The organism is Lachnospiraceae bacterium (genome assembly GCA_022794035.1).
Classification (GTDB): Bacteria; Bacillota; Clostridia; order Lachnospirales; family Bianqueaceae; genus CALWPV01.
In genome coordinates this window covers 57672-115342 of sequence record JAAWDX010000007.1, presented here as the reverse complement: position 1 = coordinate 115342, position 57671 = coordinate 57672, and the positions used below count along the sequence as shown (strand labels likewise).

Genomic DNA, 57671 nt, shown 5'->3' with positions numbered 1-57671 from the left:
CGATGGATATGGAAGTAGTAGATTATATGCAGCAAAAAGAAAATGCTTATATTTTAGCGATTCCGGCTTATGAAGAGGACGAGGAAGACGAGAAAGAACAGGATGATGCTGCTTATATTTTTAAGCTCTGTGAGAAAGAGCAGGCAGAGTTTATTGTCACGGTAGAGCATTCAGAAATTGTTTTTGGTGTAACAACGGAGATGACGGAAGCTGAATTTAAAACGATAGCAGAAATATTTAGCAGTTCAGAAAATTATGATTTGGAAGTAGAAGAAAATGATGATGACAACGAATAGAAGAAAAAATAATACAGCAGCACCAAGGAGACCCAGAAAGTCTGTTAAGATTATCCCCTTGGGAGGATTAGATCAGATCGGGCAAAATATGACATTGATTGAATGTGAAAATGAAATTGTCATTATTGACTGCGGACTGGCATTTCCAGGAGATGAAATGCCGGGAATCGATTTGATTATTCCTAATTTTGAATACCTGCGCCAGAATCAGGATAAGATCAAAGGGGTTGTACTGACGCATGGTCACGAGGATCACATTGGCGCACTGCCGTATTTTTTGCGTGAATTTAGAGTGCCGGTATATGGCACTAGATTAACACTTGGCTTAGTGCGCAACAAAATGGAAGAGTTTAATCTGAAGAGCTATACGCTGACGATGGTAAAACCGGGCGATGTGGTTGAGCTTGGACATATGAAGGTGGAATTTATCCGAACCAACCATAGCATAGGGGATGCGGTAGCGCTTGCGATTAGCACAGCCGCCGGTGTTTTAGTGCATACCGGAGATTTTAAGCTGGATTATACACCGATTCATGGAGATATGATTGATTTGCAGCGTTTTGCAGAGCTGGGTCATAAGAAAGTATTAGCGCTCATGAGCGATAGTACGAATGCAGAGCGCAAGGGCTATACGATGAGCGAGCGTACAGTGGGAAGTACGTTTACGGAAATGTTTCCACAGGCACAGGGGCGTATTTTGGTAGCAACCTTTGCTTCTAATGTGGACCGAGTGCAGCAAATTATCAATGCGGCCATTCAGTATGGACGTAAAGTGGTCTGCGTAGGACGTAGCATGGTGAATGTGATCAATACAGCGCTGGAGCTTAATTATTTGGAAGTACCCGATGGTGTTTTGATTGATATCTCGGATATGAAAAATTACGATGATGATGAACTGGTGATCATTACAACCGGAAGTCAGGGAGAGCCTATGGCCGCTTTATCCCGAATGGCCAGCGGAGAGCATAAGGCCATTGAAATCAAAGAGGGTGACACAGTCATTTTCTCCAGCAAACCGGTACCGGGAAATGAAAAAATGGTCAGCCGAGTAATCAATGATTTAATGGTAGAGGGTGCTAAGGTCACCTATGAGGATGCGCATGTATCCGGTCATGCAAGCCAAGAAGAGCTGAAAATGATTTATAGCTTGGTTAAGCCGAAATATTTTTTGCCCGTGCATGGAGAATACCGTCATCTGAGAACGCATGCCGATTTAATTAAAGGGCTGGGGCATGATGAGAGAAACGCTATCATTATGTGCAATGGCAATGTGCTGGAGCTGGACAGCTACTCGGCAAAGGTAAGCGGATATATTGACGTGGAGCCAGTCTTGGTCGACGGTCTTGGCGTAGGAGATGTTGGCAATATTGTCTTGAGAGACCGAAAAATTTTATCTCAGGATGGCCTCATGATTGTAGTGATTGGTCTGCACCGCGGCAGCGGAGAAGTTGTAGCAGGTCCCGATATTGTAAGCCGAGGCTTTGTGTATGTGAAGGAGTCAGAGGTGCTGATGGAAAGCTGCCGGGCGGTTGTTTCTCATGTGCTGGCTGGAAATGCACCGTTGAATGTGATGGACTGGAATAATATCAAGGCGCTCATTCGGGATAGTCTTCGGGATCACCTGTGGAGAGAAATCAAGCGCAGTCCTATGATTCTTCCAATTATTATGGAAGTAAAGGGCTGATTAGTAGCTGCGCTTTGAAATGGAGGTTAAAATGGCAGATATCATTAACCTGATTTTGGGATTTATTGCAAGGAATTTTAAAAAGGGCGTTATTGTCATCACCTGTGTTTTGGGTATAGCCGGAGTCGCTTATCTGGCATATACCTATACTTATAATTTTATCAAGGACGATCAATATGAGACATATGACGCAAACGGAGAGGAAATTAGTTTGGATATTCCGGAAGGGGCGAATACAAAAGAAATCGCGCAGCTTTTGGAAAAAGAGGGACTGATTGAGAATGTTACGCTTTTTCAGATTAAGGCAAAGCTGACAGGCGCGGAAAATGAATTTCAGTATGGGCTTTATAAATTTATTAAAGGAATGCCGGAAAGCAAAATCATGGAAATATTAAAGACAGGAGGCAAAGAAGACTCCGTCACCATAACTATTCCAGAGGGGTGGAGCGTGCGGCAGATTGGCGCATATTTGGAAGAAAAAAACATCTGTCTTGCGTCTGAATTTGAAGAGGCATGCAATAAAACTGACTATAATTTTGATTACTACGGTGTGCTTGGGCAGCAGGAGGATCGGCAGTATGTGCTGGAGGGATATCTGTTTCCAGATACGTATGATATTATCCCGAAAAATGGCGCAGAGGGCGTCGTAAAACGAATGCTGAGAGAATTTGAAAGAAAATGGGAACAGCATCCTGGCTGGAAGTCGCAGATGGAAGCGATGAATTTGACGATGGATCAGGTGATTACGATGGCGGCGGCAATTGAAAAGGAAGCTATGCTGAGTGCAGAGCGGCCTAAGGTAGCCAGAGTTTTGTATAATCGTATGAACGAGGGGCTTAACTGGGGATTAAACTGTACGGTGCTGTATGCTTTAAAGAAAGAGGGCAGCGGAGATGACTTTGTGAGCTATGATGACTTAGAGGTCGATTCCGGATATAATACCTATAAGCACACAGGATATCCGGTCGGTCCGATTTGTAATCCCGGAGCGGAAGCAATTCAGGCTGCTTTGAATCCAGAAGAAGGCGATTGGCTGTATTTCATTGGATATGAGGACGGAAGCAATGAGCATCTGTTTACCAGTGATTACGATGAATTCTTAGCTGTTGAGAACGGCACATATCAAAGATAAAATAGAACTGGCAGACAAGGAAAGGCATGAGGCAATGATGGAGTTATTGGCGCCGGCCGGCAGCTTGGAAGCCCTCAAGACCGCGGTGCTCTATGGAGCAGACGCGGTCTATGTCGGTGGAGAGATGTATGGGCTTAGGGCAAAGGCAAAAAATTTTGATAGGCAGCAGATGAAGGAAGGCGTGATGTATGCACATGCGCATGGTGTGAGGGTACATGTTACTGTCAATATCATTGCGCATAACCAGCATCTGGAGGGATTAGAGGAATATCTTTTATTCTTAGAAAAAATAGGAGTAGATGCCTTAATTATGGCAGATGCCGGGATGATCTCTGTAGCAAGGAAGGTAATCCCGCAAATGGAGATTCATTTAAGTACGCAGGCGAGTGCGACTAATTATGCTACATTTGGATTTTGGTATGAGCAAGGAATTAAAAGAGTGGTGGCAGCCAGAGAGGTATCTCTAAAGGAGCTGGCTGAAATCCGGCAGCATACGCCAAAGGAATTGGAGATAGAAGCATTTGCACATGGCGCTATGTGTATTTCTATTTCAGGCAGGTGCCTGTTAAGCAATTATCTGGCAGGACGGGATAGTAATCTGGGAGCCTGTACACATCCCTGCAGATGGCGGTATCACTTAGTAGAGGAAAGCCGGCCGGGAGAATATTTCCCTGTTGAAGAGGGACAAGAGGGCACTTATATATTTAATTCCAAGGATCTTTGTATGATAGAGTATCTGCCAGAGCTTGCACAGGCTGGCGTCTCCAGCATTAAGATAGAGGGAAGGATGAAAACGCCGCTATATGTAGCCATGGTGACTAAAATATATAGAGAAGCACTGGATGATCTAAAAAAAGATCCAGCCTTGTATGCATCTAAGAAGCAATACTATAAGGAAATGCTGGGGAAAGTGAGTCATCGCGGCTACACAACAGGATTTTATATAGAAGCACCCGGAGCAGAGCAGCAGGTATATGATACCGCTGATTATATTAAAAAAATTGATTTTGTGGGAAAGGTTTTAGCGCTGCCGCAGGAGCCAGAGGGTCTGTTTTTGGTGGAGCAGCGCGGTAAGTTTTCAGAGGGAGAAGAGCTGCTGCTATTACCGCCTAAAGGACCAGAAATTTGCTTTCGCATCGATCAGATCTTGGATGAAGCAGGCGTAAGGCAGGCCAGTGCTCCGCATGCGCAGCAGAAGCTATGGGTTAAGCTTCCTCAGGAAGCTGCCGTAGGGAGTATTTTGGCGAAAAAAAAGCAGATGTAACACTTTTGTAACAGAATGGGTGCAGGCGTTGACGTGCATATGTAAAAATGGTATAATTTGCTAAGTAAATCAGACATTTCATAGCAATAGGAATATACAAAAGAAAATGCTATGAAAGATAGACAACGGGAGATACTATGAAGAATTATGAACCGGTTAAGCGGGTCATCAGCTTTGCTTTTATGCTGCTGGCAATTGCTGTTTTAGTCGTTATGTTTGCGCTTGTCTGGTATCGATATTATGCGCTGACGATCATCTATCCATTTTTCCGAAAAGGAAACTGGATGGTGATTGCCGTGTATGCGTTTATTTTATATCTAGGATTATATATTAACGAAGGAAATAAAATTGGGTTTTATACCTATGGACAAACTTTATTTTCTCAAATTCTGGGGATATTGGTTGTCAATGTTTTAATGTATGTACAGATCAGTCTGATTGGCAGGCAGTTTCTATGGGTTTGGCCGATGGTCAGCATCACTCTGATTCAGATGGCTTTTATGACAATCTGGACTTGGCTTGGGGACAAGGTGTATCATAAAATCTATCCGCCCCGCAGGATGGTATTGGTATCAGGAAGAGGCCGTCATGTCAATGCGCTCATGGCTAAAATCACGGCACGGGAAGATAAGTATCAGGTAAAAGAGTGGATTGATGAGGAAGAGGGCATCGAAAAGATTCTTCCGCGACTCAAGCATTATGATGCGGTCATTATTTGTGACTTAAATATTAAGATCCGAAATGAAATTACAAAATATTGTTTTGAGAATGATATTCGAATCTATGTTTCGCCTCGGATTTCTGATGTGATTATGAGGGGGGCGGATGAAATTCATCTATTTGATTCTCCCCTTTTGCTATGCAGAAATTATGGCCTTACATTTGAACAGCGGCTCGTAAAACGGATTATGGATATTGTGATTGCAGGAATAGGCCTTTTAATTGCCTCTCCGTTTTATCTTGTAATCGCAATAGCGATTAAAGCATATGATAAGGGTCCTGTTCTCTATAAGCAAAAGCGGCTTACGCGCGGAGGGCGCGTGTTTGAAATTTATAAATTCAGAAGTATGATTGTGGATGCAGAGAAAGATGGAGCTAGGCTGGCGGGAAAGGAAGATGACCGTATTACGCCGGTTGGAAAGATTCTGCGCCGTTTTCGCCTGGATGAGCTTCCGCAGCTTCTCAATATTTTAAAAGGAGATATGGCAGTAGTAGGCCCGAGACCGGAGAGACCGGAGCTAGCGGAGATGATCAGTCAGGACATTCCAGAGTTTTCCTATCGCTTAAAGGTCAAAGCAGGACTCACCGGTTTTGCTCAGGTAGTAGGAAAATACAATACAAGCCCATATGATAAATTAGAGATGGATTTAATGTACATTTCTAAGTATTCTATTCGACTGGATTTAAAAATTATGATGATGACGCCAAAGATGCTTTTTATTAAAGATCGGACGGAGGGTGTAGATGAATAACGCAGAGAAAAAGATTCCAGTATCCGCATGCATCGTTTGTTATAATAATCAGGCGATCATTGCACAGGCCGTCCATTCTGTATTAGATCATACGAAGGGCGTAGATTTAGAATTATATATCTATGATAATGCATCAACAGATCGGACTGTAGAGGTTATCAAAGAAGAATTTCAGCAGGTCTGGCTCATGCAGAGCAAGAAAAATAGAGGCTTTGGCAGCGGGCATAATAAAGTAATTCCTAAACTGACTTCGAAATATCATGTGATTATCAACCCTGATATTCTGCTGCAGGAGGATGCGATTACAGAGATTGTTTCTTATATGGAGCAACATCCGGATGTACATCTGGCAGTGCCCCGGTTTTTAAATGCAGATGGCAGTGAGCAATTTACCCCTAAGCTTACGCCAAAATTCAGGTACATGTTGGGCGGCAGGCTGGAAAAATATGGGGGTCCTTTTAAACGCTGGCGTGATGAATATACGTTAAGAGGGCAGAACATTGAAGAACCGATTGACGTAGGGTTTTGCAGTGGGTGCTTTATGGTCATCCGTACGGAAACCTTTAGAGAGATTGGAGGGTTTGATCCACGTTATTTTCTTTATAATGAGGATGCTGATCTCACGCGCAGCGTGCAAGAAATTGGCCGCACTGTTTATATACCGTCTGTTTCCGTGGTGCATCTATGGGAAAGAGCCTATATGAAAAAAAAGAAATATCTTTGCATTCAAATTCAGTCCATGCTTAAATATTTTTGGAAATGGCGGGGAAGGCTCCATGAAGAATGAGCCGGAGGTTTCAGTTGTCCTTGCGCTTTATAACGGAATCCGATATCTCAAACCTCAGCTAGACAGTATTCTTGTACAGCTATCAGCAGACGATGAGCTGCTGGTTATGGACGATGGCTCTATCGATGGTAGCCGTGAGCTCATTTCCGCCTATGCGGAAAAATGGCCGCAGATACAGCTTTTTACAGAAAAGCATTGTGGCGTGGTACAAAATTTTGCAAGAGGAATCGAAAGAGCAAGAGGAAATTATATATTTTTGGCTGATCAGGATGATGTATGGGAGGCAGGCAAGGTTAAGGCGGTCTGTCAGAGATTGAGAGCAGAGAATGGGCCGGCGCTGGTGCTGCATGATGCGGTTTTCATGGACGCAGAGGGAAGGCTGCTTTCTAATACGCTGTTCCAATGGCGTCAGGTACGTACGGGATTTTTGAAAAATTGGTTGAAAAATTCTTATATGGGATGCTGTATGGCTTTCAATCGAGAATTGCGGCCGTATCTATTGCCGGTTCCATCTGATTTGCCCATGCATGATCAATGGATTGGCCTAATGGCAGAGCGGTATGGCAAGGTCTTTTTGCTGCAGGAGCCGATGCTGCGGTATCGCAGGCATGAGCAGTCCGTCACACAGGATCATCACAGCAATTTGTATAAAATGATAAAATGGCGTATGATTGTGTTATTTCAATATATAAAAAGAAGTATAAGGAGGTAAGCGATGAAGGGAATTATTTTGGCCGGAGGATCGGGGACACGGCTGTATCCGCTGACGATGGTGACATCGAAGCAGCTTTTACCGGTATATGATAAGCCAATGGTGTACTATCCGCTGTCAACATTGATGCTGGCGGGGATTAAGGATATCCTGATTATCTCGACGCCGCAGGATCTGCCTAATTTCGAAAAGCTATTAGGGGATGGATCCCATTTTGGAATTCATTTAAGCTATCAGGTGCAGCCTTCTCCGGATGGACTGGCGCAGGCGTTCATTTTGGGCGAGGAGTTTATTGGAGAGGATTCCTGCGCTATGGTTTTAGGAGATAACATTTTTTATGGGAATGGGTTTTCAAAAATACTGAAGGAAGCAGTAGAGAATGCGGAGAAGAACCATAGAGCCAGCGTATTTGGGTATTATGTAGAGGATCCTGAAAGGTTTGGCGTGGTGGAATTTGATGAAAAGGGAAAAGTCATTTCTGTAGAAGAAAAGCCGCAGAATCCAAGATCGAATTATGCAATTACAGGGCTGTATTTCTATGATAACAGAGTGGTAGAATATGCGAAACAAATGAAGCCGTCGGCAAGGGGCGAGCTGGAAATTACCGATTTGAATAGGGTATTCCTTGAACAGGGAGATTTGGATGTTAAGCTTTTAGGGCGCGGCTATGCATGGCTGGATACTGGCACGATGGATAGCTTAGTGGATGCTGCTGATTTTGTCCGTATGGTAGAAAAACGGCAGGGGATCAAGATATCAGCGATTGAAGAGATTGCTTATAAGAACGGTTGGATTGATCAGCAGATGCTGTTAGAATCAGCTAAGCTTTATGGGAAATCCACATATGGTCAGCATTTAAAAAAAGTAGCGGAAGGAAAGATTCGATATTAATGGAAAAAATTCTCATTACTGGGGCAAAAGGACAGCTGGGGGCAGAGCTTGTTCGTTGTTTGAAAAGAAAGCATACAGAGCTGGGGATGGTTCCGTTATTTGAAAAAGCGTATGAATTTTGTGCCGTGGATGTAGATGAGCTGGATATTACAGATCGAAGAGCGGTGGAGACATTTGTATCAAACGGCGGCTATACAGTGATTATCAATTGCGCAGCCTTTACCAATGTAAATTTGTGTGAGGAAAAAGAGGAACTGGCTGATCAGGTGAACCGGGTGGGAGCAGAGAATCTGGCGCTGGCAGCTGATAAGCTGGGCAGTAAGCTGGTCCATGTTTCAACGGATTATGTATTTAGCGGAGAGGCAGACAGGCCCTATATGGAAATGGAGGCGACCAATCCGCAAAGCGCGTATGGCCGCACCAAGGATGCAGGAGAAAAAGCGGTTATCTTAAATTGTCAGAGGTATTTCATCGTACGCACCGCTTGGCTCTATGGCTATACAGGAAACAATTTTGTAAAGACTATGATGAGGCTGGGGAAGGAACGTGGAAATGTCAAAGTGGTTAATGATCAATATGGCAATCCGACGAATGCAGCAGATTTGGCGCATCATATTTTGCAGCTGGTTACCACAGAGGAATATGGTATTTATCATGGAACTGGAGAGGGAATCTGCAGCTGGTATGAGTTTGCCAAAAAGATTATGGAGTATGCGCAGATTCCGGCTGAGGTTTCGCCGTGTACGACAGAAGAGTATCCGACGCCAGCTAAGAGACCGGCTTATTCAGCGCTGGCGCATGATCATTTTATAAAAACAGTCGGATATTCTTTTAGGCCTTGGCAGGAAGCACTCGCTTATTTTATATCGCATTTAGAAACCAATGAAAAGGAGACCGTTTAAAACGGAGAGGTGAACCAGGATGAAAATGATTGTAACCGGTGGAGCCGGATTTATTGGCAGCAACTTTATTTTATATATGATGCAGGAGCATCCGGAAGATCAGATTGTTTGTTTGGATTCTCTTACGTATGCCGGCAATTTGGAAAATTTGAAGGATGTGATGAAAAATCCGAACTTTCGGTTTGTAAAGGAAAGCATCACAGATCGAGAGGCCGTGTATCGGCTTTTTGAAGAAGAAAAACCGGATGTCCTTGTCAATTTTGCAGCAGAAAGTCATGTAGATCGAGCCATTGCTAATCCGGGTATTTTTGTGGAAACCAATGTATTAGGTACTCAGGTGCTGCTGGATGCCTGCCGCAAGTATGGGATCGAGCGGTATCATCAGGTATCTACGGATGAGGTTTATGGCGATCTTCCGCTGGATCGTCCGGATCTATTTTTCACAGAGGATACGCCTTTACACACATCAAGTCCTTATTCAGCTTCAAAGGCTGGCGCTGATCTTTTGGTCGGAGCATATCATCGGACTTTTGGACTCCCGGTTACGATCAGTCGCTGCTCCAATAATTATGGTCCATACCAGTTCCCGGAAAAGCTGATTCCATTGATGATTGCTAACGCATTGAACGATAAACCGCTTCCTGTATATGGAGAAGGACTTAACGTTAGGGACTGGCTGTATGTGGAGGATCATTGCCGAGCCATTGATTTGATCTTAAGAAATGGAAAGGTAGGAGAAGTTTATAATATCGGCGGGCATAATGAGATGCGCAATATTGATATTGTTAAAATTATCATTGAAGCGCTGGGAAAGAGTGAGAGCCTGATTACGTATGTAAAGGACAGGGCGGGGCATGATTTGCGGTATGCCATTGATCCGGCAAAAATTCATGCAGAGCTGGGATGGCTGCCAGAGACTAAGTTTGCAGATGGAATACAAAAAACGATTCGTTGGTATCTCGATAATAAAACATGGTGGGAGAATATTATCAACGGAGAGTATCAGGAATATTATCAAAAAATGTACGGAGATCGCTAAAGAAAAACGAGGGGAGAGTTACCGCAGGGCAATTCTCCCCGTTTCCATCATAAAGGAATATGTGTTTTCGGTAGAGGAGTGAAATGTAAAATGGGAAAATGGAAACAGCTGCTGACTCTTAAAAACTGGAGAAAAATAAAACGACTAATCGCACAAGGGCAATGGAGCGTGCTCTTGCATGGAGTAAAGCGAAAATTGAAGGCAAAACCTCTTAAAGCACAACCTGCTTATTCTTATCATGAAATCCAGACTAAACGGCTGCGAAGAAATAATGCTATTGAGAGCAGTATGCAGGGAGTCACTGTAGATATTATTGTGCCGATATATAATGGAAAACCGTATCTGGTAAAGCTGTTTCAGGGGATTGAAAAAACGAATATGTCTTATCGACTTCTGCTAATTGATGATGCCAGTGAGGATGCAGCGACGATAGAGTTTATAAAAGAATATGCGGAGCAGCATGAGAATACAGAGCTGATAAGAAATGCCCGTAATATGGGCTTTGTCGGTAGTGTAAATAGAGGGCTGGCCATGGCTCGTAATCATGTGGTTTTGTTGAACACGGATATAGAATTACCTAATAAATGGCTCGAACGCCTGATTGCGCCCATTGTAAAGGATCCTACGGTGGCATCAGCAACCCCTTTTACCAATAGCGGTACGATTTGTAGTTTTCCGGAGTTTTTGAAAGATAATACAATTTTTAATAAGCTTGCGGTAGATCAGATTGACGCATTTTTTAAGGAAATTCGCTCTATGTATACTACCATTCCAACGGGAGTTGGGTTTTGTATGGCCATGAATCAAAAAGCGATCAGAGAAGTAGGATTATTGGATCAAAAGACCTTTGGAAAAGGATACGGAGAGGAAAATGACTGGTGTCAAAGAGCTATCCAAAAGGGCTTTCGAAATGTTATGGTAGAAAATTTATATGTATACCATAATCATGGCGGAACATTTACCAGTGAAGATAAGAAAGAGCTTATGAAGATCAATCAAGAGAAGCTGGCGCATAAACATCCGCATTATGCTAATTTGGTTGGTGAATATATTGACAAGGATCCTATGGGCGCCGTGAGAGCTTATGCTTTTTGCCGCCTTACAGCTTCTTTAGAGAATAATCGATATTTAATTTTTCATCATACGCTGGGGGGAGGAGCAAATCAATATATTCAGAGCTACGCAGAGAAACAGAGAAATGAAGGGGCTGTCACAGCCGTGGTGCAGTATCAAAAACAGACAGAGTGCTATCAAATTGAATATCAGTGGAAACAATATAAGATTCTCTTAACAGCACTAACGTTAGAGGAAGTATTTCATTTTGCTGTCAGAATCGATGTGAATCAGGTAATAGTAAATCAGCTGGTAGGATATCCGCATGTTGAAAAGCATTTGCAAAAAATCCGTGAATTTTCTGAAGAGCACTGCCTTCATCTTACGGCTATGCTGCATGATTATTATGCAATTTGTCCCAGCATTTATTTATTAAATCATCAATCTGAGTTTTGCCATATTCCGGGAAGCACAGAATGTGAAGCTTGTTTTCAAAAAAATGCAAACTGTGATAATTATGAGCTTGCAACCATACGAGAGTGGAGAGGCGTATGGAGAAGCTTTTTGCAGGCATGCCATGAGGTCCGTGTTTTTTCACAGGATTCAGCTAATTTGATTCAAAAAGCATATGGGGGATTAGACCAAGTGCGTATTTTACCGGAGCAGCATACAGTGATGATTCCCTTGGAGAAACAATATAAATCAACTTCAGTGCTTACGATCGGTCTGATAGGTACATTAACAGAGCTAAAAGGAGCACGGTTTGTTGAAAGGATGCTAGATATCGCAGAGGAGAGAAAGCTGTCGGTACGATTTGTTTTATGTGGGAGCTCGCCGAATCGGATCCGGCATAGTGGCTATTATGAAACAGGAGCATATCGTCCTGAGATGCTGCCCCGGCTGGTTTTGGAGAATGATATCGATTTGTTTTTTATTTCCTCGATATGTCCGGAGACCTTTTCTTATACAACGCAGGAAGTAATAGAGATGGGGATTCCGGTTGCTTGCCTGCCTCTGGGGGCGCCTGTAGAACGGATCCTTAGATATGAAAAAGGTCTGGTTTTGTCAGAGCCTTCGCCGGAACAGAACCTAAAGGAGCTGATTCAATTTGGACAGCGATGGAAGAAGGATAGCAGACAGCAGGCACAAAAGAAAGTTTTATTTTTAATCGAAGAGACGTCCTATGCCAGTCGATATAGAGTAGAGCATTTACAGGAGCAGCTTTTGAAATACGGCATCTCTTCAGATTGCGCTGAGGTTTCAGAATATAGAAAAAGGGAAGGGTATACCTGCATCGTTTTATATCGCTGTGAGATTTCTGGTAAAATAAAGAAGATTTTAGCCTGGGCAAAAGGCAGAGGGATTGCCGTATGGTATGGAATTGATGATTTAGTCTTCGATTTTCAGCAAATTAAAGAGCTGGATTTCTTGAAACAGAAGGAATATCAGAATTTTCCGGAGAGATGTGAAAAGGTTCACGACTGTATGAAAGCGTGTGATGGCATATTGGTTTCTACGAATACCCTTAAAAGAAAGGCAGAACAAGAATTCCCTGATAAGCCGGTTATTGTACAACGGAATGTGGCAAGCTATGAAATGGTAGTTTTATCGCAGCAGGCATTGCAGAAAAAGGAGAAAACGAAAGTCGAAAAGGAGCTTTGGCTGGGATATTTCAGCGGCTCTAATACGCATAATCAGGATTTTGCTGTCATTGAAGAGGTGATTATAGATATCTTAAAGCAAAACCCTCATGTTCACTTGAAGATTGTAGGAGCTCTGATGCTCTCAGAGGCATTTGAGCCAGTGAAAAATCAAATTAAACAATGTGCTTTTCAGCCTTGGCAGGAGCTACCGAAAATGCTTTCTGAAGTGGATATCAATTTGATGCCGCTGCAGAAAACGGCCTTTCATGCATGTAAGTCAGAAAACAAATGGCTGGAGGCTTCTTTAGTAAAGGTGCCGACGATTGCTTCTTATAATGAAGAGCTTGCCGGAGTGATAGAGGCAGGGGAAACAGGGATATTATGTGATTCAGAAGCAGAATGGAAGCAGGCTTTAATGCTGCTGATTCAGGAGGAGGCAGTGAGAAGGGACATGGGAGAAAAAGCCTATACAAAGGTGATGAAGTATCATACAACCAAGGAGCTGGCAGAGCCGGTTAAGTCGATTTTTGACTAATAATCTTGACTTTTATATATGATACGTTTATAATTTGAATATTATCTAATGGATGGAAGGAAAGGGTTATTATGGGGAATTTTACCTTTATCGATACAGGCATTAAGGATCTATATATTGTGGAAGCAAAGCGCTTTGGAGATGCCAGAGGGTATTTTATGGAGACATATAATGAAAAGGATTTCCATGAAGCAGGGCTTGATATGCGCTTTGTGCAAAGCAATGAGTCCCGTTCTTGCCGGGGAGTTTTGCGAGGACTTCATTTTCAAAAGAAGTATCCGCAGGGAAAACTTGTGAGGGTCACTAAAGGAGAAGTATTTGATGTTGCTGTAGATTTGAGAAGAAATAGCAGTACTTTTGGACAGTGGCGCGGAGTCTATCTATCAGAGGAAAATAAGAGACAGTTCTATGTGCCAGAGGGGTTTGCGCACGGGTTTTATGTGACGAGTGAGGTAGCAGAATTTGTATATCAGGTGACCAATCTATATCATCCGGAGGATGAGGGCGCTCTGTTTTGGAACGACCCGCAGGTTGGAGTAGAATGGCCCTTGATTGATGGAATCGATGTACTGCTGAGTGAAAAGGATCAGAAAAATCCATTGCTGAAGGATATAGATTGGGTATTTTGAAATGAAAAAAGAACAGTGGGTCAATATTAAAAGGTATCGTTTTTTATTGGCGGAATTGATTACACGTGATCTAAAAGTAAAATATCGGAGATCGGTATTAGGTGTTGTATGGAGTGTATTGAATCCATTACTCATGATGGTAGTGATTACAGCAGTTTTTAAAAATGTATTTAGGTTTGAAATTGAAAATTTTCCTATTTATTATTTGACGGGTTCTCTTATATTTAATTTTGTTTCAGAGGCAACGAATACTTCAATGGTTTCCATACTAGGTGCATCTTCGTTGATAAAAAAAGTATATATTCCTAAATATATTTTCCCATTAGAAAAATGTTTATTTTCATTTATTAATATGTTATTTTCTATGGTAGCAGTTTTAATTATTACTCTTTTTCTTAAGTTTCGTCTTTCATGGACTTTTTTTCTGTTTCCTATACCAATGATATATACATTGATTTTTTCCATTGGGCTAAGTTTGATTCTTTCAGCTTTATATATATTTTTTCGGGATTTGGGTCATTTATATTCAGTGTGGGTAACTGCTTGGATGTATCTGACGCCCATTATCTATCCTTTGTCGGTTTTAGAAAGATCTAAATTTATCACAATTATTGTCAAGCTGAATCCATTATATTATTATGTTTCATATTTCAGAAATGTAGTGATGGAAGGCATTGTTCCAGGAATGCGGATGAATTTAATTTGCATAGGAATTAGTCTAAGTACTTTTTTATTGGGTATATGGATATTTAAGAAATTACAGGATCGCTTTATTCTTCATATTTAAGTGAGGTATCCAAGATTGGATAAAGATATCATAATAAGTGTAGAAGATGTTTCTATGAAGTTCAATATGGCAAAAGAACGAGTGGATAGTCTAAAGGAATATTTTATTCGTTTATTAAAGCGGCAATTAAATTTTTCGGAGTTCTATGCATTGAAGCATGTTGATTTGAAAGTATGTTCAGGTGAAGTGGTTGGAATTGTAGGTTTGAATGGTTCAGGAAAAAGTACTTTATTGAAAGTAATTTCTGGGATATTAAAACCAACAATGGGTTCTGCTTCAATTAAGGGAACGATTTCACCATTAATTGAGTTGGGAGCAGGATTTGATTTTGAATTAACGGCTAGAGAGAACGTTTTTTTAAATGGAGCGGTGTTGGGCTATTCCCGCAAAGTTATGGAAGAAAAGTTTCAGGAAATTATCAGTTTTGCGGAACTTGATGATTTTGTAGATGTAGCAATCAAAAATTTTTCATCAGGTATGGTTGCTAGATTAGGATTTGCTATCGCAACTTTGACAAAACCGGAAATATTAATTGTAGATGAAATTTTATCAGTGGGTGATTTTAAATTTCAACAAAAATGTGAAGCGAGAATTAATGACATGATGGCAAACGGAACAACTGTTATTATTGTATCTCATTCACTTGAACAAGTGGAACGTCTTTGTAGCCGGGTAGTTTGGTTGGAAAAAGGGCATATTAAGATGGATGGACCAACAAAGGAAATTTGTGAACAATACATTAGTATGCAGTAAAGAAAGGATGCTTTGTGTTTATAGATATGGAAGATAACCGTTTAGAATCACTTGAAAAAGAAATTGTGCAGCTAAATCAAGAAAAAGAAGAGTTAAATAAACAACTTGAAGAAGAAAAGGCCAAAAGAATGAAGATAGAGTATTCTTTTTTGTGGCGTATTATAAAGCCATTGCGAAATTTATGGCATCACATAAAAAAAGAACAAGATCCAAGTGTGTATTGGAGAACGGATCAAATTCAATATAAAAATAGTGAACTACTTGTTATTGGGTGGATTTTTTCGCCTGTTGCAAAAATTGATTCATTAGGTTTATACGCACAAGTCGGGAAAAGACGTATTAATTTAAGCTTAAGAAAAAATATATTAAGAAAAGATTTATTGAAAGTATATGATTTTAAGAATGCATTAAATTGTGGATTTCAATCGCAACAAAAATTGGGAACTCGACGTAGAATTCATCTATTTTTAGAATATAAAGTTAATCAAAAGACAAATGTGGTGAAATTGGGCAGTATAAAGCGATCATTAAATGAAACAATTAAAATATATTCTAAATTAATTAGTAAAAATAATATAAAGAAGGCCCTGTTATTAATAAAAAAAGGAAAAATTAAGGATTTAATAAGGCTTTTTTTGTTACACACCTCGTTGCCAGAACAGGAGAAAGCACATTATATTTTTTATAAGGATCTAGAACAGAGATATTTCTGTATGGATCCGAATAATGAGCAAAAAAGCATTTATAAAGAGGTTGATATTATTATACCTGTTTATAATGGATTACAATTTTTTGATAAGTTATTTGCAGGAATTGAAAAAACACGGGTACCATATAATTTAATTATTATCGATGATCGTAGTCCAGATGAAAGAGTATTTCAATGGTTGCAGGAATATGCTCAAAATCATATAAATGTAACTTTATTGCGCAATGAGGAAAATTTAGGCTTTGTAAAGACGGTTAATAAGGGATTAGCTTATTCTAAAAATGATATTGTTTTATTAAATACGGATGTTCAGGTGCCTAATGAATGGTTAGAGCGACTTATGAGGCCAATCTGGATAAATGATAGAGTGGCATCGGCAACCCCCTACACAAATAGTGGAAATATATGCAGTTTTCCTTTGATTGGAAAGGATAATCATATATTTGACGACTTGGATGTTCATATAATTGATGAAAAATTTGCAAGAGTAAAACCTCAGTATACTGAATTACCAACTGGGGTTGGTTTTTGTATGGCTATGAATAAAAAAGCAATAGAAAAAGTGGGATTATTAGATGATGCTACTTTTGGTAAAGGATATGGGGAAGAAAATGACTGGTGTCAAAGAGCCATTTTATGCAATATGAAGAATGTTATGGTAGAGAATCTGTATGTATTTCATAATCATGGAGGAAGTTTTGCCAGCAAAGAAAAGCAGCATCTATTAGATGTTAATATGGATAAATTAAAATCCAAATACCCAAATTATTTGAAAGAAGTAAGTGAATATTTTCAAAGAGATTCCTTATATGATCTAAGAGAGTATCTCTATATGAGTCTTATCTGTTCTATTAGTGAAAAAGTTAAATTATACTTTAATCACCAATTAAAAGGAGGAGCCGATTCTTATTTGATAAAAAAGACAGAAGAAGCACTTTCTAATAGAGAATTTGTTTTTATTATTGAGTATGATTATAAAAAAGGGATTTATTTATTAAAATGTGACTACTTAGATAAGACTACGTTAATATATTTTGAGAATTGGGAAGAGCTGTTAAGATTTTTTGATAGATATCGAATTGATGAAATTATTATAAATGAACTGGTTACTTATCCTAGGTTGTATCAGTGTTTAGACAAAATAAAAAGATTGGCAAAACAAAAAAATGCAAAACTAATTATGTTGCTTCATGATTTTTTTGCAATTTGTCCTGCTACTAATTTGTTAAATGATCAGGGGGAATTTTGCCGAATTCCTGAACTTTCAATTTGTGATCAATGCATGAAAAATAATAAGTTTAATAACTATCTCGAATATGGGACAATAAAAGAATGGCGAGATAATTGGAAAGATTTTTTAAAGCATTGCGATGAGATCAGAACATTTTCAAATGATTCTAAATCGCAGTTAGAAAAAGCGTATGGAAATTTAGAGAATGTTACTGTGGTTCCTCATGTAGTGGATTATATAATTCCATTTCATAAACAGTATAAAATGACAGAAAGTATCAACATTGGGTTATTAGGAAATTTGTCATTGCATAAAGGTTTAAAAATAGTAAAAAAGTTATTGGATTATATTGAGAATAATCAGTTAAACATTAATATTATTTTATTAGGTGTTTTAGAAACACCTATACAAAATTCCCATTTAATTGTTTCAGGAAGATATACTCCAGAAATGTTACCTACTTTAATTTTAAAATATGATATTGATCTCTTTTTTATTTCTTCTATTTGGCCAGAGACATTTTCATATACCACGGAAGAAGTGATAAAATTAAATATGCCTATTGCAGTTTTTGATATGGGTGCACCAGCCGAAAGAGTTAAAAATTATGATAAAGGAATTATTTTAGATAATGCAGATGAAGAGTATCTTGTTTCTAAGATGCTATCTTTAGCATACCAAGAACAGAAGAAACAAATCAAGATTCAAAATAAGAAAAAAACTTTATGCGTTGTTTTGGAATATTCATATGCGGTTAGATACCGTATAGAGCATTTACAAGAACAGCTTTTGTATATAGGAGAAAAATCAGATATTATTACTCTTGAGCAATTGCGCGATCAAGCGCTGGTAGATATCAATCAATACGAGAGGGTCATTATTTATCGTTGCATGCCAGATTTGAGTATTATTAAATTAATTAATTCCTTTCACGAGAGAGGAAAACAAGTGTGGTATGAAATTGATGATTTAATTTTTGATTATAGTTTAATTAAAGAATTTGAATTTGTGAAAAATTCAGGAGATACAAATTATCAAGAATACTGTAGTGGAGTAAGGAAAGTGTTAGAAATGTGTGATGGGGTTTTGACTTCTACAACTGTATTAAAAGCTTTTATAGAGAGAAGATTTCCAGATAAGCCAGTAGTAATTCATCGCAATATTGCAAGTGATCAAATGATAGGCTTGTCTTTGAAAGCTATACGCAAACAAAGCTATAAAAAGCAGGAGAAGATTTTATTAGGATATTTTAGTGGATCATGGACGCACAATAAGGATTTTGAAAAAATAACCGATATATTAAGTGAGTTGTTTGATCGCTATTCTTTTTTGGAGCTAGTAATAGGGGGGGCATTAAGAGTTCCGGAGACTTTAGCTAAATATCAGTCAAGAATTCAAGTATTTGAATTTAAGAATTGGAGGGAACTTCCAGCGGAAATTGCAAAAGTAGATATTAATTTGATGCCATTAGAAGATACAATATTTCATGCATGTAAATCAGAAAATAAATGGTTAGAAGCTGCTTTAGTTAAGGTGCCAACAGTAGCTAGTTACAACGAAGAATTGGCACGAATTATTGAAAATGGTAAAACGGGATTTTTGTGTAAGACAAAAGAGGAGTGGCTAAAGGTATTGGACGAGCTTATCTTAAATAGAAAACTAGTAAAAGAAGTGGGGGAGAATGCAAATCAGAAAGCAATGGAAGAATATACTTCGCATTGTTTAGAGAGTGAGGTCAAAAATATATTAAGAAATGGGGAGAAATAAAAGTGAAAAGCCTTGCCTTTTTGAAAAAGCAGTTGAATAAACAAAGAATTATATTTATATTTGGAATACTCTTTTTGAGTGTTTTTTTAGAGATGTTTTATATCTATAGGGTTTCTCGGATAGAATTACCCTTAAACTATGATAATGAAGCCTTTGTTAATATCTTAGAAAATGATTATGCACTAGAGCTAGTTAATTTGCGTAAAGTTAATAAAAATGAAATGTGTACAGTAACAGCAGATCCCCAAATCATTATTCAGATGAAGGATGATAAAAGCGGAGGGGTTCGAATCAGGTTTTCTGAGGAGGTTTCACAAAATTTAAGAATTCAAGTTTTTTGGGCTTTTTCAGAAAATGCATTTTCAGAAGAAAATTCAACGACTGTCGTTTTGCAGAGAGGAAATAAAGAAGTAATTGCAGTAATTCCTTATGAACAGTATCAATCTCTTCGTATAGATATTGGAGATAAGGAAGAAATTAAATATAGTCTTGATTCCATTGAAGTATATGATGGAAAATTATCAAAGACTTTTAAAATGGGCCAATTTTCCATTATTCGGTGGATCTTCTGGATAGGGTTGGTGTTGTTATTCAGCTATCTTGTTATGAGTATAATGCATAATGAGTCATTAGAAAAGATTGCTTTTTTTACCATACTTCTTTTGGGGATGCTATATATGTTTATATTACCTCCGTATTCAGCTCCTGATGAAGAGCGTCATATTATGACAACATATAAATATTCAAGTCAATTAATGGGGAAAGAGGCAACAAATGATGAAGGAAAAGTTATTTTATATGAAGACACAGCGATAGAAAATGGATGCGATTATTATAGACCTAATATGCAAACATATAAATTATTATATGGGAGTTTAGAAATAGCAAAAAACGAGAATTATAAAGTAGGCGTACAAAATGTGGTAGATAGTCCATTTATTACTTATTTGCCGCAAATTTTGGGGGTTACAATTGCGAGGATATTAGGTTTTGAGTGGTTTACGATTTTATTTTTTGGACGCATGTTTAGTATTCTCTGTTTTGCTATTTGTATGTATTATGCAGTTAAATGGATGCCAAAAGGAAAAACTACAATACTTGCGGTAGCATTATTACCAATGACATTAGAACTAGTATCCTCTTTTTCGTATGATGCAGAACTTTTAATGATAGTATTTCTTTTTATATCATATATTTTTAAACTTTCAGTTCAAAAAAGTCAACTTATAAAGAGGGATTGGATAATTTTGGCTGGGCTTAGCATTTTATTTGCTTTCCAAAAGGTAGTATATATGCCTATGCTTCTGCTCCTATTTTTCGTTTTTAAAGGAAAGGAAAAAGAATACATTAAAAAAGCTAAATGGAAGCTTTTATTAATTTTTTTGATTGCAGCAGGATGCATTATGACGGTATACTTTGGTACAATATTCAAGATATTAGGAGAAACGAATAATGCTGTCAATGCAGGCGGGACAGGGCATACTTACACTTTAGGAGATTTATTATATAATCCTAGACGGTTGCTTTCTATATATTGGAATACATTTCTTCTTTATATAGATGCCTATCCTAAAACACTTTTGGGAGGAAGTTTAGGGTGGCTAGAATTAGATATACCATGGAGCATGTTGAATGTATTTATCATTCTAATTGTGATGGCCATTATAGAAGATTCAGGAGAGCCGATGATTCTATCTATGAAGCAAAAAATATTGATCCTATTAATTTCTTTTAGTATTGTTATTTTAGTGTACGCGAGTATGTTGTTTGGGTGGACTCCTAATTCAAGTAATGTTATTATAGGAGTGCAGGGAAGATATTTCCTACCAATTCTGCCTATCTGTTTGTTATGTGGCATCAACACATTTGTTGAAAAGCGTAAATCAATAAAAAGAGGATGGGTTACTTGCATGATTATACAAAATATGTTGGTAATTATGAAAGTTTTTCATATAATTATACACCGATGATAGATGAGGGAGAAGAAATAATGAAAGTACTGGTGATTATTCCAGCTTACAATGAGGCTGAGAATATTGAAAGTGTTGTTGAGATACTTAAAAACCAATATCCGCAATATGATTATGTAGTCGTTAATGATGGTTCTAAAGATCAAACGGCGCAGATTTGTAGGGAAAACGGATACAATCTTTTAGATTTACCAATAAATGTAGGACTATCTGGCGGATTTCAGGCAGGTATGAAGTATGCAAAGCTTAATGGCTACGATGCTGCTATACAATTTGATGGGGATGGACAGCATGATCCTCGTTATATTCAAAACCTATTAGAGGCTATGGAAAAGGAAGGAGCGGATATTGTAATCGGGTCCCGGTTTGTAGAGCAAAAAAAGCCATGGACCTCAAGAATGATTGGAAGCCGTATTATTCATTTTGCAATTTGGCTCACAACAGGTAAAAAGATTGCAGATCCTACTTCTGGAATGAGACTGTTTAGCAAAAAGGTATTATCTGAATTTGCATCTTCCATGAATTATGGACCAGAACCAGATACTATTTGCTATTTATTAAGAAATGGAGCTAAAATAACAGAAGTGCAGGTAGAGATGCATGAAAGAACAGCAGGAGAGAGTTATCTAAATATTCCCAAATCCTTTTGGTATATGTTGTGTATGACCATTTCGATTTTCTTTGTACAATGGTTTAGAAAAAGGAGAGTATAAAATGTCAATTACGCTTCGAATCATTTTGATCATCGTGTCAGTTTTTACGTTTTTATATGTGATGAGAAGAATCAATAAATCGCAGATGCAGATTGCTGATTCTATTTATTGGATTTTATTTTCAGTCGTTCTAGTTTTATTAAGTATTTTTCCCCAAACTGTTGATTTGATTAAAAATTTGTTGGGCATTGCAAGTCCGGTAAATTGCATTTTTTTAGTTATCATTTTTTTGTTGATTATGAAAATTTTTGGTATGAGTATTAAAGTATCCCAATTAGAAAATAAAATTTTAGGATTAACGCAGAGATATGCGATTGATCAAAATGACATGCAGAAATTGGAGGAGGAAAAAGAATGAGATACGCATTAGTTGGATGTGGAAGAGTGGCACCTAATCACGTTGTGGCTGCTAGGCAAAATAATTTGCAAATTGTGGCGATTTGTGATTTAGATCAAGAAAAAGCAGAAAAATTTAAAGTAGACAATGGTTTAGATGAATCGGTGAAAATATATACAAATTATATTGAGATGTTTACAAAAGAAAATTTGGATTTAGTAGCGATTGCTACATGGAGCGGAGAACATGCTAAAATAGCGTTAGAAGCAATTAGAAAGAGAAACCATGTGATTATAGAAAAACCAATTGCATTGTCGATACAAGACGCAGATGAAATCATCGAAGAGGCAGAAAAATATCAAGTAAAGGTTTGTACGAATCATCAAAATCGATTTAATCCAGCGATTAAAGCAATTCATGAAGCGATAAACGTGGGAAAGCTGGGTAAGCTATTGTATGGAACTGCTCATGTAAGATGGTATAGAGGAGAAGCGTATTATGCACAAGATGCATGGCGTGGAACATGGAAACAAGATGGTGGAGCTTTAATGAATCAATGTATTCATGATGCAGATTTATTGCGTTGGATGATGGGAGATGAAATTGAAGAAGTGATTGCTTACAGTGATAATTTAATTCATCCGTATATTGAAGCAGAAGATATAGGGCTTGCTATCATTAAATTTGCAAATGGAGCATATGGTATTTTTGAAGGCAGTACTAATGTATACCCTGATGGACTAGAAGAGACACTACATATTTTTGGAGAAAAGGGAACCGTTAAAGCAGGGGGAATGTCTGTAAACCATATTGAAGTATGGAATGTCAAAGGAGAAGAGGAAAAATTAGTAGAGCTTCAAAAGCAATGCGATGAAGATCCTGAGAATGTATATGGTTTTGGGCACACTCCATTATATAAAAATATGATAGAATCTATAGAAGAAAATAAAGAACCGTTAGTAGATGGATATGCTGGAAAAAGGGCATTGGAATTGATTCTAGCAATATATGAGTCAGCCCGAAAGCATTGTCCGGTTAAATTACCATTAGAAGAAGCAAGTACGATGCAAAATATGGATAGGTTTAGAAAATAATAAAAAGGTAATGCTATTGTGCCGGAAAGCACAATAGCATTACCTTTTTATTAACAATATTCATCTATTGTAGTCTTTATTTATTGCTTTTCTCACTGAGTGCATATATTTTAGTAAATAATTTAGCAACAGGGGAGGGCCAAAACTTTTTGAATAATGCATAATCTTCTTTAGAGCGAATATTACTTTTTATAACATTTGAGGTTTCAGAATCAGCATGAATACGGTGATAAATTAAGGAAGTAGACAAATAAATAAAATCACCAGATAGTGAGGAAAGAGTTTCCCAGGTTTGCCAATCGAGGTTGCTTTTAAATCCATATTTGAATAGGGGGAAGGGTAAAAATGGCTTAACATAAGTAACAGAGGGGCAACAAATAGAGCAACCAAAGGAAAGGATTCGGCGACGTAACCATTTGCTATGCTGAAAAAAAGAAATACTAAGCGGGGCTAACATGATACGTTTATAGCGTACTAAAAAATTGGGCGAGGAAACTTGCTCATTTCTTAGTTCATTATAGTTAGTAAAAAGAATAAGCGGGTGTGAACTTGAATTAACGGCCTTTAAAATTTCTTCAAAATATGTGGGTAGATATATGTCATCTTGGTGAGCGATAGTAATAAGAGAAGTTTTGGCTTGAGAATAGCCAAAATTCCAATCGTCAGCAATACTTTTTCTTCCGGTATTAATGAATAATGGGAGATTATACTGTGATGCAATATTTTTAATGTATGAATTAGGGGTAGAAGTCGATATGATAATATTACTTTTAATGCTTTGATTTAATAAAGAATCAATACAAAGAGGCAGAAAGGGGCTTTCTTTGTAAGCACAGATGACAAAAGTATGGTCAAAAGATGAATAAAGCATAAATAAAATTCCCTTCTGTTTAGAAAGATTCATGAGAACTCATCTATACTATTATAATTGAAAGGATTTGTCAATCTTAAAAGTTGTAGAATCGCATGCGCATATGATGCTAAAACTAAAAATGCATTGATTGAAGGATACTAAATATGGTATAATACAGACACAGAACGACTGCAAGAATCCCGCAGGGATTTTTTGCCAAGTTCGGTGAGGGACGAGCCGAACTTGTGGTATAATAAGCGTAATCAAATATATTTTGGTTAATCAAGTAATGCGGCGCGCTATGAGTTTGTCGAAGGCGAACTTACGATATCGTCTATATAAAAATCTAAGTCGTTTTTTGAGTTAGACTTTGAAAAACGGGGATAATAATAAAATCATTAATGGAGTGACTGGATTATGGAAGCGTATGATGAAAAAACTTTGAAGAAATTGCAAAGTGTTGAGCTAGAAATATATCAAGAATTTGTCAGAATATGTGAAAAGTATGATTTGAATTTTTTTGCATGCTACGGGACTGCCTTAGGTGCTGTGAGACATGAGGGCTTTATTCCCTGGGATGATGATATGGACGTTGCAATGCCAAGAGGGGATTATGAAAAATTTGTCGACTTAGCTTCTAAAGAGTTGAAAGATACTTTTAAGCTTTTAGAGATTAGAGAAACAAAGGGATATGTTATGACTTTTGCAAAGCTGACTCGAGCAAATACAACTTTTATAGAGGCTACAGACCAAGACAGAACATATAAATCAGGTATCTTTATTGACATTTTTCCTTTGGACATAGTATATCAAAAAGAACATAAAAGGAAAATGCAGATTTGGAAAAAATGGATATTGACTCGGCTTTGTGTTTTAAGCGCATATAAATCGCCTAAACTTCCAGGACAGATGAGCGAATGGAAGAGAAAAATAACGAAGATTTTATGCAGATTGAGTTATTATTTTCTCAAAATATTTAATGTTACAACAACAAGAGTGTACAAAGCGTATCTGAAAGAAATTAAGAAATGTGAAAAGATGGTTGAGTGTAATGGAGTACCCAAAGTATATTCAGAAAATAACTTTGAGGGTGTCAAAAAAATAACTCATGGCGAAGATGAATTATTTCCGGTTGTATGGAAAAAGTTTGAGAATACGAAAATTCCTCTTCCTAATAATTATCATTTATATTTGGAAAAAATATATAATGACTATATGCAATTACCGCCTGTTGAAAAAAGACATGTACATGCGCCAGCTGTTTTAAATTTTGATGAATAAAGGGAGAAGAAATGAATATTTTTTATACTTCAGATGATAATTTTGTTCCACAGATTGCTGCCGGGATATGTTCTGTTTGTGAAAATAATAAAGAATTAGATGTTCTTTGTTTTTATATTGGAGCTTATAATATATCTGAAGGAAATAAAATAAGATTACTTGATTTAGCTTCTAAATACAAAAGGCAGTTGTTTTTTGTTGATATAAGTAATTTGAAAGATAAAATCGGGTTTGATTTTGATACTTTAGGGTGGAAAAATGTTGTTTTAGCAAGATTACTTATTGATGATTTATTACCTTTAGAAGTAAACAAGGTTATTTATTTGGATGGAGATACTATTGTAAGGGGGGCACTGCAAGAACTTTGGGAAATAGATATGGAGGATGTCGTACTTGGAGCATCTATTGAACCAACTGTTAATAAAAAACGCAAAGAGAGCCTGGGCTTAAAAGGAAAATCATATTTTAATTCTGGGGTTTTATTAATTAATTTGGAAAGATGGAGAGCGGAAGGTACTGGAAAGAAGATTTTAAAATACTACAGTAATAAGCAGGGGAGACTTTTTGCACCGGATCAGGATGCTATTAATGGAGCTTTAGAAGGGAATATATATGTTCTTTCGCCTAAATATAATGCATATAATATTTTCTGGTACTATCCCTATAGATTTTTAAAAAAATTAAATGAGCCTGCTGGATATATTTCTAAAGAAGAATATCAAATAGCCAAAAAGGATCCTATTATTGTTCATTATTTAGGAGAAGAAAGACCTTGGCGAAAGGGAACCACGCATAAGTATAAGAAGGATTATTTTAAATATTTAAACAAGACGGAATGGAAAAATACTGAATTGGAAACAGGTTGGGAATTATATTTTGTTTTATATAAGATGTTTCTAGTAATTTTAAAGCCATTTCCATATATAAGATATAAAATAATAGATTTTTTAATTCCTTTATTTATGAAGATTAGGGCTAAAAAAGTAAAAGAAAGAAGCAAGGAAAATGGATAAGGTATTATCGATTAAAAAAAATACGATTTATAATTCAATTGGAGCTGCTGTATATTTAGGGTGCCAGTGGTTGATTACAGTTGTTATTGTAAAAATTGTATCATATGAAGAAGCGGGAAATTTGTCTTTAGCAATCTCGATCACAAATATGTTTTTTACGGTAGCTACATTTGGAATTCGTAATTTTCAAGTTTCAGATTATAAAGAGAAATATTCAGTGTCTATTTACGTTACAACGAGGATTATAACTAGTATCTTAGCTTTGAGTTTATGTACTATTTTTGTAGTGTCTAATAGAAGTTATACAAGTTATCAAATATTGTGTATAATTATATATATGTTATTTAGGCTTATGGAAGCATTTGTGGATGTTTTACAAGGAATACAGCAAAAACAAGAAAGGATGGATTATATCTGTTATTCCTTTATTAGTAGAGGAGTTTTATCTTTTTTTGTATTTTGCATATTTTTATATTTTACCAAAAAACTTATATTTGCAATTATTGGCATGACTTGTGTATCAGCTCTTATAGTTTTTATATATGATTATAATATTTGTAAAAAAATAAAAAATTTTTCTATTATTTTTAGCTATAAACAAAGCCTACGATTAATGCAGGAATGTCTGCCGTTAATGATGAATTCATTTTTAATAAGTAGTCTGGTATCTATTCCGAGAAATACATTAGAAGCGGTGTATGGTAATTACTATCTAGGGATATATGCGTCGATTGCTACACCTGCAGTAATAGTGCAAACAGCGGCTAGTTGGATATATAATCCTCTCATAACCTTTTTTACTAAATATTATGTAGAAAAAGAAAAAGAAAAATATATGAAACAATATCATAAAGTCTGGAAAATGATTTTTCTAGTTTTTGTTACGGTAATTATTATTAGCAAGATATTTGGCAAGTGGGGGTTGACAATTCTTTTTAATGAGGAGATAGTTCAGTATTCAAATTTACTAATACCTGTGTTATTGACTACATTATCATTGGCATGTATTTATTTTTTGAGTGCTCTCTTGACGATAGCAAGATGCTTAAAAACCATTGTTTTGGTTAATTTAACATCAGTATTGCTAGTGGCATTTTTTTCAAGAATTTTTATTGAGAGTTTTGGAATGAATGGGGTAAATTATGTGATTTTGTTGGCAACGGGAGTTAATATTATGCTACTATTGATTACATTAAAAAGTGTTTTGAAAAGAAATTTTAATTGAGCAGGAAAATCGATTACGTGATAAAAATCAATTGGCTAAAAAGTGTAAGATGCTAAAAAGGAGAAAGTTATTTAAATTATAATAGACGGCGGTTGAGAATATATGATATAATATTGAAACAGATGTTACATATAATTTGCATTTTAGAAAAATAATTGAACAATACTTGTGAAAATAGAGAGGATCAAAACATGCAAGCAATTATATTAGCAGCGGGAATGGGGAAAAGATTAAAGGAGCTGACGCAAAACAATACCAAATGTATGGTTCAAGTAAATGGAGTTACTTTAATTGATCGTATGCTGCACCAACTGGAAAAACAAAATCTGACAAGGATCATTATTGTTGTCGGTTATGAAGGGAAAAAGCTAATAGATTATATTGCTACACTGGATATTCAGACTCCGATTATGTATGTGAATAATCCAATTTATGATAAAACAAATAATATTTATTCACTTGCTTTGGCAAAGCAATATCTTTGTGAAGAAGATACGCTTTTATTTGAGTCGGATTTAATTTTTGAAGATTCAGTCATTGAAGCATTAGTCAATGATCCAAGAGAAACGTTAGCTTTGGTTGACAAATATGAAAGCTGGATGGATGGTACCTGTGTTAAATTAGGAGACGATGATACGATTGAAGCTTTTGTACCAGGGAAAAAGTTTAAATTTAATGAAATTAAGGCATATTATAAAACTGTCAATATTTATAAATTTAGCAAGCATTTTTCAGAGACGCATTACGTACCATTTTTAGAAGCTTATACAAAGGCGCTGGGAGATAATGAGTATTACGAACAGGTATTAAGAGTTATTACTATGTTAGATAATCCAGAAATTTTTGCTAAACGCTTAAACGGGCAGCTTTGGTATGAAATTGATGATATACAGGATTTGGACATTGCTACGTCTATGTTCAGTCCCGATGAAGAGGAGAAGGTGTCTTTATTACAGAAGCGATATGGAGGGTATTGGCGATATCCCAAGCTGCTGGACTTTTGTTATTTAGTAAATCCCTATTATCCGCCGCAAAAATTGATGGATGAGATCAAAGCGAATTTTGAAAAATTGCTGACTCAGTATCCCTCAGGGATGGGAGTTAATTCTTTGTTGGCAGCGAAAAATTTTGGTGTACATCAGGAAAATATTGTAATTGGCAATGGAGCAGCAGAGCTAATTAAAGCTTTATTGGAGCGTTTGGAAGGAAATATTGGAGTAGTACGGCCTACCTTTGAAGAATATCCTAATCGTTATTGCGAGGGAAAATTAATTACGTATGAGCCTCAAAATATGAATTATTCTTATACCGCGCAGGATCTAATAGATTTCTTTGATGATAAACCTATTGAGACTTTAATCTTGATTAATCCAGATAATCCTTCAGGGAATTATATCCCGAAAGCAGATTTGAAGCGGCTTGTTAGCTGGGCAGAAAATAGAAAAATTCGGTTGATTGTAGATGAATCTTTTGTTGATTTTGCAGATGAAGAAGATAGCACGTTGATATGTCAGAAATTTATTGAGGCTAATCCATATCTATATGTAATGAAAAGCATATCAAAATCATATGGTGTTCCGGGACTGCGTCTTGGCGTTTTAGTTTCAGGCGATGTAGATATGGTTCTGAAAATGAAAAAGGACGTTGCAATTTGGAATATTAATTCCTTTGCAGAATTTTACATGCAAATTGAGGAAAAATACAAAAAGGATTATGAAGAAGGCCTTAAAAAGATTCGTCAAGAGAGAGTTCGGTTTGAAAAAAAGCTGAGTGAAATAAATGCGCTACGTTTGATTCCCTCTCAAGCTAATTATATTATGATTGAATTAGTGAATGGGATGACAGCGAAAGCATTAACTAAAAAGCTGCTAATAGAGCATAATCTGTTTATTAAAGATTTGTCTGCAAAAATCAAACAAGGAAAGCAATTTATTCGTATTGCTATTCGGAACACAGAGGAAAATGATCAGTTATATAGAGCTTTGAAGCAGATATTGCATTAATTTATATGGGAGTATTCAAGATGAAGATTACAATTGTGGGGGGAGGGAATATTGGAACGCAATTAGCGGTTCATTGTGCGGCTAAACAGCATGATGTAACTATATTCACTTCGAAACCCGGTCAGTTTGAACAGTATTTATGTATTGTAGATGAAAGCGGAAATATTACCTGCGAGGGGAAAATTCAATTAGCAACTAATGATGAGAAAATTGCATTTTCTGAGGCAGATATGATTTTGATTACGCTTCCAGCATACTGTATGGAAGAAATTTCCAAGAAGATCGAAAGATATAGTAAGTCTGATGCAATGATTGGCTTAATTCCGGGAACAGGCGGAGGAGAGTGTTGTTTCATTGGATGTTTAAATAAGGGATGTATTGTATTTGGATTACAAAGAGTCCCTTCAGTTGCAAGATTGGTAACTTACGGGAAAAAAGTATGTGCGACGGGATATCGGCCTGAATTATTTCTTGCAGCAATTCCACAGGAAAAAACAAAGATATGTTGTCATATAATGACAAAGCTTTTGGATATGCCTACTAATCCGTTACCGAATTATTTAAATGTTACCTTGACCCCTTCCAATCCGATTTTGCATACAACAAGACTGTATACCTTGTTTAAGGAATATGAACAGGGAAAACAATATGATTATATCCCATTGTTTTATGAAGAATGGGATGATGCATCTTCAGAGCTACTTTTAAAATGCGATGAAGAGGTGCAGCAGCTTTGTAAGAATATGAAAGAGTTTGATCTTTCTTATGTTAAATCATTAAAGGTGCATTATGAGAGCACTACGGTACAAGCATTAACAAAAAAATTAAGAAGTATTGATAGTTTAAAGGGGTTGCCTACGCCAACAGTAGGAAAAGAACATCAGCTCATACCGGATTTTTCGTCGCGTTATTTTACAGCAGATTTTCCATATGGACTGGAAATTTTACATCAGATTGCATGTTTTGTAGATATATTTGTTCCTCATATGACAAAGGTTCTGCAATGGTATTATCAATTAACTCAAAATCCCCAAAAGTTTCAGTATTCTCAATATGGGATTTATGATTATCAAAGTTTTAAAAACTTTTACCTGCGGTAAAAAAATGGGAGTTTAAGGATGGATCTATTTTTACCAGCAACAATTTTGTTGCCTCAAGTGCACGATCTAGAGAGATGGTCAGTGATTGCTTGTGATCAGTTTTCAGCGCAGCCAGAATATTGGAGAAGAGTCAGAGAAAAAGTAGCGGATGCACCGTCAACGCTGCATATGATTTTGCCTGAAGCAGAGCTTGGTCAGGCCGGAGAAGAGGAAAAAATTGCAGGTATTCATGCGAAAATGAAAGAATATTTGCAGGAAGGGCTGTTTGCTAAGTATGAGAATTGCCTTATCTATGTGGAAAGAACACTGATGAATGGGGAAATTCGAAAAGGAATTATCGGGAAGATTGATCTGGAACAATATGAATACATGGAAGGGGCGCTAGCGCCTATTCGTTGTACAGAGAAAACTGTGGTAGAGCGTATTCCGCCGAGAATGAAAGTGAGATGGAATGCAGAACTGGAGCTTCCGCATGTTCTTTTACTGTGTGATGATAAGAAAAAAACGTTGATAGAGCCTATTGCAGCGCAAAAAGAACTGTTAAAGCAGCTTTATCATTTTTCCTTAATGGAAGAGGGCGGAGAGCTTGCCGGCTGGCTTGTAGAAGGTAGTGTTTTGAAAGAATTTGAAGAGGCATTAAGGCGCTATCAAGAAGAAAGAAAAAGCTCTGTAGTTTTTGCCGTGGGGGATGGCAACCATTCTCTGGCAACAGCAAAGGCCTGCTATGAAAGATTGAAGAAAGAGCATCCAAAAGAGGATTTATCTGCGCATCCGGCAAGATATGCCATGGTGGAGCTAGAAAATATTCATGACGAGACACAGGTGTTTGAACCGATTCATCGAATTGTATTTGATACGGAGGCGATGCAGCTTTTAGAAATGCTTACAATACAATGCAGTGCTAAGGAGGGATATCCGATTGAATGGCATGTCCAAGGAAAAAAAGGGACGCTTTACTTGGATCCATCTATGGGAGAGCTTGCGGTGGGAATTTTACAAAAATTTCTGGATGAATATTTGAACCATCACAAAGGAAGATTGGAATATATTCATGGAGATTATGAGCTGAAGTTACTTGCTGATCAAAGAAATGCAATTGGATTTATATTGCCGGCAATGGAGAAAAAGCAGCTATTTAAAGGAATAGAGAAAGATGGAGTATTGCCAAGGAAAACATTTTCCATGGGCAAGGCGCAGGAAAAACGATATTATTTGGAATGTCGACAGATTCAGTAATATTTATTCGAAATATGAAGAAAATTTCATGGTGCACACCTCTTGTTTTGAGTAAAATTTAATTAAATTTTATTCAGAATGAGAGGTGTTTGTAATGAAAGAAATAAGAGATTTATATGTAAGCTTGCTCAAGCAGTACTTAAGTGAAGAGATTAAAATGACAAGAAAGGAAAGATCCCTGACACAAGAAGCGATGGCTGAGAAGTTAGCGATTGAGAGAAGAACATATTGCAATATTGAGAAGGGAGAAAATATGTGTGGTACAGTGTCTTTTATCTTATTTCTGGCATATGAATGCGATGACTCAATTAAGTTTTTAAAAAATGTAAGAGAGCTACTGGAAGAATTGAGAAAAGATATAAAATAAAAACCGCAATGAAGATTTTCTTCATTGCGGTTTTTGTATGACGGGATATATCATCTTTGAAATTTTAGGTAAAAGCAATGCTAATAATAAAATTTCAAGAGGTAAAAGACCAAGATTTTTTATCAAGCGTCCGGGAATCTTAGTCCAAAAGGCATAACCATAAAGAAAGGTTAACCAATAGCTGTTAAGAAATAAATGGAGAAAAACATTGATGATGGATTTCACGGCAATAAGACGAGGCAAGGAGTATTGATTTTTGTATAAGAAAAGCCCATACAAGATACCTCCTAAAATTGCGGTGAGTGTAAAACCCGGAAAAAATTCACCGGTAGGCTTTAAAAAAATTTGGAGAATATCAACTAGGCCGGCGGCTAAGCCTGCACAAAAGGGACCATACAGCATGCCCATAACGGCTGTGGCTAGGAAGCCAAACCCAAGACGCAGAGATTCTGTAATCTGAAAAGAGCCGATTAAATTAAGGACCAGTGCAATCGCCATTAGCATAGCTAAGCCAGTGAGGGAACGGACGTTTCGAAATTCACGAAACGAGTTTGAGAATTTAGATAAAAGTAGATTCATAGCAAAGACCTCCTTATGATAAGATTTGTTGCACAAATCGATGAGGAAGCCTCTTCGATAGTGTAACAGCGGGATGCGAAAGTCAGACCGCGAAATAAAATATATTTCTTCGTTTCAGCAGCAACTCCCCGTCTGCCAAACACTTAACGCCTGATTTTCTACTCTGCTATCGAATGCCTACTATAACAGTAAGCGTAAAAAAGTATATCATAAAACAGGCAAGGCTGCAAGCTAAATAGTATTATATTAAAGGAATATAGAGAAGAGCAGTTCTTTTGACGGACAAGATGTCATATAGTAGAAAAGTAGATGATCGATTGCATTGAAGGAGGAAAACAGGGTGAAGACATGGGTAAAAACATATTTAATCTTAGCAATATGTATGATTGGGGCAGGGATAATTTATCTTTCTTTACCTTTAGGGCATGATTCCGTGCAGGAACAGTCGGAGATGAGCCTGCTACAAGGAGAGAGAGAAAGATGGCAGTCGGCCGGAAAGTTAGAAGGAACATGGTTATATCGGATTGAAGAAGGCAGGATTGAAACAAGCGAGGGGTGGATCCCATTGGCTGAAGAGGTCAAATGGATGGCAGGTGGAAAAGAAAGAGCAGGAGGAAAAGGAGGGTTTTTAGGACAACAAATCCGATATGAATTAAATCAAGAGGGGAAAGCAGTGAAAATTGAGACGGCAGAGGAACTAACAACGCCGGCGAGAATGCGCATTGTATTATCAGCAGCGGGCAGCGATTATGTGCATGAGAGCGTCATGATTAGCTGTGAAGAAGCTTTTTGGGGCATATGGGATGGAGAGATCAGAGCTTACACGCCTGATTCACAGATTCAAGTAGAAAATATTGAAAGAAGGGCCGTTTTTTATCCAGCTCAAGAAAAGGCAAATCTGGTTCTGACAACAGAGAAAGGAACGGTTCCATATCATGGGCAATTGGAGGTGACACGTGAAGAAAGCGGATATATCGTTATCAATGAAGTAGCAGTAGAAACTTATTTAATGGGAGTTGTACCTTCTGAAATGCCAGGCAGCTATGGAGTGGAGGCCGCAAAGGTACAGGCTGTTTGTGCAAGAAGCTATGCCTACAGTCAGTGGATGGCCTCTGAAAAATATATAGAGCTTGGAGCACAGGTTGATGACAGTACACAATGTCAGGTATATGGAGGTGCAGTAGAATATGGGGCATCTTCAGAGGGAGTAGAGGCTACCTGGGGAAAGGTATTGACCTATGAGGGGCAATTGATTTCTACGAATTATTTTTCTACCTCGTGTGGATATACAGCCAATGGGACTCAGGTATGGGGGGGCGCAGAGGAACGACCATATCAGCGGGGAATGGCGCAGTATACAGAAGGAGAATATGGCGACCTTTCTGATGAAAAGAATTTTCATACGTTTATTACAGATTTGGAGGTAAAGGCATTTGATAGTCATAGCGCATGGTTCAGATGGAATACATCCGTAGAAAGGCAGTGGCTTCAGGAACAAACGGATCAGTTCTTTTCAACAGAAAAAATGGTGAAAGAGGTGCAGGGAGAGCAGTTAATTGAGACTTCCATCAGTGGAGGAATTGGGGAGCTAGAGGATATTTTTATATATGAAAGAGCCAATACAGGGATGGCATGCTCTTTATTGCTGATCGGATCAGAAAAAAGTGTGGTACTAGAAGGGCCGCAGCTGATTCGGCAGTTTTTTGGCAATACGCAGGTGTGGCTGTCTAACGGAGAGAGCGCAGGGGTGAGAGAGCTTTTACCCAGTGCCTTTATTTCTTTAGAAAAAGTAAAAGACACCGAGGAAAATCTGGTGTCTGTAAAAATTTGCGGAGGAGGCTATGGGCATGGTGTTGGCATGAGTCAAAATGGGGTAAAAGGTATGATTGATGCTGGATATACGTATGAACAGATTTTGCTGCATTATTATCCGGAAACAAAATTAACGGATTTTTAATAAGGAGGTGTTGTGCGTAATTTCATACAAACAGGCATTGATCTCGGCACCGAGCACCATCATCAAACTAAAGAGATACATCCATGTGCAGATGACAATAATACCGGAAATACTGCCGTACATGAGCGAATAATTAGCAAAGTGACTAGTATAAATGGAGAATCCCTGACTGATTAAAAAGCTGCTTAGCGCAGCAAAAAGGGAACCAGGCAGTACATCACGAATACGCAGCTCTTTGCCGGGAATTACCTTATATAGCAGTGTATATAAAAGAAGCATAAAAACAAGCGGAATCAAATATCGAATAAAATGCATCAGAGTGGAGATTAAAAAGAAAAGATGGAATGTGGAACTGAGCCAAGAAAAAAGTGCATCACCAAATACGACTAGAGCAATAAAAAGTACAACCATTAAAACGAAACAAAGCGTATAAAAAAAAGAAAGAAGAAAACGAACAATCAAATTATGGGCCTCTCTGGTACGAAAGGCCATATGGATACCATTCATAACAGCGCGGATCCCACGGGAAGCTGACCATAAAACAACGATGATATAGAAAGAGATGGAAGCACTGGGGAGCGTAACGCCGGAAAAGGTATCCTCAATTAGACGCAGTGCAATTTCCGGAAAAATATTAGAAGAACGCATCATTTCCATCAGTTGATTGATATCGATGAGATTAGTATGGGTTAATACACTTACTAGCAAAATAAAAAAAGGGAATAGAGATAGCAAAAGATAGAATGAAATCTGCGCCGCATAGGCGGTGATATCATCAAAACGAAAACGGGGAATCAATTTGAATATTAATTGCTTAAACATATAAGCCTCCTTGGATTTGCATTCTATCTTATCATTTTTAAAGAATACTAGCAAGCCTCTCTTGTGATATTTTGGAAGATGCAGTATAATAAGCATAATTTAAAGCGTGGTTGAGAAAGAAACGCATATGAATGGGGAGGAATTGTGATGGCAACACCTCATAATGAAGCACGGCAGGGAGAGATAGCGCCGGTTGTACTTATGCCTGGTGATCCACTGCGAGCTGAGTTTATTGCAAAAGAATATTTGGAAAAGGCGGTTTGCTTTAACCGTGTGCGAGGAATGCTGGGGTATACGGGCATATACCACGGGATTCCTGTTTCTGTTATGGGGCATGGGATGGGAATACCTTCTATGGGGATCTATTCTTATGAACTATATAATCTATATGATGTGCAGGTGATTATTCGCATTGGATCAGCGGGCGGTTTGTCCGAAAAGGTCAGGGTGAAAGATATCATTTTAGGAATGGGCGCTTCAACGGACTCCAATTATGGGCGTCAGTATGAGCTGCCAGGCAGCTTTGCGCCTTTGGCGGATTATGAGCTTTTAAAAATGGCAGCAAAGGCTGCGGAAGAACAGAAGCTGAGGTTTCACGTGGGAAATTTGCTGACATCGGATGTGTTTTATGAAGAAAGGCCAGAGGTTAGTCGGCGCTGGAGCGATATGGGAGTGCTTGCTGTGGAGATGGAAACAGCGGCCCTATATATGAACGCTGCAAAAGCGGGCCGGCGTGCATTGGCAATCTGTACAGTGTCGGATCATTTGCTGACAGGTGAGGCGCTGGGCAGTGAGGAAAGACAGACCGGATTTCGGCAGATGATGGAGCTGGGGCTGCAGACGGGCGTATGTGCAGCGAAAAATCTGCTGTAGAGGTTTTATTTATTCTATATCATATTCTATTTTAGGAGGTTTCATTCATGAACTATCGGGAACAGATTGACAAGTATTTTGACAAGCACTGGTTTGAAATGATGCGGGACATTGCACGTATGGTGGCTATCAATAGCGAAAAAATGCCGGCCGAAGAGGGAATGCCATTTGGCAAGGGCCCTTATGAGGCCCTGCAAGAATTTTTGGAGATGGCCAAGGAGCATGGATTTTCGCCGAAGAATTATGATAATTATGTAGGGGCGATTGATCTGAATGACAAAGAGAAGCAGCTGGATATTCTGGCGCATCTGGACGTGGTACCGGCAGGAGAAGGATGGACGGTAACGGATCCTTTTGAAGCGATCATTAAGGATGGAAAAATTTATGGCAGAGGAACGGCGGATGATAAGGGACCGGCCGTAGTGGCAATGTATGCTATGCAGTGCGTGCGGGATCTAGGAATAGAGCTTAAAAAGAATGCCCGTTTGATCGTGGGAACGGATGAAGAGTGTGGCAGCGGTGATATTCCGCATTATTATGCAGTGGAAGAGGAGGCACCGATGACTTTTTCACCAGATGCAGAATATCCGGTGATCAATATTGAAAAAGGCAGTATTCATCCTCAGTTTAGAGCGAGCTGGCCGGAAGAATCTGCGCTTCCGCGCGTTACCGAGATTCATGGAAGCCTGAAGGTTAATGTGCTGCCGGGAAAGGCGCGTGCAGCCGTAGAGGGACTTTCGCTGAAAGCGATGGAGGAGATAGCGCAGGAAATAGGGGAAAAAACGAAGATGCACTATGAGCTTGAACAGGACGGAGGCTTAGTGCGTATTACAGCGGTTGGAAAAGGAGCGCATGCGGCAAGTCCGGAGGAAGGCAATAATGCGCTGACCGGTTTGATCGAATATCTATTGGCACTGCCGCTGGCAGAATCGGAAGCGGTGCGTAAGCTTGAAAGCCTTAAAAAGCTGTATCCGCATGGAGACAGTCAGGGAAAGGCGCTGGGGGTTGCTATGCGCGATGAGGTATCCGGAGCCTTGACGCTGTGCTTCAGTATGCTGGATTTTGGTCTGACGGGTTTTGTCGGGCAGTTCGACTGCAGAGCGCCGCTATGTGCTAATAACGAAAATATGCGGGATGTGGCAGAAAAAAATCTGGCTGCCGAAGGGATTATAATGGATCATGACGATATGTCGGCGCCGCATCATGTCCCAGGGGATTCGGCATTTGTGAAGGAGCTTCTGAAGGTATATGAGAAGTATACTGGGCAAAAGGGAGAATGTATTGCAATCGGCGGAGGAACCTATGTGCATCATTTGAAAAATGGTGTGGCTTTTGGCTGCTCTATGCCGGGAACAGATAATAAAATGCATGGTGCAGATGAATTTGCAGTCATTGAAGAACTGATCATAAGTGCTAAAATCTTTGCACAGGTGATCATTGATCTGTGTGCATAAGAGTAGAAAGGAAACGATATGGTTACGCTGGGAATCGATAGAATTGGCGAATACGCTTCTTTGCTAAAGGGCAAGAAACTGGGGCTGATTACCAATTATTCAGGAGTGGACAGCAGGCTGGAAGAGGATTTGGATGTTTTTGCAGAGGCAGGATATTACGTTGATCGTCTGTTTACGCCAGAGCATGGGCTATATGGAGCCATGGACGGTGCGGCAGTAGATAATAATGTGCACCCTAAATATCATATTCCAATGATCTCCTTATACGGTCAGAAAAAGAAGCCGAGTGCAGAGGATCTAAAAGGATTGGATCTTTTGATTTATGATATACAGGATGTAGGGCTTCGATACTATACGTATATCTATACACTGGCAAATTGTATGGAGGCCGCAGCTGAAAATCATGTGGGATTGGTTGTTTTAGACCGCCCCAATCCGCTGGGGAGCATAGTAGGCGGCAATCGGATGGCAGCTGATCTTCACACCTTTGTAGGGGATCATGAGCTAGCAACCCGATACGGACTGACACCGGGGGAGCTGGGATATTATTTTAAGCACCATCTGGGCCTCGAGACACAGTATGATGTGATCCCGATGAAGGGCTATCAAAAAGAAATGCGCTGGCCGCAGACAGGGCAGCTTTGGAATCTGCCCTCTCCCTCTATCCATACTTTCCAGTCAGCACTTTGCTATTATGGAGGCTGTTTCTTTGAGGGGACCAATATCAGTGAAGGAAGAGGCACTGCCGAGCCATTTCAGATATATGGCGCGCCCTTTATTGATATGGACAAGCTGGTCGAAGAATTAAAGCAGCGGATTCAGGATCCGAATTTAACCTTCCGCAAGCGGGCGTTTACCCCATTTTGGTCAAAGCATGCGGGGGAAACCTGTTTTGGAGTTGAATTCATTCCGCTAAATGAAAATTTGGATTTTATGCCCGCTGCTTTAGTAACGATGAAAACCATTAAAGAATTATATCCTGAGCAATTTGAATTTCGCTCATATGCAGATGTCGGGCGACTGGCTCAGCTTTCGGGAGACGGATCGGCCAATGAATATCTAAATGATAAGCTTTCACTGGCAGAGCTGCTTACAGATTGGGAAGAGCAGGCTGCAGATTTTGAAAATGAAGTAAGAGAGATGCGCATCTATGATTAAATCATATCAAGAGCCGTATGTAATCGGAATGGACGGTGGAGGCACCAAAACAAAGGTCTGCGCTGCTGATCTAAACGGGCATATTTTTGACAGCTTTTTGGGCGGCAGTATGAATATCAACAGCCAAGGCGTAGACGGCGTGCGTCAGAACCTTGCTTTCATATTTGAAGAGCTTCGGCAAAAAGGAGCTGATTGGGCGCTTTTAAAAGGAATTTGTCTAGGCGCCGCCGGAATCAGCAACCCGCTTGCGCGGCAAACGCTAAAGGACTGCGTACTGGCGGCTGGCATCACGAGAGAGCCCCTTATTTTAGGAGATCATGAAATTGCTCTGTATGGCGCGCATGGCTGTGGTAAAGGTCTTATTTTAATTGCCGGTACAGGGTCGGTGTGCTATGGCATGGATGGTGCTGGCAAGCAGGCACGAGCCGGCGGATTCGGCCATTTGATCGATGATGAAGGAAGCGGGTATGCGATAGGCCGGGATGTGCTGGGAGCAATTGTGAGGGCAGAGGATGGCCGGCAGGCGCCAACCTGTATGAAGGAAGCAGTGCTGCATCAGCTGAATCTGACAAGCACTGCAGAGCTGATTCGATATGTATACAGTCCGCAAACCAGTAAAAAGGAAATTGCAGCGCTGGCGCCCTGTGTGATGAAAGGCATAGACGCGCATGAGGCAGTGGCAGAACGTATTTTAGATAAAGCGGCAGAGCAGCTGGCAGAAATGGTTTTTGCCGTACTGCGGCAGCTAGGGCTGAAAACGGCAGAGCTCGCATTTTGCGGTAGTGTACTTCTCAAAAATGAAAGCTTAGCTAAGCGGCTGCAGAAGAAAATTAAATGCCAGTATCCTGAGGTAGCTTGTATATATCCTAAGCAGGAAGCGGCCGTTGGGGCTGTTTTAAGCTGCCTGCAGGCAATCAATAATGAAACAGATACGAAAGGAATGTAAGAATATGCAGATTGGAACAACAGAGACAAGAAATCCCAATACAGTCAACATTGATTTGATGAGTACAGAAGAGATTGTAAGGGTAATCAATGAAGAAGACCATAAAGTAGCAGAGGCGATCAAAGAAGAGCTGCCGCAAATTGCAAAAGCCGTGGATATGATTGTAGAGAAGCTGCGAGAGGGAGGGCGTCTGATTTATGCAGGAGCAGGAACCTCAGGACGCTTAGGTGTATTAGATGCGGTAGAATGCCGTCCAACATATAGTGCGGAATGTGTACAGGGGATTTTGGCAGGCGGTGAAAAAGCTATGTTCTATGCCCAGGAAGGAGCAGAGGATTCTAAAGAACTAGCCCGTAAGGAACTGGATGAGATTGGCTTTTGTCAGCAGGATATTTTATGTGGAATCGCTGCTAGCGGCCGTACGCCATATGTGATAGGAGCGATGGAATATGCGCATGAGCTGGGGACGCAGGCGATTGTTGTTACCAATAATAAGGGGGCTAAGGTGAGCGAAGTAGCGGATGTTACGATTGCAGCCGTGGTAGGACCTGAGGTAGTCACCGGCTCTACCAGAATGAAGGCAGGCTCAGCTCAGAAAATGATACTGAATATGCTTTCAACAGCAGCGATGATTCGGCTGGGAAAGGTTTATTCCAATTTAATGGTTGATCTTAAAATATCTAATGAGAAATTGGTAGACCGCGGAGAACGGATCGTAGCGATGATTGCCGAAGTATCACAGAAGGAAGCAGCTGAAACGCTGAAAACATGTCAGGATGTTAAGGTAGCCATCGTGATGCTGAAGGCAGGAGTGGATGAGGATTTGGCTAGACAGCTTTTGGCTAAAAATGAAGGGATTATCGGAAAGGTATTTCAGGGATTAGGGATTGAAGCGGTACGCTGAAAGAGCATAGCTTGACAAACTCCCATTCTTAGGATAATATCCTATTAGATAAAAAATCCTAATAAAAGGAGTTCATTGTGAAAGAGACGAGGAACACATTCCAAAAATCAGTTGTATTTGAGATGCTCCGGGGAATGCAGGATCATCCAACGGCAGATCGGGTATATGAAAGGGTTAAAAATCAATATCCCAGCATTAGTCGTTCTACGGTGTATCGTATTTTAAATCAGCTTTCGCAGCAAGGGGAGGTTTATAAAGTGCAGATGCCAGCCACAGCCGATCGATTTGATTATAATAAAAAGCCGCATTATCATGCGCACTGTGTGAAATGCGGAGAAGTATTTGATATTCCACTGGAAAGGATGAATGCTTTGGAAAGAAAAGCCTCGCAAATTTCCGGTTTTCAAATCATGTCCCATAGTATTATTTTTGAAGGAATTTGCCCGCAGTGCAGAGAAGAGCAGAGGCAAGACGGCTGAGAGCTCTTGACATTTTATATAAAACGTAATAAAATAATTACGTTGAAATTTATTCACAAGAAATATGAATATTGTACTATGAAAACTAAATAAGGAGGTGTTATTGTCTTGGAGATACCAGTATTTATTCTTATCATTTTGATCTTGCTGGCAGTTGGTCTTGTAGTCGCTTCATTTTTTATTGGCATCCAATATCGTAAAAAGGTAGGGGAGGCTCAGATTGGCGCTGCAGAGACAAAAGCAAGAGAGATCATTGATGATGCACTGAAATCCGCAGATGGGAAAAAGCGGGAAATTCTTCTGGAAGCAAAAGAAGAGGCTTTAAAAACCAAAAATGAACTGGACCATGAGGTCAAGGAACGGCGTTTAGAAGTGCAGCGTCAAGAAAAACGTTTGATTCAAAAAGAAGAATCTTTGGATCGTAAGGGAGAAGCGCTTGAAAAGAGAGAGACGCAGATGAACAAGCGGTCAGAAGATTTAGAGAAGAAAAACAAGGAAATATCTAAGATTCATGAAGAGCAGCTGGCAGAACTGGAAAAAGTTTCCGGCATGACTTCTGATCAGGCTAAGGCAGCTTTACTGCAATCGGTAGAGGAGGATGTAAAGCATGAAATGGCCAGCATTTTAAAAGAGAATGAGGTAAGAACAAAAGAAGAAGCCACCAAAAAGGCGAAGGAGATTATTACTGACGCCATTCAGCGCTGTGCCGCTGATCATGTGGCAGAATCTACCGTATCCGTCGTTCCGCTTCCCAGTGATGAGATGAAGGGACGCATTATTGGTCGTGAAGGCCGTAACATACGTGCATTGGAGACGCTTACCGGCATTGATTTAATTATTGATGATACGCCGGAGGCAGTGATTCTATCCGGATTTGATCCAATTCGCAGGGAAATTGCCAGGATTACGCTGGAAAAATTGATTGTGGATGGACGAATTCATCCGGCTCGTATTGAGGAAATGGTAAATAAGGCAACCAAGGAAGTAGAAAATAAGATTCGCGAGGAGGGCGAGGCTGCTACATTTGAAACGAATGTACATGGCCTTCATCCGGAGCTTGTACGCTTGCTTGGTAAATTAAAATATCGTACCAGTTATGGACAAAATGTACTGAAGCATTCTGTTGAAGTGGCGCACCTTTCCGGTTTGATTGCCGGTGAGCTTGGATTGGATGTACGGGTTGCCAAACGTGCCGGCTTGCTGCATGACATTGGAAAAGCAGTGGACCACGAAATGGAAGGTTCTCATGTATCCTTGGGAGCGCAGCTTTTGAAAAAGTATCATGAGTCCAAGACAGTGATCAATGCACTGGAGGCACATCATGGCGATGTTGAGCCGGAAAGCCTTGTAGCTGTGATTGTACAAGCTGCGGATTCTATTTCGGCAGCACGGCCTGGTGCAAGACGTGAAACACTTGAAAATTACATTAGTCGGCTGGAAAAACTAGAAGGGATTGCGAATGATTTCTCGGGCGTAAGCAAGAGCTATGCAATTCAGGCTGGACGTGAGCTGCGTCTGGTTGTAGTACCGGAACAAGTCAATGATGATGAGATGCGTATTTTGGCAAGAGAAGTTGCCAAGCGGATCGAACAGGAGATGGAATATCCGGGACAAATTAAGGTGAATGTCATTCGGGAGACCAGAGTCGTAGACTATGCTAAATAAGGAGCAATCGAAGGGAGATACCGATATGGAGATAGATATCATCAAAGTGTCTGCTCATTCCAGCGTGAATGCCGTAGCGGGGGCTATTGCCAACGTGATTCGTGAAAAAGGACAGGCTGAAGTTCAGGTAGTAGGAGCGGGAGCGCTTAATCAGGGAATAAAAGCTGTGATTATTGCGCGCGGTTATGTAGCTCCGGCTGGAATGGATCTGGTCTGTACACCGGCGTTCACTGAGATTGCCATCAATGGAGATAAGCGGACGGCCATTCGATTGATCGTAGAATCAAAGTGAATCATATGTCAACTCGGACTTTTCGCAGACTTGTAAGAGCAGTGGAAAGTCCGTTTTATTTTAAGAATATATGGAACATACAGATGGGAGGAAGCAAACATGCAGCATGATCGTTATGAAACCCCTTTTAATTCTCGCTATGCGAGTCCAGAGATGCAGTATCTGTTCTCGCCGGATAAAAAATTCAAAACATGGCGTAAGCTATGGATTGCTTTAGCAGAAGCAGAGAAGGAGCTGGGACTGGCTATTACGGATGAGCAGATTGAGGATTTAAAAGCTCATGCCGAAGATATCAATTACGAAGTGGCAGAGGCACGTGAAAAGCTGGTGCGCCATGATGTTATGGCACATGTGTATGCATACGGAGAGCAGGCAGCAAAGGCTAAGCCTATTATTCATTTAGGAGCAACGAGCTGCTATGTGGGAGATAATACAGATCTGATTATCTTGTATGAAGCGCTGGAGCTGTTAAAGAAAAAACTGATCAATGTGATGGACAATCTGGCTAAGTTTGCCAGAGAATACAAGGATATGCCTACGCTTGGATTTACGCATTATCAGCCGGCTCAATTAACGACCGTAGGGAAAAGAGCCTGCTTATGGCTGCAGGAGCTTTGGATGGATTATGAGCAGCTGGAAAATATTCTGAAGGTAAAACGGCTGCGCGGCGCTAAAGGAACAACAGGAACGCAGGCTAGCTTTATGGAGCTGTTTGAAAATGATGGGGATAAGGTAAAGCAACTGGATCATATGGTAGCTCAAAAGCTGGGCTATACAGACACTTATCCGGTAACAGGACAGACCTATCCGCGAAAATTTGATACGATCTGCTTAAATGTACTGAGCCTGATTGCACAATCCTGTTATAAATTTGCAGGAGATCTGCGCCTTCTGCAGAACCTGAAGGAGATGGAAGAGCCGTTTGAAAAAAATCAGATTGGTTCCTCGGCAATGGCCTATAAGCGTAATCCGATGCGCAGTGAGCGTATCTGTGCGCTCTCCAGACTGGTAATGTGCAATGCTTTGAATCCTGCTATGACGGCTTCTACGCAGTGGTTTGAAAGGACGCTGGATGACAGCGCCAATAAGCGCGTGGCTGTATCCGAGAGCTTTTTGGCTATGGACGGCATCCTGCAGATTATGATTAACGTAACTGGAAATATGGTGGTATATCCTAAAACCATCCGCGCCCGTGTTATGAGTGAGCTTCCCTTTATGGCAACGGAAATGATTTTGATGGAAGAAGTAAAGCGCGGCGGCGACAGGCAAGAGCTGCATGAGCGGGTACGTGTGCATTCTATGGCGGCCGCAGCTCAGGTAAAGCAAGAAGGGAAAGCAAATGATTTACTGGAGAGAATCATTGCGGATGACTATTTTAAGATGTCAGAGGAAGAGCTGATGAGCGCAGTGAAACCAGAGAATTTTGTAGGCCGTGCGCCGCAGCAGGTAGAGGATTTCTTAAAAGAATGCATTGATCCTATTTTATCAGCGCACCGGGCAGAGCTTGGCATGCAGGCTCAGTTAAGCGTATGATGCAGCATATAACGATAGGATTTATCGGAGCCGGCAATATGGGAACGGCGCTTATGCGCAGTATGGCTGGGAAAAAGTGTATGGAGCAGCCGATTCAGCTAATATGCTACGATATTGTACCTCAGGCGTGTGAAAAGGCATACCGGAAGTTCGGAGCTGAAGCTAAGTCTTCTATTTCGGCTTTGGTAAAAGAAGCTGACATGATCTGGGTGGCGGTGAAGCCTCAGTTTTTAGAAGAGATACTCCCGGAATTAAAAGAGAATTGGACAAAACAAAAGGTGCTGGCCAGTATCGTGGCCGGCAAATCCACTGTCTTTTGGGAAGGCGTATTGGGAGAACAGGCACAGATTGCCCGGATCATGCCGAATACACCAGCTTTTGTAGGAGAGGCTATGAATACAGTCTGCTTCTCGCAGGCCATGAAAAGCGCAGCGCAGGTGGTGGCGCTGCTGCAGCATACTGGCAGAGTGATGGAGATCAGAGAGAATTTGATGGATGCAGCCATGGGCGTAGCCGGATGCGGTCCAGCATTTGTATACATGTTTATTGAGGCTTTAGCAGATGCAGGAGTGGCAGAAGGGCTTTTTCGTCCTCAGGCCTATGAGCTGGCAGCACAGACCGTGCTGGGAGCCGCTAAGATGGTGCTAGAGACGGGAGAGCATCCGGGGGCGCTGAAGGATGCGGTATGCTCGCCTGGTGGCACTACGATTCAAGGAGTCATGGCGCTGGAAAAGGGAGCCTTTAGAGGCACCGTGCAGCAGGCAGTTGCCGCTACTATCGAGCGTGTGCGGAAGGAGTAGAAGGAGAGCAAAGGCATGCAGTTTAAACGGATTAAAAGCCATACGGCATTTCAGGGAAAGATTTTGGACGTACGGCAGGACCGCATTGAATTTGAAAACGGATTGCAGGCGGACCGGGAGCTGGTAGAAAAACACCATGAGGCAGCGGTCATCGTTGCTCTGGATGAAGCAGAGCGGCTTATTTTTGTAAAGCAGTATCGGTATGGCGCCGGCAAGGAAATGCTGGAGCTTCCAGCCGGTCTAAAAGATGAGGGAGAGACCGATGAGGCCTGTGCCAAAAGAGAGCTGGAGGAAGAAACAGGGTTTAGCGCAGGGCGTTTGACAAAGCTCTTTGAGTATTATGCCAGTCCGGGATATTGTACAGAAAAAGTAACCTTCTTTTTGGCCCAGCAGCTTACTCATACGCAGCAGCAGCTGGACGAAGACGAATTTTTAACGATTCATCGGTATTCTGTAGAAGAAGCCATAGAAATGATTCGCAGCGGAGCCATTACAAATGGAATGACAATTGCGGGAATTTTTGCAGCAAAAGCTCGCTTCAAGATGGACTAAACTTTCAAACCTTCTCATATGATGAAGTATCATAAGAGGAGGTTTTTTTAATGCGCCGAATGAATTTTAAAAATCATTTAGAAGAATGGGGCCGGTTTCGCAAGGGTCTTTTAAATTGTTTATTATGGTGGGTGATCGGAGCCGGCATTGGCCTTTTGTTTGCCATTGCGCTCAGTCAGGAGATGCAAAGCGCGCTAGGTCAGCATCTGGAAACAGGAGTAGGATATCTGATGGGTGAAAATCCAGCTCAGTTTACCTATTTTTTAAAACGGTGCTTAACATATACGCAGCTTCTTTTATTAGTTTGGGCCTTAGAGTACTTTACGTATGGATATATCGGGGTGAGGGTATTGCTGCTGATAAGAGGTTTTTTATATGGGTTTGGTCAGGTTGCTTGGCTAAGCGCCTATCAAATCAGAGGGCTTTGGCTGGGGCTGATGGCCTATTGGCCACATAATTTGCTCTGGATCGTAACGGTTTCATGGCTGGAATGGATGATGCGCGCACGAGCGCGAACCGGACGCATGAAGCCCAAGCAGCTGGCGGTTGTCACAATTTGCATGATTCCGCTTCTCGCTATAGTAGAAGCCTATGCGGCACCGGCTCTATTTCGATATTTTATGTAAGGAAGGTGTGGATGGCGATGCTTCCGAAGGAAATATGGACCCAGGCGCCTCTGGTGGATGTAGAGGGAGATGGGTTCATGCGAGTAGAAAATTATCAAACGATTTTAGAATTTAGTGAAACAAAATTACGGCTGCAGATGAAGGGCATGATCTATGAGATCATCGGTGAGCATCTATTGATTCGCGGCGTGACAAAGCGAGAGATATTTATTGAAGGACAGATTAGGGCGCTGCAGATGAAAAGGGAGGAAAATTTGTGAAGGTAAAGGAGTTTGTACAAAACAGCGTCCGCATCAAGGCACAGGGAACGCAGCTTTCCCGTTTTCTGGCTCTTCTGCTTGCCAGAAATATATTATATCAAAATGCAAAATATCAAGGCGATAGCTTATTTTTGGATTTGCCTGCCAAGCAGTATCGTCAGGCAGTTTCCTGCGCAAAGAAGGCAGGTGTCCGCATCCGGATCGAGAAAAGAAGGGGAGCCGCTTTCTTTTTTTTCCGGCACCGCCGGAGAAAATGGCTGCTGCTATTGATTCTGCCGCTGGTGATTGCAATCGGAATTCTGCCGCGCTTTATTTGGACAATTGAAATAGAAGGACTGCAAAAGATCAGTCAGGTGGAGATGCTGCGGAGATTGGAAGCGGAGGGCGTTCATGAGGGAATGAGAAAAAGTGAGATGGACGGGGCTGCAGTGAGGGAAGCCATTTTGCTGGCGTATCAGGATCTTAGCTGGCTTTCTATCAGTGTAGAAGGGACGGTACTGAAGGTGGCGGCTGCAGAATCGGTGGCGGCGCCGGAAATGATTGATCGGACGAGTCCCTGTGATCTGATTGCGGATCAGAGATGTGTGATTTATAGCATTATCACAGAAGGGGGCACCCCTAAGGTTAAGCAGGGGGATGTCGTGCAGGAAGGGGATGTGCTGATCTGCGGCGAGGTCTTGCTGAAGGATGATGATGGAAACGAAACGCTGCAGGAGGCACATGCAGCAGGAGTGGTTTTTGGTAAGCGAGAATGGCGTGCAGAAGAGGAAATGCAATATGCTTATGAACAGCAGATCTGGGAAGAGAAAGGCTATCAGGGAATTTTATTTCGTTTTGGAGAAACAGCATGGGAGATAAAAAATCCATTTCGTCATGCGGAGCAGGAGGTCAAAATGGAAAGCACAATTCTGCGGCTGCCGCTTGGAAATGGACTGAGTATAAGCCGCGTGGAGCATGCTCCGTATGGGCTGGCAGCAGCTGAATATACAAGAGAAGAATTGGAAATAAAATTAAGAGAACGATTGGAAAAAAGAAAAGCAGAGCTGCTGGAGGATGGAAACTGTGTAATCCTGCAGGAGGATTTGTATTTTGAAGAAACATCCGGAGGACTGAAGGGGATTTTGGAGCTGACTGTGATGGAGCAGATTGGGACACCTGTGCAGCGATAGACAGAAAATGCTTGACAAAGCCAAAGGAAGAAAGTAACATAAACTTGGGTTATTAGTTAGATTAGGAGGCTTTGTATGAGTGAACAGGTTGTTTCCATACCGGCTGAGTATATTGGCGATGTGTTTGGAAATTATGATGAGAATATAAAAACATTGGAAAAGATGCTGGATATCACTGTAATCAATCGAGGGGATGATGTAAAGCTTACAGGGACAGAGGTAGCTGTAAAAAAGGCGGCTGATGTGATTAAAAATCTGATCCGGATTGCAGCGAAGGGCGAAAGCTTGGATGTGCAGCATGTAAATTATCTGGCTTCTCTATCAGAAGAAGAAAAGCAGCAGGACGTGGGAGAGCTCCTGTCAGATATTGTTTGTTTTACAAAAGCAGGCAAGCCGATTCGTCCGAAAACCTTTGGTCAAAAACGATATGTAAATTCGATTCGGGGACATATGCTTACGTTTGGAATTGGTCCGGCAGGAACCGGAAAGACGTATTTGGCTATGGCCATGGCCATTCAGGCCTTTAAAAGCGGAGAGGTGAGCCGGATCATTTTAACTAGGCCGGCGATAGAGGCAGGAGAGAGGCTGGGATTTTTGCCGGGAGATTTGCAGAGCAAAATTGACCCATATTTGAGACCGCTTTATGACGCGCTGTATGAGATCATGGGAGCGGATAGCTTTATGAAAAATCTGGAGAAAGGGGCTATTGAAGTTGCGCCGCTGGCTTATATGCGCGGCCGTACGCTGGATAATTCCTTTATCGTTTTAGATGAAGCGCAAAATACAACGCAGGCACAGATGAAAATGTTCCTGACGCGTCTGGGTTTTGGGTCTAAGGCAGTCATCACGGGAGATTTGACGCAGATTGACCTGCCGGAGGGACAAAAATCAGGACTCAAGCAGGCAACACATATTTTGAAGGAAGTAGAAGAAATCGGAATCTGTCGTTTATCCAATCAGGATGTGGTGCGTCATCCGCTGATTCAGAAGATTGTTGAGGCCTATGAGAAAAATGAGGCATCTCATAAAAATGAAGCCAAATATGTGCAGAGGAGACAGCGATGAGTGTGTGGATCCAATGGGAGGTGCCGCTGCCGGAGGAAGAAAAACAAAAGATCAATGCTTTGATGGAACAGGCGATTGAGGCAGCGCTGCGCGAGGAACAGATTGAAATGGCAGTAGAAATCAGCCTTTCAGTGGTATCAGAGGAAACCATCCGGCAGGTGAATCATGAGTTCAGACAGATCGATCAGGTTACGGATGTGCTTTCATTTCCGATGATTGAGTATGGAGATAAGACGCCGGCAGAGGGGGTACAGCAGGGAGAGGTGAATCCGGATACCGACGAGGTTTGTCTGGGTGATATTATGATTTGCTATGCAAGAGCCATGCAGCAGGCAGCAGAATATGGACATAGCCTGGAAAGAGAGCTTGCCTTTTTAACGGTGCACAGCATGCTGCATCTTTTTGGATATGATCATATGGAACCGGCAGAGGAAGCACAGATGCTGGAGAAACAAAAGAAAATTCTGGAGGGAATTGGCATTACCCGATAAAATCTTATGGAAAAAAATACGACGAAAAATCTAATTAAGCAGGGCAGTATTTTGGTTGCCTCTTCTCTGATCGTAAGAGTACTGGGGCTGCTTTACCGCATTCCAATCACCAACTTATGGGGGGATCAGGGGCTGGGGACCTATGGCGATGCCTATCAGGTATACAGCTTTTTTTTGGTATTTGCTTCTTTCAGCATTCCGGCTATGATGTCCAAGATGATGGGAGAGCGGCTGGCGATGAAGCGATATGCGGATGCCAAAAAGGTATTTCACTGTGCGCTGCGGTTGGTAGGCGGAATCGGGTTTGTCTGCATGCTGATTATGTGGTTTGGCAATGAATGGATTGCGGTCAAGCTGTATAACAATCCGGATGCAGCACTTTCAATTCGGTTTTTAGGCCCTACGACTCTAGTCGTTTCAGTCATGAGCGTGCTTCGCGGATATTTTCAAGGGATGAATAATATGAAGCCTACCGCTATTTCAGAAATTGCAGAGGGACTTCTGCATGCTATTTTCAGTGTAGTGCTGGCCTTTCTGCTGTTTTCCTTCGGGGTAAATTGGTCGGTAGCCGGCGGGATCATGGGGACTACGATTGGCGCAATTGGCGGGCTTTTATTGCTCATGCTGTGTTATTCGCTTTTTCAAAGGGGGAGCCGGCTTGGCAGAGCATCCATAAAACGCTCCCAAGAGAGCGCAAGGCAGATCTATCAGCAGATGCTGCGGCTGATGATTCCGATTGTGCTGGCTTCGACTATTTTTTCAATTAAAAGTATGATTGATGCCAGCTTATTTGGAAAGCTTATGCTGGCGAAAGGCTATGAACAGGATGTTGTGGTGGCCATGAGGGGAATCTATACTGGGAAATTTATGGTGCTGATCAATCTGCCAATTTCAATCGGAGATTCCTTGGGGGCAGCATCAGTGCCAAGTGTGGCCGCCAGTTTAGCATTAGGGCGATATCACGAACTAAAAGAACGCCTCAGATCAGTGGTCAAGATCATACTCATCATTGCGGTTCCCTGTGCTTTTGGAATGGGGATTTTAGGAAAGCCCATTTTAAGGCTTCTCTTTAGCTCTTCCTATATGGGAGGGGAGCTTTTTTGGATTGGTGGCTTAGCGGTTATTTTTTATTGCGTGAATCATGTCGCTACCGGAATTTTACAAGGGCTTAATAAGCCTCAGATTCCGATGCGAAATGCTTTTGTTGGTGTAGTGATGACGAGTCTTTTAAATGTGATTTGCGTCTGGGTCTTCGATCTTAATATCTATTCGCTCCCCATTAATTCTGCTGCCTTTAGCGGTCTGTTGATGCTGCTCAATATGCGGGCGGCCATGCAGCACTGCCGCGTAAAAATCCGGCTGCTGCGGATGGCTAAGCTGCCGCTGGTATGCAGCAGTATCATGGCTGTGATTTGCTTTTTTAGCTATATTTTGCTTTTTGCCATTGCAGGATCCAATGCCATCGCTACGATCGGCAGCGTTTTATTTGGTGTGATTTGTTACTTCCTACTCATGGTAAATTGGGGAGGGATTACAGAAAAGGATATGGAAAATATGCCAATGGGAAGAATGCTGCGATTATTAAAGATTTAAAGGTATAAATAATCAACTGCCGGGACATACTTTCTCAAAAGGAGGCGAGAGTATGTTCCGGCAGTTACTTTCTAAAAAGCTTTGGATAAGCGTTTGGGGATTAAGTGTATTATTTGTATTGCTTACTTATGTATGGTTTTACTATGTGAATCAATGGGCAGAGCAGGCACAGCGAGAGGACCTAAGAGAAGAGCAGGCGGTGGTTGTTATGACAGAGGAGGTGGCTGCTGCTGCGCAGCAAATGACAGAACCGATTGAATTAGAACCAGAGGCACCGCCCCTTACCTTTCCTTGTACGATGAAGATGAAGGATGGCAAGATTGGCCTTTATAATCAGGAAGGAGTACTATGTCAGGAGCTGAGGCAGATTTCAGAGTATTTGAATGAACAGGACCGGATTCAGCTGATTCAGGGAATTATGGCAGAGGACAAACAGGAGTTAGTTCTTTTATGTGAAAGTTATCATTTGCAGTAGAAGAAAGCCTGGATCTGTGATATACTTGCCGAAATGTGAAATATTTTAGGATAGAAAGCAGGGAATATCATGAATCAATCCGTGAAAGTAATCGCACAGGGAACAGTGATGGCACAGCCCAATCGAGTACTGGGATATGCCGCATGGCCCTCTGTGACAAAGGATGCCGAGGGAGATCTGGTGGTTGCCTTTTCAGGCAATCGGATTATGCATGTTTGTCCATACGGTAAAGTATTATTAAGAAAGAGCCGGGATGAAGGCAGGACCTGGTCAGCACCGATCATTGGCATTGATACACCGCTGGATGATCGGGATGCCGGTATTTTATATATGGGAAACCAAAAAATGCTGCTTTCCACATTCAATAACTCGCGTGCCTTTCAGAAAAAAGAGGCTGACAGAGGGGTATATGGTCCACGAGAGCGTACAGAGATGGTCAAGGCCTATGTATCCAATGTAACAGATGAGATGGAGCAGCAATATTTAGGATCCTTGATCAGTGTGAGTAGCGATAATGGATTTTCGTGGCAGGAGCCAATCAAGGTGCCTGTGAGTGCTCCGCATGGTCCCAATTTATTAGCAGATGGTTCCTTGATCTATGCAGGGACTCCGGTGGGCCCAAAAGATCCGAATTTTCCGATTGCCGTATATCACAGCAAAGATGGATATCATTTTCATAAATTGGCTGATATTCCTAAATGTCCTGAGTTTTCATTTTGTAATTATGCAGAGCCTCATATTCTTGAGCTGCCGTCAAAGGGGGATGCAGCGAGCAAGCTGCTATTACATATCCGAATTGATGAGCCGGGAAAGCCTTATGAAGAGCGTATTTTTTCAATACTGCAATCCATCTCAGAGGATGGAGGAAAAACATGGAGTATACCGGCGCCGACAGGAGCAGAAGGAGCGCCGCCTCACTTGCTGCGTCATTCTTCCGGCGCTGTGATTTGTTCTTATGGCAGACGCAAACCGCCCTATGGGCTAGAAGCGATGGTGAGTTGGGATGAAGGAAGAAGCTGGACTAAGGGCTATACGCTCTGGGACAAGGGAGAAACAGCGGATCTGGGATATCCTTGCACTACAGAGCTGGCAAACGGCGATCTGTTTACTGTATACTATATGAATAGAAAGAAAGTTCAAAGCGAGGCTGGAAATTACTGGGGAACAGCGTCCATTGAATGGATTCGCTGGCGTATGCCCCAATAGGCATAGACCAGCGGGGGAATGATGCAACTTCCTATGGCATAAAATCAAAGAGCCGATCATATCATGAAGCAAAGACTTAATGAGGTGGTCGGCTTGATTCGTATTTTTATTGATCAGGGGCATAATCCTACTAATCCCAATGCAGGAGCAGAGGCAAACGGGCTCAGAGAGCAGGATATCAATTATACAGTTGGAAAAGAGCTGGAGGCACTTTTAGAGAATAATGGTAATTTTGAGGTACAGGTATCCAGACCAACCCCGGAAACTCATCTAGGAAGTAAGGAGGCAACGTCAAGTACATCCAGCCTGCAGGCAAGAGTAACAGCTGCTAACGCATGGGGAGCAGATTATTTTATCAGCCTGCATTGCAATTCTAATCCGAATCCCAATGCGAGCGGGAGCGAGGCTTATGTATACAGCGAGCAAAGCGCTGCCTATCCGCTGGCAGAGCAAATTTTAATTGGCATGCATGATACTACAGGGCTTCGCAATCGGGGTGTTATGATCAATCCGCGCCTGTATGTACTCAGAAATACAAGTATGCCGGCGGTACTGGTAGAAATGGGATTTTTGACGAATACCGAAGATGCGGCGCTGCTGTCTCAGAGGCCGGATCTGTTTGCGCAGGGGATCTATCAAGGGATCCTAGCTTATTTTGGAATGAGCTGATGAAGATATTGGCTTTGATGTCCGACTGGATGATCCCGGCGGTTTTTTTATGGATCATTTTATATGCACGTCTTAAAAAGGTAAAAGTAATGGAAAGCTTTGTAGTGGGAGTCAACGAAGGGTTTCAAGTAGTCGTGGATATTCTCCCTACCTTTTTAGGGCTCATGGTCGCCGTAGGAGCACTCAGAGCATCCGGTACCCTGGATTTACTGGCTCGGCTGCTGACGCCGGTCAGCCGTATGATCTGGATGCCTGAGCCCCTTTTGCCGGTAGCGCTTACGAAGGTAGTCTCTTCGTCAGCGGCTACCGGATTGATTTTGGATATATTAAAAACCTTTGGGCCGGATTCTTTAGAGGGAAGAATGGCCGGGGTTATGGTTGGCTCTACAGAAACGATTTTATATACGATGTCCGTGTATTTTATGGCAATCCGAGTAAAGGATACGCGGTACACGCTTTCCGGGGCACTTATTTCAAATTTGGCAGGGATCGGCGCCTCTATTTTCCTGACGTATTGGATCTTTTATTAACCCATACTTGATTTTTTTATGTTTTTTTGGTAAAATTGCTTAACTATACCAAGGAGAACGTTATGGACGATGAAAGATATATGCGGCGGGCGTTAGCGCTTGCCCAGCAGGCAGCAGAAGAAGATGAGACGCCGATTGGTGCTGTTGTCGTATATAAAGATCAGATAATTGGAGAGGGATATAATAAGCGCAATCAAAAAGGGAATCCTTTGTGCCATGCTGAGATTGAAGCCATCCATCAGGCTGCCGTATATTTGGGGGACTGGCGTTTAGAAGAATGCAGCATGTATATTACGCTGGAGCCTTGCCCCATGTGCGCCGGAGCTATTGTACAGGCCCGGATTCCCAGAGTCGTATTGGGAGCGATGAATCCAAAAGCAGGATGCGCCGGTTCAATTATGAACCTATTGGAGGAAACAAAATTTAACCATCAGGTACAGGTGGTACGGGGGCTTCTGGAAGAAGAAAGCCGAGAGCTGATGCAGCGCTTCTTTGCTGACTTACGGAAGAGAAAGGAATAAGCACTATGGAAAAATTGCAGGGAAAAGCAAGGAAGAGTGCCTTGCTGGGTGTCATTGACATTGGCAGTGCTTTTATGCAGCTCAAGATAGCAGACAAGACAGAGGGAGAGCAGCTGAAGATTTTAGAATCGGTTACAAAAACGCTTCCGATCGGACGAGAAACCTTTTCGGAGGGAAGGATCAGTCCTGAGATGATGCGCGCCCTTTCTAAAAACCTACTGGGCTTCCGACAGCTTCTACGAGAATATAAGGTGAAAAAATACAAGGTTGTGGCTACCGGAGCAATCCGAGAAGCACTTAACCGGGAATATGTGATCGATCAAATTAAAGCCAATACTGGCTTTACCATCGAAATGATTCATGCTTCGCAGGAGCGGTTCCTGACGCAGCAGGCCGTGCGAAACGCTCTGCCTTCTTATGATAAGCTGAAAAAAGGGGGGCTTTTAATCGTCAATATTGGCTCCGGAGGCGTACAGGTTGCCGCCTATGCACCGGACGGTATGCAGTATAGCCAGAATATCAATATGGGAGCGCTTCGGATCCGTCAGCTCCTATCTTCTGCAGAGCTTAAAACAATGGAATATACAAGGCTTTTAAAAGAATATATATATGGATATATTCAGGAGCTGATTTTGCCTATGCAGAAAGGCTTTCGCCATTTAGTGATCACAGGAGAAGAGGTAGACGTACTGTACCGCATCTGCGGTGGTGAAGGCAAGCCTCAAAACGAGAGAAGCCTAGATCAGGCAGTTTTCAGACAGCTATATGAAAAGATGCATTTCATGAATGCTCAGCAAATACGAGATGAGTTTGATTTGGGATTTGAACGAGCAGAAATGCTGCTGCCCGCCATGATGATAGTACAGGCATTTATAAGCGCCGCCGGCGCAAAAAAGGTATATTGTCCGTCTGTTGGGCTATCAAATGGAATTTTATATGAGATGAGCCGTGAAAAAGAAGATACGGAGATGGAGGAGGAACTCCTACAGTATATTCGTGCTACCGCACGCCAATATTATATCTCTATGAATCATGTAGAAGAAGTGGCGAAAAATGCACTTTTAATTTTCGATCATTTGGGGAAAAAACAGAGCCTGACGAATCGACACCGATTACTGCTGGAAATGGGAGCACTTTTGCATGATATCGGCAAGCAAATCAATCTAGCCAATCATGCACAGTGCGGAGCAGATTTGCTCATGCATATGGATTTAATCGGAATCTCAGAGGAGGAGCAGCGACAGCTGGTAGTTTTGGTTCGCTATCATGAAGCAGGAGAACCAAAGGCAGAGGATGAAGCATATAAGGCATTAAATAAAAAAAGCCGTATGGCCGTATCTAAGCTCTTGGCAATGCTGCAGGCTGCAAATGCTTTGGATTATAGTCATAAGCAAAAATTATATGATCTTGTCATTAAACTAAAAGGAGAATCCTTTATCATACAGGCCTTTACGAAAGAAAATGCGGTGCTGGAAGAATGGATGTTTCAGCATACACAGGGATTGTTTAGAGAGGTTTTCAGTTTAGAGCCAGAGTTAAAGGTATATACCAAACGGATGCCTGGATAAGATAAAAGGAGGAAATCATAGTCATGAGTCAATTTGAAAATCCAGAATATTTTATTAGCCGGGAATTAAGCTGGTTAGAGTTTAATGAGCGCGTTATGGAAGAAGCGAAAGATAAAAAAAATCCTTTATTAGAGCGATTTAAGTTTCTGGCGATCGTAACTTCTAACTTGGATGAATTTTTTATGGTACGGGTTGGATCTTTATATGATCAGGTACAGGCAGGAATCGAGAAAAAGGATGCGGCCGGTCTATCGCCGCGGCAGCAAATGAAAAGGGTCATTGCCAGAGCGCATAAAATGCTGGATGATCAATATGAAATTTATAATCAAAGTCTGATGCCGCAGCTTAAAAAAGCAGGCATTCAATTGCTTCAGCCCAAACAGCTTTCGCAGCAGGAAAGAGACTATTTGGAGGAGTACTTTTTACAGGAGATTTATCCGGTGCTTACGCCTATGGCAGTGGATGTGAGCAGGCCGTTTCCGTTGATTTTAAACCGTAGTTTAAATATTGCCCTGCTTATTGAAAGGCAAGAGGGAATTGATACCTTTGCCACTGTGCAGGTGCCGGCTGTACTGTCTCGTCTGGTGCCTCTGAGGCAGAAGGATAGCTATATTCTGCTGGAGGATGTAATTAGGATGCATCTTTCTAAAATCTTTCCTAAGCAGAAAATCAAGCAGACAGCCTATTATCGCATTACCAGGAATGCAGATATGGCAATTCATGAAGAGGATGCGCCGGATCTGCTAAAAGAGATGGAAAAATCCATTAAAAAGAGAAAATGGGGACAGGCTGTACGCTTAGAGATAGAAAGTCAGGCAGATGAAGCGATTTTGGCGTATCTTCAAAAGGAACTAGATGTGCCGGGACGCGATGTATACGAGATTCATGGGCCTCTTGATCTGGCATTTGTCTCTAAGCTTTCTAAGATTCCCGGTTATATGCATCTGCAATATGGGGCTTTGGTGCCGCAGGTTCCGAAAGAGCTTCAGGGAGAAACCGATATTTT

Annotated in this window: 54 protein-coding genes (2 of these 54 cut by a window edge); 51 read left to right on the top strand and 3 right to left on the bottom strand. The window is 40.8% G+C overall.

What is annotated here, in order from left to right:
- The 19 genes from HFE64_06815 to HFE64_06725 form a co-directional block, all read left to right on the top strand.
- Nucleotides 1-296 carry the 3' portion of a hypothetical protein gene (locus HFE64_06815; protein MCI8633173.1) on the top strand. Its footprint begins 64 nt before the window's first position, so only the last 296 of its 360 coding nucleotides appear in the window; its start codon lies beyond the left edge, outside the window; it ends in the stop codon at nucleotides 294-296.
- Complete coding sequence (locus HFE64_06810) at nucleotides 283-1980, top strand: ribonuclease J (GenBank protein MCI8633172.1); 1698 nt, start codon at nucleotides 283-285, stop codon at nucleotides 1978-1980. The genes HFE64_06815 and HFE64_06810 overlap by 14 nt, the downstream gene beginning before the upstream one ends.
- Nucleotides 1981-2011: 31 nt before the next feature.
- Nucleotides 2012-3112 (top strand): endolytic transglycosylase MltG, encoded by a 1101-nt coding sequence (mltG, locus tag HFE64_06805; protein MCI8633171.1) that lies wholly within the window; start codon nucleotides 2012-2014, stop codon nucleotides 3110-3112.
- A 34-nt stretch (nucleotides 3113-3146) separates the two neighbouring features.
- Nucleotides 3147-4376 carry a U32 family peptidase gene (locus HFE64_06800; protein ID MCI8633170.1) on the top strand — a complete coding sequence of 410 codons (1230 nt, stop codon included), beginning with the start codon at nucleotides 3147-3149 and terminating at the stop codon, nucleotides 4374-4376.
- Nucleotides 4377-4513: 137 nt separating this feature from the next.
- On the top strand, nucleotides 4514-5848 hold the full coding sequence (locus HFE64_06795) for a sugar transferase (GenBank protein MCI8633169.1): 1335 nt from the start codon (nucleotides 4514-4516) through the stop codon (nucleotides 5846-5848).
- Entirely contained in the window at nucleotides 5841-6635 is a 795-nt protein-coding gene (locus HFE64_06790) for a glycosyltransferase family 2 protein (protein MCI8633168.1), read from the top strand. The genes HFE64_06795 and HFE64_06790 overlap by 8 nt, the downstream gene beginning before the upstream one ends.
- Nucleotides 6625-7347, top strand: a complete 723-nt coding sequence (locus HFE64_06785) for a glycosyltransferase (GenBank protein MCI8633167.1) — start codon at nucleotides 6625-6627, stop codon at nucleotides 7345-7347. Before HFE64_06790 ends, HFE64_06785 begins: the two co-directional genes overlap by 11 nt.
- Before the next feature lie 3 nt (nucleotides 7348-7350).
- Nucleotides 7351-8238: a glucose-1-phosphate thymidylyltransferase RfbA gene (gene rfbA, locus HFE64_06780; protein MCI8633166.1), complete on the top strand. Its 888-nt coding sequence runs from the start codon at nucleotides 7351-7353 to the stop codon at nucleotides 8236-8238.
- Nucleotides 8238-9140, top strand: coding sequence for a dTDP-4-dehydrorhamnose reductase (rfbD, locus tag HFE64_06775; protein MCI8633165.1), 903 nt, complete (start codon nucleotides 8238-8240; stop codon nucleotides 9138-9140). Before rfbA ends, rfbD begins: the two co-directional genes overlap by 1 nt.
- A gap of 19 nt (nucleotides 9141-9159) precedes the next feature.
- Nucleotides 9160-10179, top strand: coding sequence for a dTDP-glucose 4,6-dehydratase (rfbB, locus tag HFE64_06770; GenBank protein MCI8633164.1), 1020 nt, complete (start codon nucleotides 9160-9162; stop codon nucleotides 10177-10179).
- A gap of 90 nt (nucleotides 10180-10269) precedes the next feature.
- Complete coding sequence (locus HFE64_06765; protein ID MCI8633163.1) at nucleotides 10270-13410, top strand: glycosyltransferase; 3141 nt, start codon at nucleotides 10270-10272, stop codon at nucleotides 13408-13410.
- A gap of 71 nt (nucleotides 13411-13481) precedes the next feature.
- Nucleotides 13482-14039, top strand: coding sequence for a dTDP-4-dehydrorhamnose 3,5-epimerase (gene rfbC / locus HFE64_06760; GenBank protein MCI8633162.1), 558 nt, complete (start codon nucleotides 13482-13484; stop codon nucleotides 14037-14039).
- 1 nt (nucleotide 14040) lies between these two features.
- Entirely contained in the window at nucleotides 14041-14826 is a 786-nt protein-coding gene (locus HFE64_06755) for an ABC transporter permease (GenBank protein ID MCI8633161.1), read from the top strand.
- Nucleotides 14827-14880: 54 nt separating this feature from the next.
- Nucleotides 14881-15579, top strand: coding sequence for an ABC transporter ATP-binding protein (locus HFE64_06750; protein MCI8633160.1), 699 nt, complete (start codon nucleotides 14881-14883; stop codon nucleotides 15577-15579).
- 26 nt (nucleotides 15580-15605) lie between these two features.
- On the top strand, nucleotides 15606-19286 hold the full coding sequence (locus HFE64_06745) for a glycosyltransferase (GenBank protein ID MCI8633159.1): 3681 nt from the start codon (nucleotides 15606-15608) through the stop codon (nucleotides 19284-19286).
- Between the two features lie 2 nt (nucleotides 19287-19288).
- Nucleotides 19289-21256, top strand: coding sequence for a DUF2142 domain-containing protein (locus tag HFE64_06740; GenBank protein ID MCI8633158.1), 1968 nt, complete (start codon nucleotides 19289-19291; stop codon nucleotides 21254-21256).
- A gap of 17 nt (nucleotides 21257-21273) precedes the next feature.
- A complete protein-coding gene (locus HFE64_06735; GenBank protein ID MCI8633157.1) occupies nucleotides 21274-21969 on the top strand; it encodes a glycosyltransferase family 2 protein in 696 nt (231 codons plus the stop codon).
- Between the two features lies 1 nt (nucleotide 21970).
- Nucleotides 21971-22327 carry a DUF2304 domain-containing protein gene (locus tag HFE64_06730; protein MCI8633156.1) on the top strand — a complete coding sequence of 119 codons (357 nt, stop codon included), beginning with the start codon at nucleotides 21971-21973 and terminating at the stop codon, nucleotides 22325-22327.
- Entirely contained in the window at nucleotides 22324-23400 is a 1077-nt protein-coding gene (locus tag HFE64_06725; GenBank protein MCI8633155.1) for a Gfo/Idh/MocA family oxidoreductase, read from the top strand. The genes HFE64_06730 and HFE64_06725 overlap by 4 nt, the downstream gene beginning before the upstream one ends.
- Before the next feature lie 76 nt (nucleotides 23401-23476).
- Here HFE64_06725 and HFE64_06720 read toward each other — a convergent pair whose 3' ends face one another.
- Nucleotides 23477-24271, bottom strand: coding sequence for a glycosyltransferase (locus HFE64_06720; GenBank protein ID MCI8633154.1), 795 nt, complete (start codon nucleotides 24269-24271; stop codon nucleotides 23477-23479).
- A 399-nt stretch (nucleotides 24272-24670) separates the two neighbouring features.
- Between HFE64_06720 and HFE64_06715 the strand changes: the two genes are divergently transcribed.
- From HFE64_06715 to HFE64_06685, 7 genes are all read left to right on the top strand, one after another.
- Nucleotides 24671-25534 (top strand): LicD family protein, encoded by an 864-nt coding sequence (locus HFE64_06715; protein MCI8633153.1) that lies wholly within the window; start codon nucleotides 24671-24673, stop codon nucleotides 25532-25534.
- A gap of 11 nt (nucleotides 25535-25545) precedes the next feature.
- Nucleotides 25546-26547 (top strand): glycosyltransferase family 8 protein, encoded by a 1002-nt coding sequence (locus HFE64_06710; GenBank protein ID MCI8633152.1) that lies wholly within the window; start codon nucleotides 25546-25548, stop codon nucleotides 26545-26547.
- Nucleotides 26540-27772 (top strand): oligosaccharide flippase family protein, encoded by a 1233-nt coding sequence (locus HFE64_06705; GenBank protein ID MCI8633151.1) that lies wholly within the window; start codon nucleotides 26540-26542, stop codon nucleotides 27770-27772. Before HFE64_06710 ends, HFE64_06705 begins: the two co-directional genes overlap by 8 nt.
- Nucleotides 27773-27963: 191 nt before the next feature.
- Nucleotides 27964-29775 carry an aminotransferase class I/II-fold pyridoxal phosphate-dependent enzyme gene (locus tag HFE64_06700; GenBank protein ID MCI8633150.1) on the top strand — a complete coding sequence of 604 codons (1812 nt, stop codon included), beginning with the start codon at nucleotides 27964-27966 and terminating at the stop codon, nucleotides 29773-29775.
- Between the two features lie 20 nt (nucleotides 29776-29795).
- A complete protein-coding gene (locus HFE64_06695; protein MCI8633149.1) occupies nucleotides 29796-30875 on the top strand; it encodes an NAD(P)-binding domain-containing protein in 1080 nt (359 codons plus the stop codon).
- 18 nt (nucleotides 30876-30893) lie between these two features.
- Complete coding sequence (locus tag HFE64_06690; GenBank protein ID MCI8633148.1) at nucleotides 30894-32111, top strand: DUF1015 domain-containing protein; 1218 nt, start codon at nucleotides 30894-30896, stop codon at nucleotides 32109-32111.
- Between the two features lie 94 nt (nucleotides 32112-32205).
- Nucleotides 32206-32478 carry a helix-turn-helix domain-containing protein gene (locus HFE64_06685; protein MCI8633147.1) on the top strand — a complete coding sequence of 91 codons (273 nt, stop codon included), beginning with the start codon at nucleotides 32206-32208 and terminating at the stop codon, nucleotides 32476-32478.
- A 21-nt stretch (nucleotides 32479-32499) separates the two neighbouring features.
- Here the strand turns inward: HFE64_06685 and HFE64_06680 are convergent, their stop codons facing one another.
- On the bottom strand, nucleotides 32500-33057 hold the full coding sequence (locus HFE64_06680) for a folate family ECF transporter S component (protein MCI8633146.1): 558 nt from the start codon (nucleotides 33055-33057) through the stop codon (nucleotides 32500-32502).
- A 340-nt stretch (nucleotides 33058-33397) separates the two neighbouring features.
- Between HFE64_06680 and HFE64_06675 the strand changes: the two genes are divergently transcribed.
- A complete protein-coding gene (locus HFE64_06675) occupies nucleotides 33398-35014 on the top strand; it encodes a SpoIID/LytB domain-containing protein (protein MCI8633145.1) in 1617 nt (538 codons plus the stop codon).
- Here HFE64_06675 and HFE64_06670 read toward each other — a convergent pair.
- Entirely contained in the window at nucleotides 35000-35836 is an 837-nt protein-coding gene (locus HFE64_06670) for a YihY/virulence factor BrkB family protein (protein ID MCI8633144.1), read from the bottom strand. The genes HFE64_06675 and HFE64_06670 overlap by 15 nt on opposite strands.
- A gap of 147 nt (nucleotides 35837-35983) precedes the next feature.
- Between HFE64_06670 and deoD the strand changes: the two genes are divergently transcribed.
- From deoD to HFE64_06550, 24 genes are all read left to right on the top strand, one after another.
- On the top strand, nucleotides 35984-36709 hold the full coding sequence (gene deoD, locus HFE64_06665) for a purine-nucleoside phosphorylase (protein ID MCI8633143.1): 726 nt from the start codon (nucleotides 35984-35986) through the stop codon (nucleotides 36707-36709).
- 47 nt (nucleotides 36710-36756) lie between these two features.
- Nucleotides 36757-38163 carry a dipeptidase PepV gene (gene pepV, locus HFE64_06660; protein MCI8633142.1) on the top strand — a complete coding sequence of 469 codons (1407 nt, stop codon included), beginning with the start codon at nucleotides 36757-36759 and terminating at the stop codon, nucleotides 38161-38163.
- An 18-nt stretch (nucleotides 38164-38181) separates the two neighbouring features.
- A complete protein-coding gene (locus tag HFE64_06655; protein ID MCI8633141.1) occupies nucleotides 38182-39321 on the top strand; it encodes a DUF1343 domain-containing protein in 1140 nt (379 codons plus the stop codon).
- Complete coding sequence (locus HFE64_06650; protein ID MCI8633140.1) at nucleotides 39314-40267, top strand: ATPase; 954 nt, start codon at nucleotides 39314-39316, stop codon at nucleotides 40265-40267. The genes HFE64_06655 and HFE64_06650 overlap by 8 nt, the downstream gene beginning before the upstream one ends.
- Entirely contained in the window at nucleotides 40242-41171 is a 930-nt protein-coding gene (murQ, locus tag HFE64_06645) for an N-acetylmuramic acid 6-phosphate etherase (GenBank protein MCI8633139.1), read from the top strand. The genes HFE64_06650 and murQ overlap by 26 nt, the downstream gene beginning before the upstream one ends.
- A gap of 77 nt (nucleotides 41172-41248) precedes the next feature.
- Nucleotides 41249-41650 carry a transcriptional repressor gene (locus HFE64_06640; GenBank protein ID MCI8633138.1) on the top strand — a complete coding sequence of 134 codons (402 nt, stop codon included), beginning with the start codon at nucleotides 41249-41251 and terminating at the stop codon, nucleotides 41648-41650.
- A gap of 114 nt (nucleotides 41651-41764) precedes the next feature.
- Nucleotides 41765-43315 carry a ribonuclease Y gene (gene rny / locus HFE64_06635; GenBank protein MCI8633137.1) on the top strand — a complete coding sequence of 517 codons (1551 nt, stop codon included), beginning with the start codon at nucleotides 41765-41767 and terminating at the stop codon, nucleotides 43313-43315.
- 31 nt (nucleotides 43316-43346) lie between these two features.
- Nucleotides 43347-43607: a stage V sporulation protein S gene (locus tag HFE64_06630; GenBank protein ID MCI8633136.1), complete on the top strand. Its 261-nt coding sequence runs from the start codon at nucleotides 43347-43349 to the stop codon at nucleotides 43605-43607.
- Between the two features lie 99 nt (nucleotides 43608-43706).
- Nucleotides 43707-45140, top strand: coding sequence for an adenylosuccinate lyase (locus tag HFE64_06625; protein ID MCI8633135.1), 1434 nt, complete (start codon nucleotides 43707-43709; stop codon nucleotides 45138-45140).
- On the top strand, nucleotides 45137-45940 hold the full coding sequence (gene proC / locus HFE64_06620) for a pyrroline-5-carboxylate reductase (protein MCI8633134.1): 804 nt from the start codon (nucleotides 45137-45139) through the stop codon (nucleotides 45938-45940). The genes HFE64_06625 and proC overlap by 4 nt, the downstream gene beginning before the upstream one ends.
- Before the next feature lie 15 nt (nucleotides 45941-45955).
- On the top strand, nucleotides 45956-46492 hold the full coding sequence (locus HFE64_06615) for an NUDIX hydrolase (GenBank protein MCI8633133.1): 537 nt from the start codon (nucleotides 45956-45958) through the stop codon (nucleotides 46490-46492).
- Between the two features lie 50 nt (nucleotides 46493-46542).
- Nucleotides 46543-47118 (top strand): hypothetical protein, encoded by a 576-nt coding sequence (locus tag HFE64_06610; GenBank protein MCI8633132.1) that lies wholly within the window; start codon nucleotides 46543-46545, stop codon nucleotides 47116-47118.
- Between the two features lie 11 nt (nucleotides 47119-47129).
- Entirely contained in the window at nucleotides 47130-47378 is a 249-nt protein-coding gene (locus tag HFE64_06605) for a hypothetical protein (GenBank protein ID MCI8633131.1), read from the top strand.
- Nucleotides 47375-48547, top strand: a complete 1173-nt coding sequence (locus HFE64_06600) for a sporulation protein YqfD (GenBank protein ID MCI8633130.1) — start codon at nucleotides 47375-47377, stop codon at nucleotides 48545-48547. The genes HFE64_06605 and HFE64_06600 overlap by 4 nt, the downstream gene beginning before the upstream one ends.
- Nucleotides 48548-48622: 75 nt before the next feature.
- A complete protein-coding gene (locus tag HFE64_06595) occupies nucleotides 48623-49612 on the top strand; it encodes a PhoH family protein (protein MCI8633129.1) in 990 nt (329 codons plus the stop codon).
- The gene (gene ybeY, locus HFE64_06590) at nucleotides 49609-50103 is read left to right on the top strand and encodes an rRNA maturation RNase YbeY (protein MCI8633128.1); all 495 of its coding nucleotides are present in this window, start codon (nucleotides 49609-49611) and stop codon (nucleotides 50101-50103) included. Before HFE64_06595 ends, ybeY begins: the two co-directional genes overlap by 4 nt.
- A 6-nt stretch (nucleotides 50104-50109) precedes the next feature.
- The gene (locus HFE64_06585; GenBank protein MCI8633127.1) at nucleotides 50110-51696 is read left to right on the top strand and encodes a polysaccharide biosynthesis protein; all 1587 of its coding nucleotides are present in this window, start codon (nucleotides 50110-50112) and stop codon (nucleotides 51694-51696) included.
- Between the two features lie 52 nt (nucleotides 51697-51748).
- Nucleotides 51749-52171 (top strand): hypothetical protein, encoded by a 423-nt coding sequence (locus HFE64_06580; GenBank protein ID MCI8633126.1) that lies wholly within the window; start codon nucleotides 51749-51751, stop codon nucleotides 52169-52171.
- Between the two features lie 69 nt (nucleotides 52172-52240).
- Entirely contained in the window at nucleotides 52241-53377 is a 1137-nt protein-coding gene (locus tag HFE64_06575; protein MCI8633125.1) for an exo-alpha-sialidase, read from the top strand.
- Between the two features lie 63 nt (nucleotides 53378-53440).
- Entirely contained in the window at nucleotides 53441-54046 is a 606-nt protein-coding gene (locus HFE64_06570; protein ID MCI8633124.1) for an N-acetylmuramoyl-L-alanine amidase, read from the top strand.
- Nucleotides 54046-54576, top strand: coding sequence for a spore maturation protein (locus HFE64_06565; protein MCI8633123.1), 531 nt, complete (start codon nucleotides 54046-54048; stop codon nucleotides 54574-54576). Before HFE64_06570 ends, HFE64_06565 begins: the two co-directional genes overlap by 1 nt.
- A 62-nt stretch (nucleotides 54577-54638) precedes the next feature.
- Nucleotides 54639-55097, top strand: coding sequence for a nucleoside deaminase (locus HFE64_06560; protein ID MCI8633122.1), 459 nt, complete (start codon nucleotides 54639-54641; stop codon nucleotides 55095-55097).
- Nucleotides 55098-55102: 5 nt separating this feature from the next.
- Nucleotides 55103-56665: an HD domain-containing protein gene (locus HFE64_06555; protein ID MCI8633121.1), complete on the top strand. Its 1563-nt coding sequence runs from the start codon at nucleotides 55103-55105 to the stop codon at nucleotides 56663-56665.
- Between the two features lie 23 nt (nucleotides 56666-56688).
- Nucleotides 56689-57671, top strand: partial view of an RNA degradosome polyphosphate kinase gene (locus HFE64_06550; protein MCI8633120.1) — the start only. 1123 nt of this gene lie beyond the right edge of the window; 983 of the gene's 2106 nt are visible here — the first part of the coding sequence; its start codon is at nucleotides 56689-56691; its stop codon lies beyond the right edge, outside the window.

Bases quoted from the DNA above. Each gene is read 5' to 3' on its own strand.
- HFE64_06750 (MCI8633160.1), top strand. From the start codon at position 14,881: ATGAAGTTCAATATGGCAAAAGAACGAGTGGATAGTCTAAAGGAATAT.
- HFE64_06685 (MCI8633147.1), top strand. From the start codon at position 32,206: ATGAAAGAAATAAGAGATTTATATGTAAGCTTGCTCAAGCAGTACTTA.
- HFE64_06610 (MCI8633132.1), top strand. From the start codon at position 46,543: ATGCGCCGAATGAATTTTAAAAATCATTTAGAAGAATGGGGCCGGTTT.
- murQ (MCI8633139.1), top strand. From the start codon at position 40,242: ATGAAACAGATACGAAAGGAATGTAAGAATATGCAGATTGGAACAACA.
- HFE64_06690 (MCI8633148.1), top strand. From the start codon at position 30,894: ATGGATCTATTTTTACCAGCAACAATTTTGTTGCCTCAAGTGCACGAT.
- HFE64_06810 (MCI8633172.1), top strand. From the start codon at position 283: ATGACAACGAATAGAAGAAAAAATAATACAGCAGCACCAAGGAGACCC.
- HFE64_06755 (MCI8633161.1), top strand. From the start codon at position 14,041: ATGAAAAAAGAACAGTGGGTCAATATTAAAAGGTATCGTTTTTTATTG.
- HFE64_06575 (MCI8633125.1), top strand. From the start codon at position 52,241: ATGAATCAATCCGTGAAAGTAATCGCACAGGGAACAGTGATGGCACAG.
- HFE64_06650 (MCI8633140.1), top strand. From the start codon at position 39,314: ATGATTAAATCATATCAAGAGCCGTATGTAATCGGAATGGACGGTGGA.
- HFE64_06800 (MCI8633170.1), top strand. From the start codon at position 3,147: ATGATGGAGTTATTGGCGCCGGCCGGCAGCTTGGAAGCCCTCAAGACC.
- HFE64_06725 (MCI8633155.1), top strand. From the start codon at position 22,324: ATGAGATACGCATTAGTTGGATGTGGAAGAGTGGCACCTAATCACGTT.
- HFE64_06670 (MCI8633144.1), bottom strand. From the start codon at position 35,836: ATGTTTAAGCAATTAATATTCAAATTGATTCCCCGTTTTCGTTTTGAT.
- HFE64_06565 (MCI8633123.1), top strand. From the start codon at position 54,046: ATGAAGATATTGGCTTTGATGTCCGACTGGATGATCCCGGCGGTTTTT.
- ybeY (MCI8633128.1), top strand. From the start codon at position 49,609: ATGAGTGTGTGGATCCAATGGGAGGTGCCGCTGCCGGAGGAAGAAAAA.
- rfbB (MCI8633164.1), top strand. From the start codon at position 9,160: ATGAAAATGATTGTAACCGGTGGAGCCGGATTTATTGGCAGCAACTTT.
- proC (MCI8633134.1), top strand. From the start codon at position 45,137: ATGATGCAGCATATAACGATAGGATTTATCGGAGCCGGCAATATGGGA.
- mltG (MCI8633171.1), top strand. From the start codon at position 2,012: ATGGCAGATATCATTAACCTGATTTTGGGATTTATTGCAAGGAATTTT.
- HFE64_06555 (MCI8633121.1), top strand. From the start codon at position 55,103: ATGGAAAAATTGCAGGGAAAAGCAAGGAAGAGTGCCTTGCTGGGTGTC.
- HFE64_06625 (MCI8633135.1), top strand. From the start codon at position 43,707: ATGCAGCATGATCGTTATGAAACCCCTTTTAATTCTCGCTATGCGAGT.
- deoD (MCI8633143.1), top strand. From the start codon at position 35,984: ATGGCAACACCTCATAATGAAGCACGGCAGGGAGAGATAGCGCCGGTT.
- HFE64_06700 (MCI8633150.1), top strand. From the start codon at position 27,964: ATGCAAGCAATTATATTAGCAGCGGGAATGGGGAAAAGATTAAAGGAG.
- HFE64_06765 (MCI8633163.1), top strand. From the start codon at position 10,270: ATGGGAAAATGGAAACAGCTGCTGACTCTTAAAAACTGGAGAAAAATA.
- rfbC (MCI8633162.1), top strand. From the start codon at position 13,482: ATGGGGAATTTTACCTTTATCGATACAGGCATTAAGGATCTATATATT.
- HFE64_06710 (MCI8633152.1), top strand. From the start codon at position 25,546: ATGAATATTTTTTATACTTCAGATGATAATTTTGTTCCACAGATTGCT.
- HFE64_06560 (MCI8633122.1), top strand. From the start codon at position 54,639: ATGGACGATGAAAGATATATGCGGCGGGCGTTAGCGCTTGCCCAGCAG.
- HFE64_06655 (MCI8633141.1), top strand. From the start codon at position 38,182: ATGGTTACGCTGGGAATCGATAGAATTGGCGAATACGCTTCTTTGCTA.
- HFE64_06795 (MCI8633169.1), top strand. From the start codon at position 4,514: ATGAAGAATTATGAACCGGTTAAGCGGGTCATCAGCTTTGCTTTTATG.
- HFE64_06705 (MCI8633151.1), top strand. From the start codon at position 26,540: ATGGATAAGGTATTATCGATTAAAAAAAATACGATTTATAATTCAATT.
- HFE64_06745 (MCI8633159.1), top strand. From the start codon at position 15,606: ATGGAAGATAACCGTTTAGAATCACTTGAAAAAGAAATTGTGCAGCTA.
- HFE64_06785 (MCI8633167.1), top strand. From the start codon at position 6,625: ATGAAGAATGAGCCGGAGGTTTCAGTTGTCCTTGCGCTTTATAACGGA.
- HFE64_06570 (MCI8633124.1), top strand. From the start codon at position 53,441: ATGAAGCAAAGACTTAATGAGGTGGTCGGCTTGATTCGTATTTTTATT.
- HFE64_06730 (MCI8633156.1), top strand. From the start codon at position 21,971: ATGTCAATTACGCTTCGAATCATTTTGATCATCGTGTCAGTTTTTACG.
- HFE64_06595 (MCI8633129.1), top strand. From the start codon at position 48,623: ATGAGTGAACAGGTTGTTTCCATACCGGCTGAGTATATTGGCGATGTG.
- HFE64_06580 (MCI8633126.1), top strand. From the start codon at position 51,749: ATGTTCCGGCAGTTACTTTCTAAAAAGCTTTGGATAAGCGTTTGGGGA.
- rfbD (MCI8633165.1), top strand. From the start codon at position 8,238: ATGGAAAAAATTCTCATTACTGGGGCAAAAGGACAGCTGGGGGCAGAG.
- rfbA (MCI8633166.1), top strand. From the start codon at position 7,351: ATGAAGGGAATTATTTTGGCCGGAGGATCGGGGACACGGCTGTATCCG.
- HFE64_06615 (MCI8633133.1), top strand. From the start codon at position 45,956: ATGCAGTTTAAACGGATTAAAAGCCATACGGCATTTCAGGGAAAGATT.
- HFE64_06715 (MCI8633153.1), top strand. From the start codon at position 24,671: ATGGAAGCGTATGATGAAAAAACTTTGAAGAAATTGCAAAGTGTTGAG.
- HFE64_06695 (MCI8633149.1), top strand. From the start codon at position 29,796: ATGAAGATTACAATTGTGGGGGGAGGGAATATTGGAACGCAATTAGCG.
- HFE64_06790 (MCI8633168.1), top strand. From the start codon at position 5,841: ATGAATAACGCAGAGAAAAAGATTCCAGTATCCGCATGCATCGTTTGT.
- HFE64_06720 (MCI8633154.1), bottom strand. From the start codon at position 24,271: ATGCTTTATTCATCTTTTGACCATACTTTTGTCATCTGTGCTTACAAA.
- HFE64_06605 (MCI8633131.1), top strand. From the start codon at position 47,130: ATGGCGATGCTTCCGAAGGAAATATGGACCCAGGCGCCTCTGGTGGAT.
- HFE64_06680 (MCI8633146.1), bottom strand. From the start codon at position 33,057: ATGAATCTACTTTTATCTAAATTCTCAAACTCGTTTCGTGAATTTCGA.
- HFE64_06585 (MCI8633127.1), top strand. From the start codon at position 50,110: ATGGAAAAAAATACGACGAAAAATCTAATTAAGCAGGGCAGTATTTTG.
- pepV (MCI8633142.1), top strand. From the start codon at position 36,757: ATGAACTATCGGGAACAGATTGACAAGTATTTTGACAAGCACTGGTTT.